Genomic DNA, 42,193 nt, shown 5'->3' on the forward strand with positions numbered 1-42,193 from the left:
TTGCTAAATGAAGGAGGTCTTGTTATTAAATGGGAGCGTAAGATTAAAAACAAAGGTAATGCTGTTTATTAAATTTAGCTGCGTAGCAGCTTAACTGAGATAGTTGCTTGCTTACCCCTATTCTTTTATCGCTAATACTAGTGTCATAGTTGGCGATCGCTATTTAGATGTAGCATTTACATCCAACTTTTCTCAACTTTACTAAATTTATCAGGGATATGGAAGAAATATTAAACCAATACTGTAAAAAAGATAATCTTGGGCTACTTCTTCTAAGTATGCCAACTGGTTCAGGTAAAACATACATTGTTCTAAAGTTTATATATTATAATTACAAGGAATTTGCCAAGCAAAAGAGAAAAATTCTGTTTATTACTAACCTCAAAAAAAACCTACCCATCGACGAACTCAAAAAACGTTTTATCGCCAATGGAAATGAGGAAGATTTTGAAAAATATGTTCTTTTTATTGATTCTAATGTCGACCCTGTTATCAAAAACTTACTAAACCTTGACCAAAAAATTCCTGATCAATTTAAAAATAAAATATATTTAAAACTCAAGAAATATATAGAAATGCTCCAAAATGAGCAATTACCTAGCGATTTTAAGGAAAATATTCAAACAGATATTCGTAAAAATCTTGAGCCAGCATTCCGAGACATTATTAAAAGAACATTGTCAGAAAATTTTAAAACGAAAAAAGCCCGTCTGTCAGCCGTAAAGAACAATCAAGATTACCAATGGATTGGAGAACTTTATCCCGCAGTATTTACAGATGATAAAACTATTTTATTTCTTAGTATAGATAAGTTCGTTGCTCAAAACACAACACTTATCGAACCATCATATTACTTCTCTGAGCGGTTCATTAATAAATCACTTATTTTTATTGATGAGTTTGATACTACCAAAGAAGCTGTACTAAAAAATATTATTCAATCTGGGTTAGGAAATCGAGTGGATCTTATTGATTTATTCTTAAATATTCATAATCATCTGATGCAAACCGAATGCCCTGAAGTACTTTTACAAGAATCAAAATGGCGAAAGCAGCAACCTTCAAGCAAAAACTGGCTATCTCTACGAGAACAGATTGAATCATTACGAGATAAAGCAAATTATATATTCAAAAAATATCAATTACAGCATATCTGTAAATCTCATGATAATTTTTCAACTAAAGAAAGAAACTTTAAAAACTTAGAACTGATCCTAAATTTGCTAGTGTATCTGCAATTGAGGTAAAACCCCAGGCTGTTTATACTGGAAATGATGAATGTATATGTGAAGTAACACTTGCCCGTTTATTAATTAACTCTCTAGGTTCATCACGATCTAAATTTAAACATCTGCATTTCTCAAATCTGACTGGAGAATTACTTAAAGTCCCTCCATTGACAAATAAGCTTTATGATGCGATTGGCGTTGCTGAAATAACTCTTAGTCGTGATGAGAGCCAAAAAAACGAATTCTTATTGAATGTTAATGTAGCCTCTTATCGAAAAAAGGTTTCTATATTAAAAGAATATAAAGGCACGGGAGAATTAAAAAAAATTCTTAAAAGACCTGAATATGTCTTCCATAGTGGTACAGGAACGCTGAGAAGGCGGCTTCTATCTGACGGTAAAGATACAGATCCTACAAAGTCTTACATACAATGCGGTAAACAAGGTAAAAAGCTTCATACTAATTTCCTTGAATTTAGAAGCATAAATGACTTTGAGAAGAGCCGAGTAGGAATTTTGTATCAAGTCTTCAACAGTATTCAAGAATATCTATCTGAATACATGAGCGTTGATTTTTCTACTATTGAAATTGATCGCAGCATTGAACTCAAAAACACTTTGCTTAAAAGTCCAAAACAACTTCACTCAAAACTGGACGGTCAGGCAATATATATAGTTGATAAAGTTAATGATGAAGATTCTGCTAATTTAGTAATTACGCTGAAAAAAGTTCTTCTTCCTTATATGACTGATGAAAAACTAATTACTGTTGGTAAACGTGATAAAGAAAGCGCTCTAAATTTTAGAATTATACATGATGCCGAATTTTATGAAAAAAGCGGGCAAAAGGACGAATACCTCCCTTCAACAGATAAATTCCAACGATAACATCTGACAATTGAATCAACTAAAATTGTCTCTGAGCCTATTGTTAAAACAATTATAAAGGAACAGCTGATAAAGCGTGATATTAGCTCTCGAATATTAAACTTGTTTGACTGGGGTAAACTTAAACTAAAAGGAATTTGGACTTTTGCTGCTTGGGATGATGATACAAACCACGTAATTTTTATGGAAATTCAACCAAATGGTAATTTTGAATTTTACGAAATAGATGGTCAAGATATATTACTTCACTGGCAAAAGTTTGAGAAATATAGAAAATTCATGACAGAGGGTAGTTCAGGAGATAAAATCGAGAAATTAGAAGGTCTTGTTATTTCTGATGCTGATGATATAAATCAGATATTTATAACTGATGAAATCAGTATTCCTGACCTTTATAAAATTGAAGCTATTCTTAGGGAAGTCGAAACTGAACTTCCCGAAAACAAGCAAAATGGAAATGAGTTAGCTGATATAGTTGAAGAATTTTTACAAGAACCATCTGACCTTGATATTGAAAAATTTAAATTATTATCATTGGAACTTATAAAAATTGGTAGCCAACCTATATCGAAAGGAGATTTTAAGTCTTTAATCGCACAGTATTTGGGAACAACAAGGAAGGTAGGAGACAAGGATATTGATGTCAGTAGTACAAGTGAGGCTACTCGTTTTAGAGATTACCTTCTCGACCAATATCAAATTCGATTGAAGTTCCCCCAGGATAACCAGAGCAAAGAAGATTTATTCGACGCTTCTCTTAACATAAAATATTTTGGTGAAACCGAAAAAGAAGCTTATTACTTTGTTGGAGACCGAAGAGAAAAGGTGAAATTCTCTTTCAAAGATGCCTGTCATCTTCGTAAAATAGTGGCGGTGGATGACTCAAAACTGATATTCAGACAACTCCTTGAAACTATGGATGTTGATTTTGTCCGCACAGGGCAAAGTACCGTAATCCCTTTTCCATTTAAGTATATTAGGGAGTATAAAAGTTTTGGTGTTGCTAAATGACTGTATTAATCAGTATTGATCAACAACAATAACTCTTAGTTTGACGTTAGTTTGACGGATTTTACTTATTTTTCTAACCCCAACACACGGAGAAATATTTTTAAATATACCCAATAGCAAAATTTACTAAAGTTCTCGCATTGCCCTATAACTTTATTGGACGCAATCAAACAACATAAAAATATCAATATTAAAATGTGGTTTTAACTACGCTATTCCATTGAATTAGTAAGATAAACTTTCCCTATGTATGTCATCAAACTATTTACCTTCATCTAGTAACCAAAAAGGCATAAGCAATGAGTAAAGAACCAGTCAAAGTAATATTATGGGAAGAAAATCAAAAAGATTTTCTAAAAAAGTTCTATGATCTCCAATTTACTCCCAGAGTAGGAGAGGAAGTTTACCTAAAAAAGGAGAGATGGAAAGTAACCAGAGTTGAGCATGATTTAGAAATTAGTGAGATTAATGTCTACATGGAATTAATCAAAAAAGCCAAGCAGGATAAATCATCTAATTCATAAATACAAGTAAATACACTCAACTATTATAAAAGGGAGGTTATTAACCTCCCTTTATTCTGAGAATAGTAGATTCTCAGGTGTAATTTGTAAATCTTTATGCAAGCCGCGATGTCTACGACGGGCTACGCCTTCGCACAACAAGAGTTGCGGTCAAGTGCTGACGCACCGGAAACATACTACATCAACTTCCCTATACCCAATTTTGTCTATGACGATAGACTATAAAAGTAAAGAAATGTAAATAAACTAAATTTTGCAACCGTGGAAAACATCACATTGGGGCAAAATGGCCCAGTTGTTACACCCTTGTGCATAGGTACTTGGGCTTGGGGTGATAAACTATTTTGGAATTATGGCGATCGCTATGGTCCAGAACAGTTACAAGAAGCCTTTAACGCAGCCTTAGAAGCTGGTATTACCTTCTTTGATACTGCCGAAGTATACGGAATGGGAAAGAGCGAGACATTTTTGGGACAATTTCTGCAACAGACACAACAACCTGTACAAATCGCCACAAAATTTGGCCCCCTACCGTGGCGATTTACAGCCCAATCCGTCTCTGATGCTTTAACAGCCAGCCTCAAACGGCTACAACTTGAGCAAATCGCCCTGTATCAAGTGCATTGGCCTTTTGCCTTCTTTTTAAGCCAAGAAACTTTGATGAATACTTTAGCGGATGAAGTGAAGCGGGGCAGGATTGGCGCAGTCGGTGTGAGTAATTACTCAACAGAGCAAATGCGAGACGCACATCAAATATTGGCGGTCCGTGGAGTGCCTTTGGCTGTGAACCAAGTACGCTATTCTTTACTCAGTCGCCAAATTGAAAGTAAAGGTATTATCGCAACTGCCCGTGAGTTGGGTGTAACTATTTTGGCTTATAGTCCTTTAGCTCAGGGATTACTTACAGGCAAGTACAGTGTTGATAATGCTGAAACGCCCACTGGTCCGAGGAAAATAGACCCACGATTCAAGAAAGAAGGTTTGCAAAAAATTGCCCCAGTCATATCTTTGCTACGTAGCTTCGGGGAAAAATACGATCGCACCCCCGCCCAAGTTGCTCTTAACTGGTTAATTGCTCAGGGGAATGTTATTCCTATTGCTGGGGTGAAGACAGCCGAACAGGTACGACAGAATGCTGGTGCTTTGGGCTGGACATTGAGCAACGATGAAATTGGAGAGTTAGAACAAGTTAGTCGTCTTTGGCTGTAGTATTTTTAAACCGTCTAAAAAAGCCAAAAAGTCAAGAGTCCAAAGCCAAAATCTTAATTCTTGACTTTTAACTCTCAACTCTCAACTTTGCGAATTTTAGATTTGGATTTTGGATTAAAAGAAAAGTCTAAAATCCAAAATTGATTAACTTCTAATTGACTAAGAAGCTGATTCTCTGGCTGTAGATGAACCTAACTTTTTACTAGGAGATGCAGAATCACGACTTGTCCGCAGTTTGGGCTTGGGAGAAGAATGTCTTTCTTCTTCACCATTGCTGTTATCTGATTTCCACGCCGAACGGGGGCGATCGCTAGAAGATTCACGACGCTTACTGAGTCTTGGTTTGGGAATGGATTCTTCTTGAGGAATTTCCACTTCTGAACTCAACCAAGCGGGACGAGTTTGATCGTAAGCAATTTGCAGTGCAGCTGCGGCGATCGCTTGAGCATCGTATTCTTCGATCAGTTCGCTGACAATTGGCAGGAATGAAGCCAAACGCTCACCCATTAAAGCTTCCCGCACCTGTTCTTGCAATTTCAGGATGTGTCGCGCTTCAATCTGGGCGCGTGTCGGAATCGACAGCAATTGCCAACTTTGGCGGTTATGACGTTCAAATGTTTGCTGCTTACGCCGCTCAAATGGTTGTACTAAAGAAATTGCTGTTCCTTCTTTACCAGCACGACCAGTACGACCAATACGATGGACATAAGTTTCTACGCTATCGGGTAAATCGTAGTTGATCACATGGGAGAGTTGATCGACATCTAACCCGCGGGCTGCAATATCAGTTGCTACTACCCAGCGAACTTGACGATTACGGAATCTGCTTAATAACCGTTCCCGCGCTTGTTGCGACAAGTCACCGTGGTATTCATCAACACTATGACCAGCCGCTTGTAACTGACTGGTGAGTTCTGCGGCTGTGCGTCTGGTGCGGACAAAGATTAAAGCTGTTTCTGGATCTTCCATTTCCAGAATCGGCTGTAAAGCTTTGGCTTTTGTCCAGTGGCGAGGGATCAGGTAAGCTACTTGATTAATCTTGTTAGGAGCGGCTTTTGGCTGTTCAACGGTGACAGTCGCCGGCGATCGCAAGAACTTGTTCACCAACATCCGAATCGATGGTGGCATTGTTGCCGAGAATAAAGCTGTTTGGCGTTCTACGGGCGCTTGCGAGAGGATTTTTATCACATCGTCGATAAAACCCATACTCAACATTTCATCAGCTTCATCCAATACAAACCACTTGACTTGATCGAGCTTTAAACAGCCGCGATCAAGCAAATCGATCACCCGTCCGGGAGTACCCACGACCATGTGAACGCCACGTTTGAGTTGTAACATTTGACGGTCAATTGATTGACCACCATAGATTGCTAACACCCGCAATCCTTCATTACCGATGAATTGGGCGATCGCATCGTGGACTTGCATCGCTAATTCACGAGTTGGTGTTAAAACTATGGCTTGCACGGCTTTTTGATTAACATCAAGCCGCTCTAAAATTGGCAGTGAAAATGCTGCGGTTTTGCCTGTTCCAGTTTGAGATTGACCGACCACATCACGACCGGCAAGCAATTGGGGAATTGCTTGCACTTGAATGCTAGTTGGTTCTGTAAAACCAATTTTTTCTAGTTGTTCGACACGTTCTTGGGAAATACCTAATTCTTGAAATGAAAGAGTCATTAATTCGTCCTAAATTTTATCTAAGGATTTTTGGATTAGTCATTTAGTCATTAGTTATCAGTCATTAGTCATTAGTCATTAGTCATTAGTTATTGGCTACTTAATCAGCCAAGGGCGATAGCAAAGCCTCAAATCTTGGAGAAGCTATACCCACGAGTTCCCGAATTTCAGGTAAACCCTCATGAAAACTGCCTTTAATGCAGCGTTGATCTGGGGATAAGGGTGAATCTGTAAGGGTCATTTCACAAAAGACAAAGGACAAAAGACAAAAGACAATTTAGTTATTGACTACTTGACCATAGAGGTCGTATGTATCAGCGTGGTGAATCGCTATTGGCACGATGGTTCCTAATTTTGCCTGGCCTTTGACATACACCAGACCATCAACCTCTGGGGAAAATCTACCTGAACGACCGATTAATTCACCACTTTCAGGATTTTCTTGCTCAATCAGGACATCAACAATTTTGCCTACTTCCTGTTGATTTTTCTTTTGAGAAATCGGTTGCTGGATTTCCATAATTTGGCCTTGGCGCTCGTCCATTACCAATTGAGGCAACTGATTTGGCAATTTGTAAGCTGGGGTTCCTTCTTCTGAAGAAAAGGTGAAGACACCAACATGGTCAAATTCATGCCGTTGAACAAACTCTAGTAGATGCTTAAAATGCTCTTCAGTTTCTCCTGGGAAACCAACAATAAATGTTGTCCGCAGTACGGCTGTTGGTAGCGCCGTTTTGATGCGATCTATAATCCCATCATTTACATGTCCTTGCCAAGGACGGTTCATGGAGCGGAGAACATCTGGGTGAGAATGCTGTAATGGCAAATCCAGGTAAGGCAAAACGTTGGGAGTTTCTTGGATCGCCGCTATCACATCTGGGGTCAGTCCCGTGGGATAAGCGTAATGCATTCTGATCCACGGTATATCTACTTTCCCCAAAGCGCGAAGTAATTCGGCTAATTTTGGCTTACCGTAAATATCTAGACCGTAGTTAGTAGTGATTTGGGAAATTAGAATAATTTCCTTTACCCCTTGACTAACTAACTGCTCCGCTTCGGCGACGATAGATTCAATAGTACGCGATCGCTGCTTTCCTCGAAGATGAGGAATTATACAAAATGCACAACGATAATCGCATCCTTCCGCAATCCGGAGGTAAGCAACACCCTCCGTTGTAGTACGGTAGCGCGGTGTAGTTTCGTCAGCAATGTAGGTTGGCTCTATACTAACCTGTTTGACCCGCTCGCCAAGTTCAACACGTTCAATTACATTTACAATTTTGTGATAATCGCCTGTACCCACAACGGCTACTGCTTCAGGCAACTCTTCCAAAAGCTGTTCTTGGAAGTGTTGCGCCATACAGCCAGTGATTACGATCTTTTTATTTGCCTCTGCCAGTTCTACTAAAGTTCTGACAGATTCTTGCCGGGCCGCTTCAATAAAACTACAAGTATTAACAATAACGTAATCTGCTAACTCTTCATTTGTATCTACACCGTAGCCTGCTTCTACGAGCATTCCCAGCATGTGTTCTGTATCAATTCGATTTTTCTCGCAGCCCAAGTGAGAAATGGCAATCGTTGGCTTGTCACCCATATTTTGAAAATATCTTCATTTTTTTTTCTTGTAGTCAAACATTTCTGCACTCATTTCGCTTTTTTGCGATTGTTATCCTTCTAATAACAGTACAGCCGCAGATTCTCACTGTCAGCAATTGTCCATCCATAGAGTTTTGACTCTATTAATGATAAAAATAGAGGTCATGTTATGATATTCTTATCAATCTGTTCCCCAGGGTGAACTGAAGTGTCTTTGGGTACATTTGACACTTGTAATGTTTTTTAACAATCCGCCTATTGGTATTTTACATTACCACAGCGTGTGCGTTGTTAATCTACCCATCGGGAAGCCGCCCAAAGGGCTTGTTGTGAGAAGTCGCTACCCTCAGGGAAATCGACGAAAGCGACTACGCTTGATAAAGCAGTAATGCTACCCTGGCGATTGGCAAGTCATACGACAGTGCGCGGACAAGATACCTAAACCACGGAAAGCTGCCTTGCGTCTAGTGAGTGGCAAACTCCTCTTGTAGCCAGGTTTTATCTTAACATATCTTATGGGAGGTTTGACGCCAATTTCCATCTGAGGAAAGAGGCAATAAACCGACTATCATAAAACACATTTGACTAGTTAATGAAAAGTCAAGAGTCAAGAGTCAAGAAAAGCCAGTCACGTGCGGAGTTTTTCCCGTTGAAGAGCCACCTCTGTAAACAGGTTCTCTGCTTTGAGAAAAGTGGTGTTGAACTGGCATTCAATAGTCAAAAAATGGACTCTGGACTGTGCGAGGCGGATTAAAGACGTGGACTTATATCAGATATTTAAAACTCGTTCACCAATTATTGGCGTGGTTCACCTGCTACCACTGCCTACTTCACCCCGTTGGGGAGGTAGTTTAAAAGCGGTGATTGACCGCGCCGAACAAGAAGCCGCAGCCTTGGCAAGTGGAGGTGTTGACGGTTTAATTATCGAGAATTTTTTCGACGCGCCGTTTACTAAAAACCAAGTCGATCCAGTGGTTGTGAGTGCCATGACCATTGTGGTGCAGCGGATACAGAATTTGCTGACTTTACCTATAGGCTTAAATGTTTTGCGAAACGATGCCAAAAGTGCAATAGCGATCGCTAGTTGTGTACAGGCGCAATTTATCCGCGTTAACGTCCTCACAGGGGTGATGGCAACCGACCAGGGATTAATTGAGGGAGAAGCTTATCAACTACTCCGCTATCGACGGGAGTTGGGCTGTGATGTTAAAATCCTGGCCGATGTGTTGGTGAAACACGCTCGTCCTTTGAGTTCTCCAAATCTCACAGTCGCTGTGAAAGACACCATTGAAAGGGGTTTAGCAGACGGAGTGATTTTATCGGGCTGGGCTACTGGTAGTCCTCCTAACTTAGAAGATTTGGAACTAGCTTGTGGTGCAGCAAAGGGTACGCCAGTGTTCATCGGTAGTGGGGCCAATTGGGAAAATATTGATACATTGATGCAGGCAGCAGATGGTGTAATAGTTTCCAGTTCCCTGAAACGTCATGGACGCATAGAGCAACCAATTGACCCAATTCGCGTCAGCCAATTTGTGGAAGCCGCACGTCGCAATTGGAACTCCAAAGGTGAAAGCAAATCAGCAGAACAAGTGAAGTTACATTCTTAAAGGGAGAATGGGGATTGGGGACTAGGGACTAGGAGGTAGGAAGACATAAAGGACAAGTTACTCCTTTGTCTCTTCCCAATCCCCAATCCCCAATCCCCAATCCCCAATCCCTAATCCCCAGTCCCCAGTCCCCAATCCCCAGTCCCCAATATTTATGATTCGCCGTCGTTCTACTCCTTGGATTCATAAATGGTCACGTCCATTGATTGCCGCGATCGCTGGATGTGGTGCCCTGATAACAGGTTATCTCACCATAGAAAAGTTAACAGGAGGCAGTGCCGCTTGTGTGGCCCAGGCTGGTGCTAAGGGCTGTAATGATGTGCTTTCTAGTCCTTGGGCAACGGTTTTTGGTCAGCCATTAGCTTTGTTTGGGTTTTTGGCATATACCAGTATGGTGATATTGGCTTTGGCTCCCTTGCTATCCAACTCAGGGGAAAACAATAACCGCAAACAATTAGAAAATTTGACGTGGTGGCTGCTGCTGGTGGGTGCGATCGCTATGTCTGTTTTTAGCGGTTACTTAATGTATGTGCTGACATCTCAAATCAAAGCTGTTTGTCCTTACTGTATTGGTTCAGCTTTGTTCTCCCTCAGTCTTTTGGTACTAACGATTATCGGTCGGACTTGGGAGGATATTGGACAAATCTTCTTTACAGCCTTGATTGTAGGGATGGTAACGCTGATTGGTACTTTAGGCGTTTATGCTGGCGTCAATCAATCAAATGTTACACCTGAAACTCCTGGACAACCCACAAAAATTACCTTCACTCCCAAGGAAAACCCTAACCCAGCATTCGGTTGGGAAGTTACCACTACTTCTGGTGAAGCAGAAATAGCCTTAGCACGCCATCTGGCGAAGGTAGGCGCGAAGGAATATACTGCTTATTGGTGTCCTCACTGTCATGAACAAAAGCTGCTTTTTGGTAAAGAGGCCGAAGAAGTAATCAACAATGATGTTAAGGTAGAGTGCGCCTCCGATGGACTCAAAGCTCAAACCGAACTTTGTAAAGCCGCAAAAATCGAAGGCTTTCCCACTTGGATCGTTAATGGTAAAAGCTATAGCGGAGTCCAAAGCTTAGAAGAACTAGCGAAAGTTTCTGGTTACACAGGACCTCGTAATTTCAAGTATTTTAAGTAAAGTACCTACACTGACCTTCAGTAGTTTACGCCTCATGGTCAACTGGATGAATACAGTAAAATCTGTTTCTAGTTGGCTTTTTTGTTTTTAGCAACGGATATATAGGTCTTATCCAAATTTAGCTCCTACTTGAGCTATGTTAGTCCGATAGTTAATAGCTATAGGAAATAGAGAATACTTTTGCCTATTAGGTGATGGAAATAAATCAGCAGCTAGGCAAGCGTTTTGTGAAGTTAATCTTTACACTGAAACAATCGCTTAGTCGAGGACACAGAGAATTGATTACTGCGGCCGCCAGCGTTGTAGTCTGGGTCCTGCTTTTGCACTCCATTGGATTATTACAATCTTTTGAGTTGGCAGCTTTGGATCAATTTTTCCGCTTACGTCCAAATGAACCGCCAGAAGACCGGATTACGATTGTAGCGATTGATGAGGCCTATTTAAACGAAGTACGTTCGTGGCCAATTCCAGATGCGAATATTGCCCAGTTGTTGCAAAAATTAAATGTCTACAAACCCCGTGCTATTGGCTTAGATATCTACAGAAATTTGCCAGTAGAACCTGGTACTCAAGAATTGCATAATACTTATAAGTCAACACCCAACTTAATTGGTATTGAATTACTAGCAAATGACAAAAACAAAAACTTGAGTGTTTCGCCTCCACTGGGACTGAATCAGGAGCAAGTGGGCTTTAATAACGTGCTGTATGACTCTGATGTTATAGCACGTCGCAGCTTGTTGTATTGGCACGTTGATAATCAGGTACATGAAAGTTTTGCCCTGAAGTTGGCTTTATTGTATTTAAAGTCAAAGGGAATTACTCCCAAAAAAGCAGAAAGTAACCCGGAGTATTTGCAATTGGGTAAGGCAGTATTTACTCGTTTTCAGGCTAATGATGGTGCTTATGTGGGAGCTGATGATAAAGGCTACCAAATTTTAAGCAATTTTCCCAAACCTAAATGTCAAACTTCATCTGAGCAACTTTGTAGTTTTCACCAGGTATCGATGAGAGATGTACTGGCAGATAAAGTCAAACCAAACTTAATTAAAGATCGGATTATACTTATTGGCTCCACTACACCCAGTCTTCCAGATGTTGTATTTATTCCCTACTCCAGCAGTCTAATGGGTATAGGAAAGCCTGTACCTGGTATTGAATTGCAGGCTTATTTTATTAGTCAGTTAATCTCTGCTGCTGTTGATGGAAGATTATTACTCAAAGTTTGGCCTGACTTGGTGGAATACTTGTGGATTTTTGTTTGGTCTTATCTGGGAGCCGTAACGATATGGTGGATACGAAACGCAATTGGAAGTCTCTACTGTATCCTAGTTTCTTGCTTTGTATTGACCGTGAGTACGTACCTTGCTTTCTTGTCTGGTTGGTGGATACCTCTGGTTCCCTCACTGGTTTGCTTTGGCATTTCAGCTATTTGGATGACTAGTCGTATTGCTCACATGCAGCAAGAGTGGAAACGTTCCAAAGAATTCTTGTATCACGTTATCAACACGATTCCTGATCCAATTTTTGTGAAAAATGAACAACACCAGTGGATTGTTTTAAATGAGGCGTATTGTCGATTTATCGGTTACGCAAATAAGTTATTAATTGAAAAGTCAGATTATGACTTTTTCCCAAAACATGAAGCTGATGTGTTTCGACAACAGGACGATCTTGTTTTTCGGACTCAGCAACCCCAGGAACATGAAGAAGAATTTACAAATGCCGATGGTCAGACTCATAAAATTGCCACTAAGCGATCGCTCCACAAAGACTCAGCTGGCAATTTCTTTTTAGTTGGTGTCATCCGAGATATTACTCAGCGCAAGATAATCGAAGAACAGCTTAAGCGTACTGCTGCTGAACTATTCCACTCTAATAATGAATTTAAACTCAAAGAAGACCACTTACGTTATTTAGCGTATCACGACCCCCTTACCGGTTTATTCAATCGCAAATTTTTTGCCGAACAACTTTACAAGTCTTTACATTGGGCACAACACAATAACTTATTGCTGGGACTGTTGTTTATCGATCTAGATGGCTTTAAGCAAGTCAATGATACTTTAGGACACAAGACGGGCGATCGCTTGTTAATGACTATTGCTGAAAGACTCAGCAGCTCTTTACGCGCTAGTGATACAGTTTCTCGTTTGGGTGGCGATGAATTTACTGTGATTTTACAGGCAATTCCTGATGTCCAAATAGCTGCTCAAGTCGCCGAAAAAATTTTAAGCAGTATTACCAAGCCAATTGTTTTGGACGGCTATACAATCCGAGTCTCTGCCAGTATTGGCATTAGTGTTTACCCATACAACAGTCTAGATAGTGAAACTTTGATAAAACAAGCTGATGCAGCAATGTACCGTGCCAAGCGTTTGGGTAAAAATCGCTACGAGTTTGCTTAATTAGTCAAGAGTCAAGTCTCCAGGTTTTATCACTTTAGTTAAAATTGTTACCTCTAAATTCGGAATTTGGACTGGAGATACGTCTAAGGCACTGTCTTGAAAAAATATAGCCTATATCCTGCAAAGTATATTTTTAGCCAAGATATATACACAGTAATGTTTTTGGGCTTGAAAACTAAACTTTATAATTTATATCAAAAAGCAATCAGTTATCTAAAATAAATATAAAAATCTTTATTGTATTTTTATAATACATATTATCTTATACTTGTACTGACCTTGCTATTACGTACCTATTTAAATTTTAAAATTCTTTTGATGTTATAAGTGTGTTGTTTTATCTTTATAATTTTTTAACAATCAAATTTAAAGTATACACAAAAGTAAGTACTATTTCATATTTTTTTGAAATTGTAGTTTTTCAAACATAGTGTTTATACTTAAATAAATTAAGATATTATTAATAAATGATGAATTAAGCAAAATAGTTGTTGTAAATCATTGACATATCTAACCTGAGACTGATGCAAAAATTGCCTATTAAGAATACCACTTAAGTATAAAGACTATTTAATTTCGGCAAACTAAGGTTAACTGACAAGCAAATACCACAATAATTTGTACAGTAACAGCAATAATTTCATAAAGTTAAAATACTTTTTTCAACATCTCAGTAAATACACGCAAGCAATTCAAAAGACATCTTGAGATAAAAAGCTAGTAATTTTACTTAAAAAAGATGAAAACTAACTTCCGAATCACAAAGTTTATAATATTCTGCATAGGTGCTTATATACTGCTCCCAAAAATTGCCGCTTGTACAGGTATATTCAGTACTGCAAGCGCTAATTCTTTTGGCCCTACTAGCAGTAATACCTTAATCGCCCATAAGGTCAATTCTCCAAATTTAAAAGACATATACATTCCACCAAATAATGGTGGCCCCGACAGTCATAATGGTAGCGGCACCCGCTGATGGCAATTCTGAATTTTAGATTGTGGTAAGGCAGCACAATCAGGTAGTTACCGTCTTGAACACACATCCTTTACTTCGCAGTTCATTGCAAGATGTTGTGTCTTAGGGTTACGAAAACTGTCAGGCTTTTTAAGGTAGTTTATTCAAGACAATAGTGGAGATTTCCACCAATAATTTGTTTGTACAAGTGTGTGGACTTGCCAATTTGAGTCTGGTTGAGGATAATCTAAACGGAAGTGTCCGCCTCGGCTTTCGGTTCTAAAAGCAGCACTTTTGAGAATTAAATCAGCTACATCTAATAAATTGCGGGTTTCTGCCCAAAGTCCCAATTGCCGTTCGACATCTGGTAGGTCAAAACTAGCGGGTTCTACTGGACGTAAAGCAAGCAAGAATTGACTTAAAGGCAAGGCAGCGAAATCTTGCTGCCAAGATTCTATAGTGGCGATCGCAATTTCCAGCCTTGATTGCTCCCGACAAATACCAGCACTTTCCCATACTAGACGCGGTAACTTCTCCCTGAGTGCTTCTAGCTGTGCTTGTTGGATGTGCCACTCACTAACATCAGGACTAAATTTGCGTAACGGCAGCACTGGTGTTTCTGACGGCATTCCAATATTTTCCAACTCAATATTAGCCATCTGGGCCCCAAACACAATACATTCCAGCAGGGAATTACTAGCAAGGCGATTTGCCCCATGCACACCGGTACTAGCGGTTTCACCTACTGCGTACAAATTGGGGATATTTGTGCGATTCATTAGATCCGCAACAATACCACCCATCCAGTAATGGGCAGCTGGCGCTACAGGAATTGGTTCGTGGAAAACATCAATGCCCCAATGCTGACAAACTTTGACGATATTGGGAAAGCGGTGACGAATCTTGTCTTCGGGGATGGGGCGCATATCCAACCACACATGGGCAGTAGCCAAATCAAGCGCGGTACGTTGCAAATGGCTAAAAATTGCTCTACTTACGATATCTCTCGGCGCAAGTTCACCCGCAGGGTGGTAGTCAAAGGTAAAACGCCGCCCTTCATTATCGATAAGATGTGCCCCCTCGCCGCGTACAGCTTCGCTGATCAAGAAGTGATCAGCACCAGGTTTAGTAAGGGCGGTGGGGTGAAATTGGACAAATTCTAAATCGCAGAGGATAGCCCCAGCCCGAGCTGCGATCGCTACCCCATCACCTGTACTCACAGCCGGGTTAGTGGTTTGGGCAAATACCTGACCACCGCCGCCTGTTGCCAGTACCACAGCACCAGCTCTTATCCAGGTGATTTTACCTTGATAAAACAGGCTAATTCCTTGACAACAACCAGTTTCAGGTTCAATCCACAAACTTAAAGCTAAAGCTTGCTGAATGACTTGAATATTTTGGCGACGTAATACTTGGGCTGTGAGGGTAGTAGTAACTTCTCTACCTGTGGTGTCCGCAGCGTGAAGAACACGGCGACGAGAATGAGCTGCTTCCAAAGTTAAAGCTAGAGCTTGACCATGACGGTCAAAAGCGACCCCCAAGTTAACTAGGGATTGAATGCAGCTAGGGGCATGTTGGGCGAGAAATTCCACAGCGGTGCGATCGCATAAACCTGCACCAGCCTGGATCGTATCTTCAATGTGCAGTGTTGGAGAATCTTCTGGAGCGATCGCTGCGGCAATGCCACCTTGGGCCCAATCGCTGGCAGACAAAGCAACGGTTTCTTTGGTAATCAAACCGACTCGTAAGGATTCTGGTAAACAGAGCGCTGTGTATAGTCCGGCAGCACCAGCGCCGACTACTAAAACATCAAATTGGCTAGGAATATCTATCTGAGACAAGGTAATGCGGGAGAAAGGGGAGCAGGGGAGCAGGGGAGCAGGGCAGGGGAGGTAGGGAGGAAAAAATTTTATCTTTGTCTTTCTTGTCCCCCTTGTCCTCCTTGTCGCCCCTTATCTGTAATAAAATACTCCCACTCCCTAGAATCAGGAGTGGGCTGCTATTTGCTACATAAACTGCAATTCAGTTATCTGTAGATACCGTTGTTAAAGCGATCGTCTCCTTCATTGAAGGCAGGCTCTAGTTCTGTCACGGTAAATTTATCGAGGTTGGTTTGCAGGGTTTGTTTTTGGCGATCGCTCAATCCTGGAAGATCCAATACATCCTCTACCTTTTCGTAGGGAGCATTGGTGATAATTTTCTTAGCCAAGCTAGGATAAAGCCCTGGGAACTGTTGAAAAGCTCGGACGTTGGTATTATTCAAATCAATTTTTTTACCAAACTCCGTTTTTAGTTTAGCGTCTGCCCGATTCTGCCGCTCAATTGCCAGAACTGGGACTTGGGGAAAAGCAAAACTGTTGAAACTAGCAGCTTGGGCTATTTGAGTTGTTCCCAACCATCCCCAGCAACTAAGTAACAAACTAAACACTGTTAATAAACGCGCCAATCCTTTCACGATTTTTTTACCTCTTTCCATCAAACAGAAATAAAAGTTTTAAGCCAACAGCAGTCATTAGTCATTGATCATTAGTCATTAGTCATTGGTCATTGGTCATTTGTAAAGGACAACTGACAAGGGACGAAGGACAACTGACAACTGACAAGGGACAAAGGACAAAAGCTGATAGCTTAGTCAACACAGCAGTCATCAGAAACTAATATACAGCGTATTAATATCCACAATATTTACGGTTACTGGGTTTGACTGTACTTTTGCCAAAAATTTTCATCGTGGAAAGAGTGCTTGCATAGCTGCAATAGTGTTGTATCCACAATCACGGTAGCCATTCCTCGCTAGGCGAAATCTTTTCGGGTTGGCTGATTCTACCTCCCAAACAGACACCAAACTTACGATTTCTATAATCAAAACCTTATTAAAAAAGACTTGATGCTGATGGATTTTATGTAATATTTCTTAACTAATTGATTGTCTACAGCATCATTTTTGATGTGTCGTAGATTGGGCAAAGAAAAGTTTCGGTAAGAGAAGTCTATCTCCTGCCTGCTTCACGCGGCGATCGCAGCTAACAAAAATAGGCTATCTACCAAAATTGTGCTTAAAACTGCGCCACCAAAGGCATACCAGTGTTTTTCATTTCGACCTAAAGCTGAAATTCCTACTGTTAATAGCACTACAGCGAGAATTATCGCCCAAGTTTGTCCCCAAGGTGCTTGTACTTGCATGAGAGCATTTTGTAAGATTTGTGGTACTACATCTGCATCTACTCTCATGATTTGCCGCCAATAAGGTATCAAATCTACTATATAAAAATATATATCTGTTAAAACTGTACCGAGTAAAGAACCTAAATAAAACCAGTTACCTACCTTGCCCCAATTCTTCGCCAGACACCAACAAGCAAATGGTAAACCGATAAACTCCACCGGCAGATGCCATAAAGGTTCCCAACGTAACCAGCCCCAGTAAATCGCTCCTGCTAACCAACTCCAGCTAAACCCCAAAAGTAAATCCCCCCAGACATAAGTTGCAGGACGTGACATTAAGGCAAAACTTAGCCATACCCAAAATCCTGTCAGCGCTAAACTCAGACTTGGTAGCGATCGCACTATTGGCGCTTCTATAAATACTGGCACCGATACCAAAAACACTGCCGCCGCAAACACTAACCAACTTTGTCGGGCAGAAATAGATAAGGGAAGAGAGGGAGAAAAGGAGAGTGTAGACTCTAATTGCCTGATACCCTTCAACCCAGTATCAGCTAAATCCAACTCAGTATCAATAGAGGGGGTAGAAACGCTGTAAGAGGACAGTGTATTATTAACCAAAGTTTTTAATATTTGTTACTAAAATTTATTTTACTTAATATACCATACTTTAAAATCCCCCCCTGGGGCATTTTAATTATACTGAAATTTTCAGGAGCCTTAGCGCAAACTAAACAAAACATTCTCTGCCAAAGGAATCTATTAAAGTTGCACTATGTATATAACTGCTGTGTAGTTCTTTGTAAATAGGAGACTACAGAGAAGTGAGAGTAAAATTTAACAGTTAAAAGTGAACTGGTACTCAGTCCGCTAAATATTAAAGTTTGATGAATTGATAAAATTTCGTTGACTTATTGAGATGGGTGTAAGAACATAGTCAGCGTCTTCGATGATGTTATTGATTGGGAAAATTGAATTTTCTACAAGATTGGGTGTAATAAAGAGTATATAAAACAACATCATCTCAAGAATAATGTCTAAAACACGAAAAAGGTATTAATTGCAGATGGAGTTTATTCAAGCTTTTATTTTGGGTATTGTTCAAGGTATTACAGAGTTTTTGCCAATCAGTAGTACTGCACATCTTATAATTTTTACCAAGCTATTTGGTTGGAAAGAACTAGGTTCTAAAGATTTTGTTGATGCGATTCAATTTGGTAGTGTTATCGCAATTGTAGGGTATTTTTGGTCGCTAATTTATAGTATTACCAAAGGTGGAATCGAAGCATTAATAGCCAAAGACTGGCAGCGCGAAGAATGGAAGATTCTTGTCGGGATTGTAGTCGGAACACTGCCTGCTTTAATTTTCGGCTTTCTTTTGAAAGATATTTTACCTGAAAGTGCATTAATTATTGGCATTATGTCAATTATCATGGCACTTATACTAGCTTTGGCAGAAAAAATTGGCACTCGTAAGCGAGGTTTTGAGTCATTGCAGATTCAGGATGGTATTTTGGTTGGATTGGGACAAACACTTGCTTTGATTCCGGGCGTTTCTCGTTCTGGTTCGACGTTAACTACTGCCTTATTTTTAGGATTAGAACGCGCTACAGCAGCAAAATTCTCATTTTTGTTAGGGTTTCCAACTCTTACGATTGCGACGCTGTATAAAAGCTTGAAAATATTCAAGTTGTTTCAAGCTCACCAGTTGCCAGATAACATTGTTGCACTGTTAATTGTAGGAATTATTTCAACTTTGATTTTTTCCTATTTATCAATTGCATTTTTGATCAAATACTTAGCAACCAAAAACACTTTGATTTTTGTATGGTATAGATTAGCATTTGGTAGTGCGATCTTACTAGCGATCGCAGCAGGTTGGAAAGGATAATAGTCATTAGTCATTTGTCCTTTGTCCAAAGCAAATGACTATAGCGACCGCTCGTTTGTATGCAGTACAATCTAACCTCACTTCCATTCCTCTCTCCTAAAAAGAGAGAGGCTTTGAATTTTACTCTTCAACACGAGTAGGGAAGGGGCTGAGGTTAAGTCTGTATTAGACTCAACTAAGAAACGCTATAATACCCAATGCCCCATTCCCCATGACTACCATTCATCCTGCCCGAATTACCAAGGTTCTTCCAGACTCAATAGCCGCAGAGATTGGTTTTGAAGCTGGGGATGCGATCGTTGCAATTAATGGTACACGCCCCCGCGATTTAATTGATTATCAGTTTTTGTGTGCTGATGAAGTCTTGGAATTAGAAGTTTTAGACGTTGCTGGTAAAACTCATAGCCTGGAAATCGAAAAAGATTACGACCAAGACTTAGGGCTAGAATTTGAAACTGCCCTATTTGATGGCTTAATTCAGTGCAATAATCACTGTCCATTTTGCTTTATCGACCAACAGCCACCAGGTAAGCGCACCAGCTTGTACTTTAAAGACGACGATTACCGCCTAAGCTTTTTGTATGGCTCTTATCTTACCCTGACCAATTTGCCAGAAAGAGAATGGCGGCGGATTGAACAAATGCGCTTATCTCCGTTATATGTTTCTGTTCATGCCACAGAGCCGGAAGTTAGAATTAGACTGCTGAAAAATCCCCGTGCGGGACAAATCTTGCAACAACTCAAGTGGTTTCAAAAAAGACGGCTACAAATTCATGCTCAAGTAGTTGTTTGTCCTGGTATAAATGATGGCGAACACCTGGAACAAACCCTAAAAGATTTAGCATCCTTTCATACTGGTGAAGTGCCTGCGGTAGCATCGGTAGCAATTGTACCAGTCGGATTGACAAGGTTTCGGCCTCCAGAAGACGAACTTACACCCGTAACCAGAGAAAAAGCGAAAGAAGTGATTTCTCAAGTGCGAACATTTTCGCAACAATTTCGGCAAAAGTTTTCCTCTAGCGTCGCTTGGTTAGCTGATGAGTGGTTTTTGATTGCAGGTGAGCAATTACCGAGCGAATCTGAATATGAAGAGTATCCTCAAATTGATAATGGTGTTGGTTCAATTCAATTGTTTATCAAGCAATTTGCAGCCGCTGCAACAGAATTACTACCGCCAAAAGTTTATCCTCAGAGAAAATTAACTTGGGTAGTAGGCAACGCAGTAGAAAACGCCTTTCAACCTATCTTGAAACGGTTAAATTCTATTGAAGGTTTAAAAGTAGATATGCGTGCTTTATGTAGCGATTATTGGGGACAGAATATTACTGTCACTGGATTACTTACGGGTCATGATTTGCTGTTGAACTTACAAGGACAAGATTTGGGAGACGGAATTTTACTGCCAAATGTAATGCTCAAACATGGTGAATTGGTATTTTTAGATGATATGAGTATTCAAGAATTAGCCTGTAAATTGGAGACGAAAATCTTCCCAGTAGGAGGAGTTGAAGATTTAATCAATACCTGTATCCTTTAAGCTTTTTTTGTTAACTCTTTAGTTTATAGCGATTGCCAGGTAAATGAAGTACATATCAAAATGCTCCTCCAATCTTTATTATTACCAAGGAGAAGGGTTGCAGGAGAGATTAAGCTGTAGAGCGTTTTTATTAGAAAATACTAGAGATAATTTAACTGCGTTATGCAAGGTCTTTTTGCTTACTACTTTAACTTTACTTACTCTAAGCCTTTGAATATAAACTCCTTTTTGTTGTATTCAAGCATTTAAATGTTAAATTCAAAATTTACAAATTAAAGTTTGTAAATTTATTGCTTTTTTTCCCGTTTAATTAATTATGAATACCGTAACTATGACTTTTAATTTTTTTATATGAATCAAATATTATACCAATTCAATTAACGATTGCAACACATCTTCGGGTCAAGATGCGATTCATAGCGTCTCTACAAATGGTTTATTTATCGCATTCTTTTTTCAAATTGGTATTAGATAAACGTCGGAAAAATGATTATTAGCTTAATTATAGCTATCCTAATTATTTCTTAGCTTCATATCTATCTCTAAATCCTGTTATTAAAACTAGATATCCCTATTTATAAAGGTAACTATCAAAGATATTAATTAGACTGATTGTACAAATAAAAAAGCTGCCCTAATTCCCAAATTGTTTACCCAAAACTAGAAGAAATGGAACCAATTTAAGCATCCCTTTTCCAAAGTTAATAAATGGATTTAGGGTTAGAGCCTTTGATTCATACAATCTATCCTAGTACCGTTATAAGAAACACTAATATTACTTTTTTAACTTACAAAAATTATGAAAAACAGATAATTAAAATAAAATTGGCATTTTTTCTTTTGAGTTTAACTGAAATCTTTCTACAATTATGCAAACATCTATGCAAAACTTTCTCAAAAGCTAGTTATCGATGAGATTCACAATGTAATAGCAAACAATTGATATAGAATCGATTCTGGCAATTTGAGTATCCATCTTGGCATTTTTTACTGGTTTTGATAGGCTAGATTAATGAAAGTCATTCACTAAGTACTTTTACTAAAAGCTTATAGAAATCCTATTTGATTTTTTAAAAGCCAAATATTAGCTTTACTAATCAGGGTGAGAGTCTCAGTAACCTTACCAGGAATCAAACTAGAGTCTTATATTGTGTACTAATGAATTCTGACTAATAACTAAATTAATTAATAATAAAATGAGGAGTCACTAGTGAAGCATCAGGAAAACCGAAAAAATATAAATTTAAAAATTAAAGAACCTAGAAAATTATTTATTTTAAGTTGTGAAATTGTAGTTTTCAATTTTTTGAGTATTTTGCCAGTAACGGCGGCGACTGAAGAACCTGTATTGAGCGTAGTCTATGGTCAAGAAAATGCAAATCAATGGAGAGGGATAAGCGATCGCTTACAAACAATAGGGATGAAATATTGTGTAATCTCCCTAAGTGATGTCAAGAGTGGAGCAGATTGGGGCGATCGCCGGGTCTTATTTTTGCCAAACGTCGAGACATTAACACCAACTCAAGCGATCGCTCTAGAAGATTGGATGAGTAGGGGAGGGCGTTTGATTGCTAGTGGGCCTGTAGGTAGTTTGTCATCGCCAGGAGTACGGCAGTTATTGCGATCGCTTTTGGGAGGTTATTGGGGATTCAGCCTTAGCGATACAGAACAGATTCAAGCTGCAAAAACCAGGATTCCAGAATGGACAAATCAAACTGGACTCTTTGGTAAAGTGCGCGGCGGCGTTGTGATTCCTAACGATATGGGCACTGAATCTCCTGTTGTTTGGAATTCTAAAGAGAATCCGGCCGCAGTAGTCACAACTGAGCGTTCTACCTTTTTAGGCTGGCGCTGGGGAACAGATACAGCCTCACCAGCCGAGTTGGATAATGCCTGGTTAAAAACTACTATCAATCACTATTTGACAGCACTAGCGCCATCAAATCGCGCCAAAAAAATACCAGGAGGTTCCCAAAGCTGCTCTACGACTGTGGCAGCTGCACCCTTAGTGCAGGGAAGTAGAGAGGCAGAGGGGCAAAGGGGTAATTCATCTTCCTTATCTCCCTCATTCACTCCTCCTAAAACTGCCACTGCTCCCATACCTAGACCGCAACCTATGGTCAAACCCCCAAATTCTCAGGAGGCTATTGACCAATTGGAACAAGCGGTGCGTTTGGATGTTGCACCCAACTCCAATGAGCCGATTGATCGCAATCAAGCGATCGCTCTCCAGCAAGAACTAGAAAATCTAATTGGTCGGGTGGAAAGCGCTCATTTAGCAGTGTTAGCCGATGCGGCTAATGTTGGTGAAGCCATATCTGAAGAAAAGCAGTCTTCTAGGCATTTGAACACTTATACCCCTCAATCTCTCAAAGAGCAGCCAATACAATTGGCCTCAACCAAACTGGGGGCGCTAGCTATGAGTAACGAGCAAGCTTTGGCACAGGTAAGGGTAATTGCCAAAAATTTACCGCAATTGATTGCTCAGAAAAACTATGCTCTAGCTCGTCAGCAATGGCTGGCCGCTAAAACGACTTTGTGGCAGCAGTTTCCTGTCGATCAAAGACTGGCTCAACCAGAAATTCGCGCAGTTTGGTTAGATCGGGGGACGATTGTTCGTGCTGGTAGTAAGGCGGGACTAGCCCAGATTTTTGATCGCCTCGCCCAAGCCGGGATTAATACCGTCTTTTTTGAAACTGTTAACGCTGGCTATACAATTTATCCGAGCCAAGTCGCAAAAGAACAAAACCCATTAATTCGTGGGTGGAATCCATTGGAAGAAGCGGTGAAACTAGCCCATGAGCGAGACATGGAATTACACGCTTGGGTATGGACTTTTGCTGCTGGCAATCAACGTCATAATGAAATTCTCAACCTTAATCCTAATTATCCAGGGCCAGTACTAGCAGCTCATCCCGATTGGGCAAACTACGATAACCTTGGCAACATGATTCCCGTCGGTCAGACTAAGCCATTCTTCGATCCAGCCAACCCGGAAGTGCGGCAGTACTTGCTCAAACTATATGAGGAAATTGTCACTAAATATAACGTGGATGGTCTACAGCTAGACTACATTCGCTATCCTTTCCAAGACCCATCAGCAGGTCGAACTTATGGCTATGGGAAAGCTGCAAGAGCGCAATTTCAGAAACTTACTGGTGTAGATCCGGTGAATATTTCTCCTAGCCAAGCAGACTTGTGGCAAAAATGGACAACATTTCGCACCCAGCAAGTTGATAGCTTTGTTGCTCAAGTATCACAGCAGTTGCGACAAAAGCAACCGAATTTGATTTTGTCGGTTGCAGTATTTCCTTTGCCAGAAATAGAGCGGATTCAGAAAATTCAGCAAAATTGGGAAACTTGGGCAAGGCGGGGGGATGTAGATTTAATTGTTCCCATGACTTATGCTTTGGATACTTCTCGGTTTCAACGACTGGCCCAACCCTGGATTGCCTCGAAACAATTAGGAGCTACCTTGTTAGTGCCGGGAATTCGCTTGCTTTCTTTGCCAACAATCGGAGCATTCGATCAACTCCAGTTGGTAAGGGACTTGCCAGTTAGTGGTTATGCACTATTTGCCGCAGAGAATTTTAGCAACGATCTCCAAAAACTCTTTAGTAGCACCCAAGGTAGAAGTCAATCTAGAACAAGTGAACCAATTCCTCAACGCCAGCCTTTTCAAACTGCTGCTATCCGTTACACCGCCCTACAACGGGAATGGAAATTTGTTTTCCAAAATGACCAACTCCAGAGGTCTGCTGAGAAAATTTCAGATTTTAACAATCAGGCAGAAGTTTTACGCAGTGCTTTAAATCAGCTTGCGGCTTCCCCTTCTGCCAATAAGTTACTTGTAGCAAAAGCCTCTCTAACTCGGTTCCAGTCTCAATTTAGAGTATTGATGAGCCAAGAACTTAAGTCGAATTCCTATCAAGTCAAAGTTTGGGAAAATCGCCTCGTAACTATAGAAAGGCTATTACGTTATGGCGAACGGCGGGTGCAGTTACGTCCTTTGTAAAGAGGTAGAGGGGCGAGAAGCAGGGGGACAAAGGAAAATTAATTATTAAAGAATTTTCTTCCTTGTCCCCCTTGTTTCTTTCCAATACCCAACTAGCTATATATAAGCTAGATTGTAATTCTTGACACATTTTTTGTAGTGTTTGTATCCCAAATATTACCACTTATTTAGCATCAAAATATTGGAAGATATTTAGATAACTATTATTTGATGATAGCTATTGTTAAAATCTATGCAAGCCTTACCTCAGCTCATTTGGCTACAAAGCTTAGAGTTAATAATTGACTGTTTGTCACTGATAATTGTGTCAAAAACATCACTATTAAATTAGATGCTATGTCTATAGCTAGCTACGCTTATGCACTAATGTAGCATCGGGTAAAAGTATCTTGTTTTTTTCATCTTCGCAGCTAGTAAGGTACTTCACTAAGCATGACACAGTGAAACTTGTAGCTTCTGTAACTAGTTGTGAAAACAGCCAATATTTTTGAAGTTATGTATACCTTATTCATGATATTAAATGTATCAAGATTTGGTAAATAGCCTCAGTGCTATTATGTATACATTAGCAGCAATTATAACCAGTAATATTTATAGATAACCAAGATAATATTGTCAGTAATATTACTCCTGATAGTATCAATCAAGCACTAGCACAAGAAACAGAGAAAACTAGATGTAATCTAGTATTGGTTCCTTTGAGGTACAATATCATATTCTCGCAGAGAGACAGTTACTCAAGTCCCAATAGTTACTGGTACGCGTTATAGTACGTAAAGCTACGACAGGCAAATACACTCACTTCATTGAAGTTTATGAAAAAGATTTGGACTTATACCGTCAGTCTAATAGGGTCATGCATACCAATACGCCTAAATATCACATAATCATGGGTCATTGTTGGTCAATTAGAAGCGAAAAAATTAGAGTATAAACCAACATTTTTTAATTTGGTTGAATATACCCAACAATAGTCAGAACAAATACAAATGAATCTAGGCTATTGATGCTTGATTTTTTTCACCAGTCAATATAAATTTGTAACCTGCTGCATTGATTAAAAACTTTTAGCACACATTTTGTTTGACTAACTTGTTTTAAAACTAGATTATTTTTTCAGATGATAGTATTTTCAAGTTTAATTTACTTATTCAATATAGACGTTACCTAGTTAAAATTTCAAATGGGAAAACTTTTACTTTTTAATAATATATAGAATGTTTTACTGAATTATTTTAAGTGAATATACTAGAGAGATAATTAAAAATAGTAGTTTTAAAAAAATATGTCTGCTAATTAAAAATATATATTATAAACATTGCTATTTTTATAATATATATTATTGGATTATACCGTTAAACAATACAATATAAAAATGAGGTAATTTATGCCAAAAATATTAATAATAGAAGATGAAGAAGCAGTCCGGGAAAATATTTTAGATTTGCTAGAAGCTGAGGATTTTCAAACTATTGCTGCGGCTAATGGCAGAATCGGGATAAATTTGGCCATTTCTGAAGTTCCTGATTTAATTCTTTGTGATATGATGATGCCAGAAATTGACGGTTATGGCGTGCTAACAGCATTACGTCAAGATCCATCAACGGCAACAATTCCCTTCATCTTTCTCACTGCCAAATCTGCCAAATCTGACTTCCGCCAAGGTATGGATATGGGTGCAGATGACTATATAACTAAGCCATTTACTCGTGCTGAGTTATTAAGTGCCATCATGAACAGGTTGGAAAAATACAATACTTTAAAAAGGTATTTATCTCCTCAGACTATAATTAATAACTTGTCTCCAAAAATGCAGTTGTTAGAAATTAGCTTACACCGAGCTATCAAACAACATAATTTTCAAGAATTTGAAATTTATTATCAACCAATAGTTGATATTGCATCTGGCAAAATAGTAGGTGCTGAAAGTTTATTGCGCTGGCAAAGTCCAGAACTAGGAATGATTTATCCAACAGAATTTATTCCGTTGGCAGAGTCTACAGGTTTAATTGTTCCGATTGGAAAATGGGTATTAAAAAGGGTATGTCAACAAATTAAAAGCTGGCGTGATGCCGGAATTCGTTCCTTGATTGTTGCTGTAAATCTGTCAGTAATTGAATTTAATCAACCAAATTTTATTCAAAATGTAGTCAATTGTATATCTGTCAATAATTTGGAACCAGATGACTTAGAACTAGAACTTACTGAAAGTATGATTATGCAAGATGTAAATAGTGCGATCGCTACTATGAGCAAATTGCAATCCTTGGGTGTAAAAATTGCGATCGATGATTTTGGCACGGGTTATTCTTCTTTAATTTATCTGAAAAACTTACCAATTAATACATTAAAAATAGACCGCTATTTTATCCATAATGTTGCTACTGATCTACAGAAGTCAGCCATAACTAAGGCATTAATTCAAATGGCTCATAATCTCAATCTAGATGTAGTTGCTGAAGGTGTAGAAACGGAAGTAGAACTGGATTTTCTACGTCAATACAACTGTAACTCTATGCAAGGGTTTCTATTGAGTCGTCCCTTACCAGCAGCAGAATTTGAAGATTTTTTGTTTACTAACTAAATACTTATATATGTAAATATAGGAAATTTGTATTGATAATAGAATTTAGTCACTAATACTTTATTTTTGAATTATTAAGAGGTTGAGTAATTAAGAAATATCAAACTTTTGACAGGTGACAATTATTAAGTCTCAAGTCTAGAGTAAGGAAGTTGTGTATCGTCTCTACAACTATGAAATTCCCTGCGCGTTTCTTGCTGCTAGTTTTTTTAATGACTTTGGCAGTAGCCTGTAACCAGACTCGCGCTAACTCAGATAATCCTACACCTCAAAAATCTGTACCCTCTACCCAACTACCACAGAATCCTACAAAGCCAAAAAATATTGTCCGTACTGAAGCAATTTCACCTACACCCATCCGAATCAATCTGAAGAATTTGCCAGCACCCTTCGCAACAGAAAGTGCCTCTAAGCAGCCTGAAGTTGTGCCAATTCCCCAAAATTCAGTGCTGCGTGTACCACCAGGCTTCACAGTAAATGTCTTTGCTGAAGGTTTAGATGCCCCACGCTGGCTAGCTTTAACCCCCAATGGTGATGTTTTGGTAACTGAAACCGGACAAAATCGCATCCGTCTGTTGCATGACAGCAATGCTGATGGTGTGGCCGACGTTCGAGAAACCTTTGCTAGTAGGGACAACGGACTCAATAGACCCTTTGGGATGGCTTTTGCAGGTAATTCCTTTTTTCTGGGGAATACAGATGCTGTGGTGCGTTTTCCTTATACTCAAGGTCAAAAAAAGATTACAGGTAAAGGGGAAAAAATTGCCGAGTTGCCTTCTCAAGGTTATAACAATCATTGGACGCGCAATGTCGTTGTCTCACCCGATCGCAATAAATTATATATTTCAGTTGGATCGGGAACCAATGTAGATGAAGAACCTTTACCACGGGCTTCGATACAAGTGATGAATCTAGATGGTTCCCAACAACAAACTTTCGCTTCCGGTTTGCGTAATCCTGTTGGTTTAGACTTTCATCCTGTCACTAAAGAACTTTACGCCACTGTCAACGAACGGGATGGAATTGGTGATGATTTGGTGCCAGACTATCTGACACGCGTTAAACAGAAAGCATTTTATGGCTGGCCCTATGCTTATCTAACACCAAACAACCTCGATCCGCGCCAAAAGACAGATGACAAAAGTAAACGTCCCGATTTGGTAGCCCGGACTCAAACGCCTGATGTGCTGTTCCAGGCGCACTCAGCAGCATTGGGCTTGCAGTTTTATGATGGTAAAACGTTTCCAAAAAAATACCAAAATGGTGCTTTTGCGGCTTTTCGTGGTTCTTGGAATCGCGATCGCGGCACTGGTTATAAAATTGTATTTGTTCCCTTCGATGCTAAAGGGCGATCGCTTGGCTACTACGAAGACTTTCTCACCGGATTTTTGCTAAATCCTTCTGTACCAACTACTTGGGGAAGACCTGTAGGTTTACTCGTGTTGCCAGATGGCAGTTTACTACTGACAGAAGAAGCCAATAATCGGATTTATCGGATTCAATATACGGGAGAGTAAACAATTCAAAATTAATAAATTCGGGGATAGAATCTGTTAGCGGCGGTCAAATTAGAGCAGTTGTGATTATTTATAGAAAGTTAAGATATTGTGACTGTATCTTTCTACCCATATTTATCTTGTTTAGAGTAAATTACTGATAAATACTAATACTTATCTAGTTGAGAAATTGATTATGACTCCCAATGAAAATAATACTCAGTCAAATATCAACGAATTGTCTGTACATTCAGGTACACGATATTGGGGTGAGGTAGAGGTAATCGAAGAGGGAGAAACTTATAGAATTAGTCGTGTGGAAATCAAGCCCAGGCACGGCATTAAACCACAAATTCATTATCACCGCAATGAACATTGGGTTGTAGTTTCCGGTGTGGCAAAGGTAACTTGTGGTGATGCGGAAATATTACTCAATCGAAACGAATCAACTTATGTCCCCGCAGCAACTTTACATAAAGTAGAAAATCCTGGGCATATACCGCTAATTATTTTAGAAATTCAAAATGGTGAATATTTGGGTGAGGATGATACTGAGCGCCCTTATGACTTAAATTTGGTTTAATCTGTAGCTGAAGGACAGTAAGGGCTGGGGGGACAAGGGGACAAGGAGAATGACTGATGCCTAATGCCCAATATTTAATTAAAACCATCCTTCTTGTTCTAAGGTTTCAATCAGCTGCAAACCACGGGGATCGCCCACCCCTAATAATGAGGCTTTGGCGTCTTCCCGGACTCCCAAATCTTCGTCTTCGGCAAAAGCTTGAATTAGAGCATCGATCGCTGTGGCATAAACTACATTTGAAGGTAGTTCGCGGCACAGTTGACCAATTGCCCAAGCACTGTTACTTCGCACAGCTGCTACGGGATCTTGGACTAAGGCTTCGATTAATGGTGGTATTGCCCCTATAACTGCTTCATAACCCACCTCTGCCATCTGTGCTAAGGCGCTAGCAGCCCACAAACGCACTGCGGAAATGTCGGTTCTTAAAGCGTCTGCCAAAGGTGCTAAGGAACGGCGATCGCGACAGTTTCCTAAAGCCCAAACAACACCTTTACGCACATAGCCATTCCAATCACTGTTGAGTTGAGCAATTAATGGACTCACTGCCTCTGAACTGGGATTACGTCCGATGCCATAAGCTGCACTTACCCGCACTAAGGGACAGGTATCAGTTAACAGACGAATCAGATGGGGAGTAGCACGTGCATCTTCTATATCACAAAAAGCACGTGCTGCTAACATTCGTTGCTGGGGCTGGGGATTTTCCAGCAAGGCTAGCATTATTTCTGGATCGGGCTTTGCCACAACTGATTCGCCAGTTAGCGGCTCTATTTTATCTAAGGGGCTTTCTAGCTCCTCGATATCGAGTATGCTTAGATCGTGTTCGTCATACATAATTTCATTTCAATCCCGAAAAGGGATTAACACATAATCCCCCACGCCAATAAGTTAAAGCTTTATATATAATATTAGTTGGGTTCTTATACATTTTCCCTTCTTCCTGGTTGAGTTTTATCTCAACGAGAATCTCTATAACTTAGACGCTACAGTATATTATTGCTATCCTTAAGTTTATTTTTCTGTACTCAGGAATTTTACCATCCAGATGGATTGGGTTTGATAACCTAACTGATTGTAAAGATTCAATGCGGGTTTGTTTGATTGAAACACTTGCAGGCCAATTTGGCGATCGCCTCTTTGAATAGCCCAATTTTCCACATATCGCATCAAGGCTGTACCAATACCCCGTCGCCGATGTTCCGGTACAACGTAGAGGATAAAGATGTGAGCATGACGATACCCATGTACTTGATCTATAGCATTGCCTACCCATAGGCAAGCGATGGGGGAAAGAGGGACAAAGGAGAAAGATTCTTTATTACTCCCTTGCTCCCCTGCTTCCCTGCTCCCCTGCTCCCCCTCCTCTTCTACCCACCACAGAGGTGTATTGCTAGAAAAGTATTGCTTAACTGTTTGCTCTAAATGGGAAAAATCTTCATTGGGAAATAAATCCTGGTAAGTTCGCTGCATGAATTTAAGCAGCAGCGATCGCTCCAAAAGGGAGCCACGGCGAATAATATATCCAGGTGATAGTTGTTCAGACACTACTGATGTTTATTGACCGAATAATTACTAATTCGTAATTAATGGTACAAGCCCCTTAATTTATTGATGCATAAAAACAAATTTTTTTCCTTGTTTCAAGCCCCGGTATTCATCCGTGGGTTAACAATTACGAATTACGAATTATGGTGACTTAGCTAGCTTGCGTTATGTGCTGCTGGAGGTAAATCAGTTGTAGTAGGTTGAGAAGTTACCTTTACCTCTTCAATTGGTGCGGGTGCTGCCATATCGGACGGTAAAAAGATCCGAGCGCTGACTGCAACTAGGGCAAAAACAAACACTAGTACTACAAGCAGTGGAGCGATGTATTGACGAAAAATAGCCATATTTTAATTGCAAGAAGCTAGGAACTTTTATGAGAACCTAGCTGAAGATTTGTAAAGTATTCTTGATTTATTTTAGCAATTTTCTGTGCATGAAAATCGGGAATGGTGCATTGGGCATGGGGATTGAATCTTCAATTTTGAATTTTGAATTGATTTCTCCTCTACTCCCGTTGGCGATCGCTCTCCAAGTCATCAAGTACTCTTTCGCAATACCAATTCTCCGGCATCCCAGGATAAGTCTCTTTTGCTTGTTGAATTAACCGTTCGGCAGCAGCAGTGTCACCAGATAATTTAGCAATTAGCCTGTTTTTGAGATAGCTATCAGATAAACCCTCCTCAACCTGGGTTGGTATCCCTTGATTAATGGTTGATGGAGTTGATGGCCGGGACTGCTCTCTTCGCAATTGCCAAAATAAAACGTAATAAAGCGTACCAAAAATTAAAATTAGGCTGAGTGTTCCGAAAAAAGTTAAGAGGTTAAATGCTAGAAATCCTAAAACTAACTGTGAGAGAACATACCCAAGTAATAAACCAGTGAGTAAGAGGATGAATGTGCCGACAGCAATAACTACTTGATTCCCCATATATCCTCGTCTTCATTCTCTAATCCTGGTCTGGATAATACTACCACTGGCTTTGGATTCCAAGGTGCAAAGAATGGCAATAATAATAATCCCGGTAAAGCAGCTATTGCTGTCAGTAGAAAGAATGTAGACCAGCCGGTGGTTTGTGCCCATGTACCTGCTGGAGCCGTGAGAATATCTCTACTAAAAGCCTGCAAACTGGAAAGTAAGGCGTACTGTGTAGCTGAAAAGCTTTGGTTACAAAGACTCATCAAAAATGCTACAAAAGCAGCCGTTTCTAAACCGGCACAGAATTGTTCTATATTAACGGCAGCTAACATTAGATAGAAGTTTTTACCTACTACTGCTAATGCAAAGAAAGCCAAGTTGCCGACGGCTTGCATGATAGCGAATATCCAGAGCGCTCGATTAACACCAATTTTGGTCATTACTGCTCCTGCTGCCAAAGTGCCAACAATAGTAGCGAAAATTCCTAGCGCACCAGGAAATGCGATATCGGTTTGAGTAAAATGTAAGCCTTTATCTAACAAAAATGGCGTGGATACATTCTTCAGTAAAGAATCCCCCAATTTGTAGATTACAATAAATACCAAGATTAAAAGCGCTTGTAGCCAGCCATGACGCTGAAAAAATTCAATAAAGGGTAATTTGACGGCGGCAGATAAAGTCTGAGGCGGGCGATCGCGTAAGACTGGTTCTGGTGCAAAAATAGAAGTTACCAGTCCTACGAGCATCAGCAGCGACATCAACAAGTAAACAGCTTGCCAAGGCATTCTGTCTGCCAAAAATAGGGTGACATAACCCGTTACGAGAATGGCAATGCGATAACCCAATAAATAAATAGATGCTCCAGCACCTCTTTCTTCTACTTCCACTACATCAGTGCGGTAAGCATCAACTAAAATATCTTGGCTGGCGCTAAAAAAGGCAACGGCCACAGCAGCAATTATTAAAGGTTGTAGCCCTTGGGATGGGTGTTGTAGAGCCATGACAGCTATACTTAATAGTAATGCTACCTGTGTAATTACCAGCCAACCTCGACGCCGCCCCAAAAAAGGCGGTACAAATCTATCTAGTAAAGGCGACCAGAGAAATTTTAAAGAATAGGGCAGCTTGACTAAACTAAAAGCGGCGATCGCTGCCAAACTGATTCCTTCTTTGGTCAACCATGCTTGTAATGTTTGACTGGTTAGATATAACGGCAACCCTGATGAAAAGCCAAGAAACAACAAAGCTCCCATCTTCGGGCTACCAAAAATTCGTAGCAGCGATTTATTTACTTGCACAATCTTGAAGATTCCTTTTTATTTAATTGAATTGCAGTTATCTTGCCATAACTACTGTTTAATTTCGTATAAGCACACAAACCTGCTAAGATTTAATTTATTTAAGATACATATCAGCAATACTCTAACAGTGTGATTATTCCTTAACTTTCCTGAATTGGATAAACCTGATGTCCCCTGATTTCTACTCTGTGTAGAGCAAGGCATTTTTCCCAACCTTCACGCATACCAATGTCGCTTTTTCGGTTAAGCAGCCCTAATTCCTGTTCTTGTTGAGTGAGTTTAGCAAATTCTTCGTAATAAGGGTAATTGCTGGTAACAAATGTTTCCTTACGGTGTAAAATCGGCGGATTTGTCCTAGTTTCGTAGTCTCGATGAGTTATAAAGAGGGTTTTTAAATCAATACCGATACTGGCTTTTAATGCCGGATGCGGATCGGTGTCGAATTGCGGGTAAGACAGATAGGATATTTGCGGCTTCTCTGTGTGATATTTGATTAATGTGGCTTCATCGACACGCCCAATGGTACGGCTAGCGCAACCTTCACAAATTCGGAGTATGGGATCAAGTGCAGCAAGTGCGGAAATATGGACGTAAAGCGCACCACGCGTATGTTTACCAATTTTGCTTTTTTCGCAAGCAGTCTGAATTACCCCAGCTTTACCTAAACTGAAAAGTTTTTGATCGGCTACAAGGCACGCTTCTTCATAGCTACTAAAAAAGGCTTTAATATCGTGACGCATTTCTGGCGCTAGCTTTTGCCATGCAGGACGTTTATCAAAGTGGGTGAGGGCTAGATAAACTTGGATATCTAGAGAACGACGGTAAGCGATCGCATCCCATTCTTCTTCATTAGTAGCTTGCAAAACTACACCAAAAGCGCGGCGAAAGTTACCAAATTTGCTCAGTAATTCCTGTTCATTTTCTAATTCGCCTTTTACAGGTAATCTACCGCGTTTGGTAAAAAAAGCCATTAAAGGTTGCAGTTGTTCTTGATAGTCTTCAAACCGCTTAACGGGGATGCGGACTCGCGGTGTAGAAGTTGCAGAAAAGAAGCGGATAGCTTTGTAACTTTCTTTTTGAGCTTCATCTCGAAAAACAAAGTAGACACCTAAAGCGATTGGTACTGCATCGACATTTAGCACCTCATCAATATAAGTTTTGAGTTCTTCTTGTTCGTAATATTTCTGAAAAGTATTGCGGCGCGTCACAATGCCATCATTGTAAGCAAGTTGAGTTTTGCTAGGAGCGTTAATTAAAATTTGAGCCGCGACAATTAAAACTTTCCCGGTGAGTTCCCAAGCTTGGCGAAGGCTTTGACGGCGTTCTTCAGAGTCTTCGATGACGTTGAGAATATAGCCCAAGTTGACCACATCGGCGGGGGTGCGTGGGACATCGGGATAGTAGTAAGGGTCCCAGCCTGCACTGGTGTAACCTAAGTTTTTTACTCGCTGGACATCACCACCATAGCCGCAACCGTAATCAAAAAAACTGGTATCTTGATTCAGGATTGCCCATTCTATTGCCAATCGCACGGGGCGAGATAAATCAGTACGAGCGATCGCAGCTCTATGACGCTCGATTTCTAGCGCTTCAGGCATAATATTATTTGTCAGTTAACAGTGAACAGTTAACAGTCAACTAATATCCTTTCAATTTTTAACCGCCAGTTCAATTAAATCTTCAATTTTCTTGATATTTGGATCGCCTGCTAAGTAACCAATACCGCGATGCAAATGTAAGCGAAATTGGGTGGCGAGGGTTTCTTTGTCGGTGGGATAGCCGTCATTGTGACAGCGTTGTTTGAGGGCGAGGAGGAGAATATCAGACATTTCGCCGCCAAAGACGCGCCAAGTCATTTCGACGTTGCTATCCTGGGGAATTGGGACGGGGGATGGTGCGGTTGGTTCTGCTAGGGAACGACAAAATGCCCAACGGCATAGGATATTCCATTGGTCGATTTTGGTGCTGCGTCTGAGTTTGGTAAGTTGGTCTTTGGCTGTTTGGGATAGTTTTATTCTTTCAATGGGCGATTCCATAATCTTCCTAAAAATTGAGGTAGTTTTCGCTCATAAACCCAAACAGTAGCGAACCCCAGTTTCAACTTCAAGCATCTTGAAGTCAGAAATCTTGCCAACTGGGTCAGCAGAAAAGCGATTTGGATCTAAAGAACGAATTTGAAAACATAAAAACACTGTTTCTATAGACAATCCACTGTCACTTGTAGAGACTCGTATATTAGTTGGATAATCACGCTTAATATTTGTTCCTTTCGTACCGACAACTATAGTTACAACTAAAGGTGCTTATATCTACTACCAAAAATATTGATTTTTTATGACTGTTGTTTGACGGGTGAAGGAGTCATATTTTAGCAGATATTCACCGGCGATCGCTTCGTTTTCTCGCAGTGTTTCAACTTCTTTCTTGCCAATCTCAGTATCCGTAGATAACAAAATTACTTGGTGACTGGCGGATGGAAAGTAACGCTCAACTAAGTTACTGCGGTGAGAGGAATCTAGTCTACCTAGTGGTGTATCGATTGCTACTGGTAAACGGTGTCCAGAGATTTTTGCTAGTCCCCAGAGGAAGGCGATCGCTAGTAGTTGTTTTTCGCCAGCCGAGAGGCGATGTTTAGGGACTGGTTTACCATTGAAATCATACAAGTAAAGTCCAAAAGTATTGCTATCAATGGCGATGCGATGCACTAAGTCTGATTTGTGCAGGAGATAAAGGAAGCAATTTTTAACTTCTTCCTCTAATTTATTGAGCTTTCTGAGGGTTAGTTTTTCCCGGAAAATCTTGAGCGTTTCTTGAACTTTAGCTGCTGAGGTAATAATATGATCTTTATTTTTATGCTCAATATTTTCTACAGTATATTCTTGTAATTCTTTTTTGGTCTTATCAAGGGCAGTTGCTAACTCAGCTAACTTCTGGCGAGTTATCTCATAATTTACTTTAGCTTCAGAAACTTGATTTTGCGCTTCATCCACAGCTTCGCGCAGCTTTTTATAAGCTTCTGGTTCTGCTGCTGTTTGTACTTGTCTTGCTAAATTAATAATTTCTTCTTCTAAATTTTTGAGAACATTTAATTTTTCTTTGGTAGTATTTAAAGCATTTTGCAAATAATATCTGACATTATCTAATTGACTCAAACTTTCCTCATCAGCTAATAACCAAGGTGATTCTGATTTGGAGTAGCTTGTATACAAACTATCAATATCTTTAGCTAAAAAAGAGTTAATTTTATCAACTTTGTCAGAAGCGATCGCTAATTCACTTAGCCAGTTTAGTAAGCGTTTGTCTCGTTCAAGTAAAACATCTCTAGCTAACTGTACCTGTTGATAGCGAAATTCATTTGTTCCCTGTGCTTGTACCTGACTTAGTAAATTAGAAATTAGCTCTAAAGGTAACACATCAGCAGCTAATTCACACATTGACTGCCGAATATTTTCTGCTGCGGCAATTTTCTCTTTTTGTTGTTGTTCTAGTTGATTGCGTTCAGCAGCGATTTTACCCCCATCCGAAACGAATTTATCTAAGACTTCTCCCTGTATAGTTTCTAATTCTTCAAGTTGATTTTTGAAATGGGCTAATTTTTCTTCTATAACTAAATAATCTTCTTGCTGCTGCCTTAACCTTTTTTCAATTTCTTCTATATTAGCTAAATCTTTAGTGTCAGCCATTTCTTTACGTTTGCGGTTGACTAAAATCTCCAAATCAACTGCTAATCGGTCAGATAATTCTAGTCCTAAAAGTCCGCGAATAGCTTCAATTACAATTAGTGGTGGTGATTCTTGTTCTGCAAGGTTTCTTACTTGTTCACCATCAAAGAGAAATAAATTAGAAATTCCTAATGGCAGCAGATTTTCTATATAGTCATCCCAGGTATTCACCAAAGAATCAACAGGCCAAGTATCATCATCACCTAAAATTCCCAAAGAATCTTTACCATCTTTAGGATTTTTTTCCCAAGTTCTGACAATTCGATATTTTACTGGTTTATCATCTTCGATGTGTTCAAAAACTAATTCAATCCGGGTTTTGTCAGCAGGGTTAGCTTTACTATTAACACATTGGTTCAGAAAATCGCTATAACTCAAATTACCACGGGTAGAACATTGAGCGCGATGACCATAAAGAGCTAGACGAATAGCATCCATCAGCGTAGTTTTTCCCCCGCCATTCATCCCACCTAAAAGGATAATTGGGCGCGGATTTTTATCTTTTCTTGGGTCAAGATTGATTACTTGTCTTCCAGAGTAAGGGCCAAAGTTTTGTAGTACAAGTTCAAGAAATATCATTGATATTTAAGAATAAAATATATGGCCAATGAAATTCACCCAATATTATCCCGTTATTTTTATAGGGTGTGCATTGCCCACCCTACCATATTTTTTACTAGTCGAATTACAGTCATGTTGTCATAATGTGCCTAGTTAAAATACTCATGACTTCTCCGGGGTTGGGACTAGGTAATAAAGGACTCCATTCATTAACTTGAGCAAAACCCAGCTTGTAAAGGGTGAAAATTGTGTTGTTAACACCTGTTTTAGAACCATAAATTACTACTTTTACAGACTCTCTCCTTGGTGTTGTTTCTTGAGATTCGTTGGCGCAAATAAGCGGCGAGGTGGTTGAAAAGGTATCTGCCAAAAAGCTTTTAGTCATTAAAACTCACATATTTTACTAGAGATATTTATGTCCCGTATACGGGACATAAATATCTTACACCTTTTGTCGCTTATACGGGACATTTACTTGTTTAAAAGCCTTTGACACAATCAGAAGCATGGGAAAAGCAGGAAAAGCGCTGAAACAGGTATTAGAGACACATGGTATTAGCCAAAATAAGTTAGCAGTGACAATGGGAACTGGACGCTCAAATGTTAATCGCTGGGTAAATGAGATAATGGACCCTGTAGCGGAAGGGGTGCTAGAAATTCGGGATGCACTGAAGAAAATTAATCCAGCCGCAGCAGAAGAGTTTATCAGGCTGTACTTGGGAGATGCTGACGAAGATGAACAGCAAACTTAAAGCTTCGTCTCTCTATTTTTAAATTTTATATTTGCCCAAGTCTTAGCCTCATCAGCAGATTGTGTAGTATTGGTTACGTCAGCTTGTGCATTTGTGACGACAAAATCTGCTAAAGTTAGCTGCTTGACCTTTTCAATATCACCTTGTTCAGCTGCTGTTTTCAAATCCCGTTTCAAATGAGCATTTTTCACTGCTTCATCTTTAGAACGCGAACTAGTAATAAAGCATTTTTCTAATGTGTCGTAGATTCCCACGCGCCGCGACATTTTACGAAATTGGCGTTCTGTGTCTAACAATTTTGCCATGAGTTCCAAGTGCATCGCGTCACCTTCACAGATTTCTTCTAATACAGCCCATTCATCGCTACCTAATAAGCTAAGGTCAGCACCAGGACGGGGGTCTTGAAATTCTTCGCCAGTCACTTCTTGATAAATGCGGGGTAAACTATCATCAAATTCGTGTTTGTCTTCTAACCAAATGCGGCGAATTTCGCTCATTTCTTCGAGAGTAATTAGGGTGATGTCGCGCATATTTTCTGGCGCTGTGCGACGGGTTTTTGTTTGCGCTTCTAATAACCGTCTGAGCCAATGTTCCCGCCAATATTTAGTATAAGGGCCATGAATTGGTTCAATAGAGGCTTCACCATCTACATGACGCTCAAAAAGTTGGACTTCTCCCCAGATGCGACGAAAGTCTCTTTTCTCACGGTCATCTCTATTATCTAATTCATTACGGATATTTAATAGAGGCAGCATCCATTCTTTCTCTTCATCATTTTGAATCATTGCCTCCATTGATTTATCCTTACTAACAATTGTGCAAACCCAGCACCCAAATCGAGAATCACCACAGCTAGCAGTAGAAGTATCAACAACTAGAGGACATTCATTATCTGCTGTTGCACCTCGATACATGGTGAATAAATCTTTGTTGCTATATTCCCAAGGGTTTTGCCACTGATTTAGGTAAATCCAAACTTCATCAGTACGCCAATCTTCAATGGGGCTATAAATTAAAGAATTAGGCAAGCTTGGGCTATGGTAAAGCAGAGATGTAGATGAACTTGAATCAGAAATGAGGCGAGCTTTTAGGCTACCTGCTTGATGTTTTTCCATTGAGATAGCACGTTTGATACTTTCAGCCTTGCGCGTACCTAAAACAAGAATAACTTCCCCACTTACTCTAACCACATCACGGATAAAGCGGTTAGAAGGATGAATTTTCAGACGGTCTGTACACCAACGAAATTTCCCTCGCGGCGTTGGATAACCTTTACCAATCAAGCTTACCCAGAATGTCTCTTTGATTTCTGGTTGTAATAAATGGGGTTCAATGGGCATTTTCTGTTCTTTTGCAGTAACCCTCATCCTTTCTAAGGATTTGCGTACCCAAACAGAGACTACAGGGTTTTCTACTAATGTGTCAGTTGTAATAACATGAATAGTCTTTTTTCGCTTTTCAGCTGGTAGTGCTGCGATCGCATTCCAGATAAGCTGTAAAGTAGCAGTACTATCTTTTCCGCCCGAATAGCCCACCACCCAAGGTATCTCATCTAAACAATACAATTCTTGAATTTCAGTGGTGAGAACTTGGATATAGTCCACTAACTCTGCTACAGTACGTGCTTGCTGCTCTTTATTTTCTGGTTGTTGTGCTGTAGTCATTTCTCCTTCTCTCTGGAAACACTGGCGTAATATCTGGCGAATAGCAAATAGAATTCACGGCTATACAGACAAGATGTGAAGCCGCTTCCCTTCTGGAAGCCTCCTCTGAGAGTTTAAAAAAAGTTTTTAAAAACTTTACCACTAATATCCAATTTTTTGGATAATTAAACGACATAATCTTATTCTGTTTTTAAAATTTAACATGAAAGATAGTACGTCTGACCTAACTTCTGACATTGCTAGAGAATACTTGGAACGGGAAAACAAGGAAAAACAGGTACTAGCTTTACTCCTAGAGAAGTTTTTAGGAAGAAAAGATAAGATTCTCGTTCAAAAAACTGAGATGGGTGGTACTGAGGCTTATGTTAGCTCTGTTACACTGGAATGGTTTGCAGGTCGGGTTCACTTTGCCTCTGGCTTACCTCTGTTTCAAAAAAAGTACAATCCAAAAACAGATAACATTGAGATTGACGCGGATAGTATTGATGAAATTCAGCAGCGTCCCCTTGATTGGTCACGTCAAGCGCCGCTAGTCCAGTATTTAGCAGCTCGACACAACCACAAGTTTCCGCCAGTGCTGGTAGTAATAAATCAACCGTGGGTGGATAATCCCAAAGCTGCTGAGTGGGATAGTGAAGGACGCGCCACAAAATCTACTACTGATTTCATCCCTCTAGATAAAGACGGTAAGGTAGGTCTGCTAAATATTTCTGAGGATGATGTGACTATTTATGCCTTGGATGGTCAACACCGATTAATGGGTGTACAGGGATTGATGGAGTTAATCAAAACTCGTAAACTCCAGCGCTATAAAAAAGATAAAGGTGCTGATGACAGTTTTATTACAGTCAATGATTTGATAGAAAAGTACCAAGTAGACCTTGCTTACTTGCAAAATTTACCCAAGGAAAAAATCGGTATTGAGTTCATCTGTGCGGTAGCGCCTGGGGAAACTCGCACCCAGGCTAGGCTGAGGGTGAGATCGATTTTTGTTCATGTCAACCTGATGGCTGCACCATTGACTAAAGGTCAGCTAACACAGTTGAATGAAGATGATGGTTTTGCGATCGTTGCTAGAAAAATTGCAGTTACACATCCACTATTAGAACAACGACAAGAGCGTAATCCCCGTGTTAATTGGAATAGTGCAACAGTAGCCTCCAATTCTACAGTTTTGACGACTTTGCAAGCTCTGCAAGATATGTCTGAGCGATATTTGGCTCAAAAGTTCCCCCACTGGAAACCCTTAGAAAAAGGTTTAATTCCCATGCGTCCAGAGGATGAAGAACTTGAGCAAGGAATTGAGGAATTCAGAAAGCTATTTGATTATTTAGCTAGTCTTTCCAGTTATAAAATTTTAGAACACGAGGATACACCAGCTTTACGACGCTTCAGCTTTGAGAAGGATGGAGGTGAAGGAAATATGCTTTTCCGTCCAGTTGCTCAAGTTGCATTAGCGCAAGCTTTGGGAATTTTGGTATTTAAAAAAGGTTTTTCTCTGGTAGATATTTTTAAGAAGCTGAGGAAGTTTGACCAGCAAGGCGGCTTTAGTGGTATGGAATATCCGCAATCTCTCTGGTATGGGGTTTTGTATGACCCGAATAAAAAGCGGGTGCAAGTTGCTGGACGAGATTTGGCGGCGAAGTTATTGGTTTATATCCTGGGTGGAATTCAGGAACAGATGGAACGTGCTGAACTTCGTAAGGCTTTGGCAGATGCCAGAACTGTGGAAGATAAAACAATAGGTTTTGATGGTGAGTTTGTTCAACCGAAAGCCGTAGGACTTCCATCTGTCCTGTAATTATGCTTGAAATATATTTTGGCGATGCCATTGCAGCGCTTCCAGTTCTGGAAAGTATTGTTTTGTATTTGGTAGAAGTATTGTTTCACCATGAAAATCTTTCATAGTTTTAGTATGGGGAGATGCTTCTTCCAAATCATTACTAACTATAATTTTGTATTGCTCATCTACAGCAAACCAACCCCTATCAAATGCCCAATGATGATTTTTGCAAAGAGCAATTCCATTATTAATTTTATTATCATAAAACTGTGAGAATGGCTTTATGTGTGCGCCATCCACAATATTTTGATTTACTTTTTTAGTTACTTTTAGTCCAATACGGTTCAGTTAAGGCTATGCAGTGCTTGAAACAACAAACACAGGAGGATTAGTTCTTGTTCCAGTACCTCTGTGTTTAACTTTTTTAG

34 protein-coding genes and 1 pseudogene are annotated in these 42,193 nt (G+C 39.9%); 16 read left to right on the forward strand and 19 right to left on the reverse strand.

All coding sequences use genetic code 11. The annotated features are described in order from the left end of the window. Window positions 1-218: 218 nt before the first annotated feature. The 5 genes from V7K79_RS18900 (at window position 219) to V7K79_RS18920 (ending at window position 4,860) form a co-directional block, all read left to right on the forward strand. Window positions 219-1,247, forward strand: a complete 1,029-nt coding sequence (locus V7K79_RS18900) for a DEAD/DEAH box helicase family protein (RefSeq protein ID WP_335049532.1) — start codon at window positions 219-221, stop codon at window positions 1,245-1,247. A 149-nt stretch (window positions 1,248-1,396) separates the two neighbouring features. Next, complete coding sequence (locus V7K79_RS18905; protein WP_335049533.1) at window positions 1,397-2,116, forward strand: hypothetical protein; 720 nt, start codon at window positions 1,397-1,399, stop codon at window positions 2,114-2,116. Window positions 2,117-2,218: 102 nt separating this feature from the next. Then, a complete protein-coding gene (locus V7K79_RS18910) occupies window positions 2,219-3,127 on the forward strand; it encodes a hypothetical protein (RefSeq protein ID WP_335049534.1) in 909 nt (302 codons plus the stop codon). A gap of 299 nt (window positions 3,128-3,426) precedes the next feature. After that, a complete protein-coding gene (locus tag V7K79_RS18915) occupies window positions 3,427-3,651 on the forward strand; it encodes a hypothetical protein (RefSeq protein WP_273769333.1) in 225 nt (74 codons plus the stop codon). A 261-nt stretch (window positions 3,652-3,912) separates the two neighbouring features. Beyond that, entirely contained in the window at window positions 3,913-4,860 is a 948-nt protein-coding gene (locus V7K79_RS18920) for an aldo/keto reductase (protein WP_335049535.1), read from the forward strand. Between the two features lie 159 nt (window positions 4,861-5,019). Here V7K79_RS18920 and V7K79_RS18925 read toward each other — a convergent pair whose 3' ends face one another. The 3 genes from V7K79_RS18925 to rimO form a co-directional block, all read right to left on the reverse strand. Beyond that, the gene (locus V7K79_RS18925; RefSeq protein WP_335049536.1) at window positions 5,020-6,543 is read right to left on the reverse strand and encodes a DEAD/DEAH box helicase; all 1,524 of its coding nucleotides are present in this window, start codon (window positions 6,541-6,543) and stop codon (window positions 5,020-5,022) included. A gap of 100 nt (window positions 6,544-6,643) precedes the next feature. After that, window positions 6,644-6,784: a hypothetical protein gene (locus V7K79_RS18930; protein WP_335049537.1), complete on the reverse strand. Its 141-nt coding sequence runs from the start codon at window positions 6,782-6,784 to the stop codon at window positions 6,644-6,646. A 36-nt stretch (window positions 6,785-6,820) separates the two neighbouring features. After that, window positions 6,821-8,140: a 30S ribosomal protein S12 methylthiotransferase RimO gene (gene rimO / locus V7K79_RS18935; RefSeq protein ID WP_335049538.1), complete on the reverse strand. Its 1,320-nt coding sequence runs from the start codon at window positions 8,138-8,140 to the stop codon at window positions 6,821-6,823. Window positions 8,141-8,900: 760 nt separating this feature from the next. Between rimO and btpA the strand changes: the two genes are divergently transcribed. From btpA to V7K79_RS18950, 3 genes are all read left to right on the forward strand, one after another. Beyond that, window positions 8,901-9,749 (forward strand): photosystem I biogenesis protein BtpA, encoded by an 849-nt coding sequence (gene btpA, locus V7K79_RS18940; protein WP_335049562.1) that lies wholly within the window; start codon window positions 8,901-8,903, stop codon window positions 9,747-9,749. A 154-nt stretch (window positions 9,750-9,903) separates the two neighbouring features. Then, window positions 9,904-10,887 (forward strand): vitamin K epoxide reductase family protein, encoded by a 984-nt coding sequence (locus V7K79_RS18945; protein WP_335049539.1) that lies wholly within the window; start codon window positions 9,904-9,906, stop codon window positions 10,885-10,887. 200 nt (window positions 10,888-11,087) lie between these two features. Then, a complete protein-coding gene (locus V7K79_RS18950) occupies window positions 11,088-13,295 on the forward strand; it encodes a CHASE2 domain-containing protein (RefSeq protein ID WP_335049563.1) in 2,208 nt (735 codons plus the stop codon). Between the two features lie 789 nt (window positions 13,296-14,084). Here the strand turns inward: V7K79_RS18950 and V7K79_RS18955 are convergent. The 4 genes from V7K79_RS18955 to V7K79_RS18970 all read right to left on the reverse strand — a co-directional run bounded on the left by V7K79_RS18955 (window position 14,085) and on the right by V7K79_RS18970 (window position 18,036). Beyond that, window positions 14,085-14,213: a hypothetical protein gene (locus V7K79_RS18955; RefSeq protein WP_335049540.1), complete on the reverse strand. Its 129-nt coding sequence runs from the start codon at window positions 14,211-14,213 to the stop codon at window positions 14,085-14,087. A gap of 201 nt (window positions 14,214-14,414) precedes the next feature. Next, window positions 14,415-16,091, reverse strand: coding sequence for an L-aspartate oxidase (gene nadB, locus V7K79_RS18960; RefSeq protein ID WP_335049541.1), 1,677 nt, complete (start codon window positions 16,089-16,091; stop codon window positions 14,415-14,417). 185 nt (window positions 16,092-16,276) lie between these two features. Then, the gene (gene psbU, locus V7K79_RS18965; RefSeq protein WP_335049542.1) at window positions 16,277-16,705 is read right to left on the reverse strand and encodes a photosystem II complex extrinsic protein PsbU; all 429 of its coding nucleotides are present in this window, start codon (window positions 16,703-16,705) and stop codon (window positions 16,277-16,279) included. Between the two features lie 551 nt (window positions 16,706-17,256). After that, the gene (locus tag V7K79_RS18970) at window positions 17,257-18,036 is read right to left on the reverse strand and encodes a DUF3120 domain-containing protein (protein WP_335049543.1); all 780 of its coding nucleotides are present in this window, start codon (window positions 18,034-18,036) and stop codon (window positions 17,257-17,259) included. A gap of 445 nt (window positions 18,037-18,481) precedes the next feature. Between V7K79_RS18970 and V7K79_RS18975 the strand changes: the two genes are divergently transcribed. The 6 genes from V7K79_RS18975 (at window position 18,482) to V7K79_RS19000 (ending at window position 29,521) form a co-directional block, all read left to right on the forward strand. Then, a complete protein-coding gene (locus V7K79_RS18975; protein WP_335049544.1) occupies window positions 18,482-19,306 on the forward strand; it encodes an undecaprenyl-diphosphate phosphatase in 825 nt (274 codons plus the stop codon). A 211-nt stretch (window positions 19,307-19,517) separates the two neighbouring features. Continuing rightward, complete coding sequence (locus V7K79_RS18980) at window positions 19,518-20,843, forward strand: TIGR03279 family radical SAM protein (protein WP_335049545.1); 1,326 nt, start codon at window positions 19,518-19,520, stop codon at window positions 20,841-20,843. A 1,210-nt stretch (window positions 20,844-22,053) separates the two neighbouring features. Then, on the forward strand, window positions 22,054-24,858 hold the full coding sequence (locus V7K79_RS18985) for a family 10 glycosylhydrolase (RefSeq protein ID WP_335049546.1): 2,805 nt from the start codon (window positions 22,054-22,056) through the stop codon (window positions 24,856-24,858). Window positions 24,859-26,245: 1,387 nt separating this feature from the next. After that, window positions 26,246-27,442: an EAL domain-containing response regulator gene (locus V7K79_RS18990; RefSeq protein WP_335049547.1), complete on the forward strand. Its 1,197-nt coding sequence runs from the start codon at window positions 26,246-26,248 to the stop codon at window positions 27,440-27,442. 173 nt (window positions 27,443-27,615) lie between these two features. Further along, the gene (locus V7K79_RS18995) at window positions 27,616-28,959 is read left to right on the forward strand and encodes a PQQ-dependent sugar dehydrogenase (RefSeq protein WP_335049548.1); all 1,344 of its coding nucleotides are present in this window, start codon (window positions 27,616-27,618) and stop codon (window positions 28,957-28,959) included. A gap of 175 nt (window positions 28,960-29,134) precedes the next feature. Further along, window positions 29,135-29,521 carry a phosphomannose isomerase type II C-terminal cupin domain gene (locus V7K79_RS19000; RefSeq protein ID WP_335049549.1) on the forward strand — a complete coding sequence of 129 codons (387 nt, stop codon included), beginning with the start codon at window positions 29,135-29,137 and terminating at the stop codon, window positions 29,519-29,521. A 78-nt stretch (window positions 29,522-29,599) separates the two neighbouring features. On the opposite strand, the gene V7K79_RS19005 is transcribed toward V7K79_RS19000, so the two are convergent. The 10 genes from V7K79_RS19005 to V7K79_RS19050 form a co-directional block, all read right to left on the reverse strand. Continuing rightward, the gene (locus V7K79_RS19005) at window positions 29,600-30,355 is read right to left on the reverse strand and encodes a HEAT repeat domain-containing protein (RefSeq protein WP_335049550.1); all 756 of its coding nucleotides are present in this window, start codon (window positions 30,353-30,355) and stop codon (window positions 29,600-29,602) included. A 177-nt stretch (window positions 30,356-30,532) separates the two neighbouring features. Further along, entirely contained in the window at window positions 30,533-31,066 is a 534-nt protein-coding gene (locus V7K79_RS19010; protein ID WP_335049551.1) for a GNAT family N-acetyltransferase, read from the reverse strand. Between the two features lie 155 nt (window positions 31,067-31,221). Next, entirely contained in the window at window positions 31,222-31,410 is a 189-nt protein-coding gene (locus tag V7K79_RS19015) for a hypothetical protein (protein ID WP_335049552.1), read from the reverse strand. Between the two features lie 161 nt (window positions 31,411-31,571). Continuing rightward, window positions 31,572-31,994 (reverse strand): ABC transporter permease, encoded by a 423-nt coding sequence (locus tag V7K79_RS19020; protein WP_335049553.1) that lies wholly within the window; start codon window positions 31,992-31,994, stop codon window positions 31,572-31,574. Next, window positions 31,979-33,280, reverse strand: coding sequence for an AmpG family muropeptide MFS transporter (locus tag V7K79_RS19025; protein WP_335049554.1), 1,302 nt, complete (start codon window positions 33,278-33,280; stop codon window positions 31,979-31,981). The genes V7K79_RS19020 and V7K79_RS19025 overlap by 16 nt, the downstream gene beginning before the upstream one ends. Before the next feature lie 143 nt (window positions 33,281-33,423). After that, a complete protein-coding gene (locus V7K79_RS19030; RefSeq protein WP_335049555.1) occupies window positions 33,424-34,881 on the reverse strand; it encodes a DNA phosphorothioation-associated putative methyltransferase in 1,458 nt (485 codons plus the stop codon). A gap of 51 nt (window positions 34,882-34,932) precedes the next feature. Beyond that, entirely contained in the window at window positions 34,933-35,319 is a 387-nt protein-coding gene (gene dndE, locus V7K79_RS19035) for a DNA sulfur modification protein DndE (RefSeq protein WP_335049556.1), read from the reverse strand. A gap of 30 nt (window positions 35,320-35,349) precedes the next feature. Next, a complete protein-coding gene (locus V7K79_RS19040; RefSeq protein WP_335049564.1) occupies window positions 35,350-35,568 on the reverse strand; it encodes a type II toxin-antitoxin system PemK/MazF family toxin in 219 nt (72 codons plus the stop codon). Between the two features lie 27 nt (window positions 35,569-35,595). Next, complete coding sequence (gene dndD, locus V7K79_RS19045) at window positions 35,596-37,584, reverse strand: DNA sulfur modification protein DndD (protein ID WP_335049557.1); 1,989 nt, start codon at window positions 37,582-37,584, stop codon at window positions 35,596-35,598. 112 nt (window positions 37,585-37,696) lie between these two features. Further along, window positions 37,697-37,951 carry a hypothetical protein gene (locus V7K79_RS19050; protein WP_335049558.1) on the reverse strand — a complete coding sequence of 85 codons (255 nt, stop codon included), beginning with the start codon at window positions 37,949-37,951 and terminating at the stop codon, window positions 37,697-37,699. 121 nt (window positions 37,952-38,072) lie between these two features. Between V7K79_RS19050 and V7K79_RS19055 the strand changes: the two genes are divergently transcribed. Continuing rightward, entirely contained in the window at window positions 38,073-38,318 is a 246-nt protein-coding gene (locus tag V7K79_RS19055; protein WP_335049559.1) for a helix-turn-helix domain-containing protein, read from the forward strand. Here the strand turns inward: V7K79_RS19055 and dndC are convergent. After that, window positions 38,315-39,982 carry a DNA phosphorothioation system sulfurtransferase DndC gene (gene dndC, locus V7K79_RS19060; RefSeq protein ID WP_335049560.1) on the reverse strand — a complete coding sequence of 556 codons (1,668 nt, stop codon included), beginning with the start codon at window positions 39,980-39,982 and terminating at the stop codon, window positions 38,315-38,317. The two genes, V7K79_RS19055 and dndC, sit on opposite strands and share 4 nt — an antisense overlap. 202 nt (window positions 39,983-40,184) lie before the next feature. Here dndC and V7K79_RS19065 point away from each other — a divergent pair, with 202 nt between their 5' ends. Next, window positions 40,185-41,783 (forward strand): DGQHR domain-containing protein, encoded by a 1,599-nt coding sequence (locus V7K79_RS19065; RefSeq protein ID WP_335049561.1) that lies wholly within the window; start codon window positions 40,185-40,187, stop codon window positions 41,781-41,783. Here V7K79_RS19065 and V7K79_RS19070 read toward each other — a convergent pair. After that, window positions 41,784-42,101 (reverse strand): annotated as a pseudogene (locus V7K79_RS19070) (HNH endonuclease); the annotation flags it as partial. It abuts the gene before it with no gap. Window positions 42,102-42,193 lie beyond the last annotated feature (92 nt).

It is taken from the genome of Nostoc sp., from assembly GCF_036917575.1.
In the GTDB taxonomy this organism is placed as follows: Bacteria; Cyanobacteriota; Cyanobacteriia; order Cyanobacteriales; family Nostocaceae; genus Nostoc.

Excerpts from the sequence above, each read along its gene's own strand:
- V7K79_RS18900 (WP_335049532.1), top strand. The coding sequence starts at position 219 with ATGGAAGAAATATTAAACCAATACTGTAAAAAAGATAATCTTGGGCTA.
- V7K79_RS18915 (WP_273769333.1), top strand. The coding sequence starts at position 3,427 with ATGAGTAAAGAACCAGTCAAAGTAATATTATGGGAAGAAAATCAAAAA.
- V7K79_RS18925 (WP_335049536.1), bottom strand. The coding sequence starts at position 6,543 with ATGACTCTTTCATTTCAAGAATTAGGTATTTCCCAAGAACGTGTCGAA.
- V7K79_RS18930 (WP_335049537.1), bottom strand. The coding sequence starts at position 6,784 with ATGACCCTTACAGATTCACCCTTATCCCCAGATCAACGCTGCATTAAA.
- rimO (WP_335049538.1), bottom strand. The coding sequence starts at position 8,140 with ATGGGTGACAAGCCAACGATTGCCATTTCTCACTTGGGCTGCGAGAAA.
- V7K79_RS18945 (WP_335049539.1), top strand. The coding sequence starts at position 9,904 with ATGATTCGCCGTCGTTCTACTCCTTGGATTCATAAATGGTCACGTCCA.
- V7K79_RS18955 (WP_335049540.1), bottom strand. The coding sequence starts at position 14,213 with ATGTCTTTTAAATTTGGAGAATTGACCTTATGGGCGATTAAGGTATTA.
- V7K79_RS18975 (WP_335049544.1), top strand. The coding sequence starts at position 18,482 with ATGGAGTTTATTCAAGCTTTTATTTTGGGTATTGTTCAAGGTATTACA.
- V7K79_RS18980 (WP_335049545.1), top strand. The coding sequence starts at position 19,518 with ATGACTACCATTCATCCTGCCCGAATTACCAAGGTTCTTCCAGACTCA.
- V7K79_RS18990 (WP_335049547.1), top strand. The coding sequence starts at position 26,246 with ATGCCAAAAATATTAATAATAGAAGATGAAGAAGCAGTCCGGGAAAAT.
- V7K79_RS18995 (WP_335049548.1), top strand. The coding sequence starts at position 27,616 with ATGAAATTCCCTGCGCGTTTCTTGCTGCTAGTTTTTTTAATGACTTTG.
- V7K79_RS19000 (WP_335049549.1), top strand. The coding sequence starts at position 29,135 with ATGACTCCCAATGAAAATAATACTCAGTCAAATATCAACGAATTGTCT.
- V7K79_RS19005 (WP_335049550.1), bottom strand. The coding sequence starts at position 30,355 with ATGTATGACGAACACGATCTAAGCATACTCGATATCGAGGAGCTAGAA.
- V7K79_RS19015 (WP_335049552.1), bottom strand. The coding sequence starts at position 31,410 with ATGGCTATTTTTCGTCAATACATCGCTCCACTGCTTGTAGTACTAGTG.
- V7K79_RS19020 (WP_335049553.1), bottom strand. The coding sequence starts at position 31,994 with ATGGGGAATCAAGTAGTTATTGCTGTCGGCACATTCATCCTCTTACTC.
- V7K79_RS19030 (WP_335049555.1), bottom strand. The coding sequence starts at position 34,881 with ATGCCTGAAGCGCTAGAAATCGAGCGTCATAGAGCTGCGATCGCTCGT.
- dndE (WP_335049556.1), bottom strand. The coding sequence starts at position 35,319 with ATGGAATCGCCCATTGAAAGAATAAAACTATCCCAAACAGCCAAAGAC.
- dndD (WP_335049557.1), bottom strand. The coding sequence starts at position 37,584 with ATGATATTTCTTGAACTTGTACTACAAAACTTTGGCCCTTACTCTGGA.
- V7K79_RS19050 (WP_335049558.1), bottom strand. The coding sequence starts at position 37,951 with ATGACTAAAAGCTTTTTGGCAGATACCTTTTCAACCACCTCGCCGCTT.
- V7K79_RS19055 (WP_335049559.1), top strand. The coding sequence starts at position 38,073 with ATGGGAAAAGCAGGAAAAGCGCTGAAACAGGTATTAGAGACACATGGT.
- dndC (WP_335049560.1), bottom strand. The coding sequence starts at position 39,982 with ATGACTACAGCACAACAACCAGAAAATAAAGAGCAGCAAGCACGTACT.
- V7K79_RS19065 (WP_335049561.1), top strand. The coding sequence starts at position 40,185 with ATGAAAGATAGTACGTCTGACCTAACTTCTGACATTGCTAGAGAATAC.